Annotated in this window: 64 protein-coding genes and 1 tRNA gene (1 of these 65 running past the window's edge); 20 read left to right on the top strand and 45 right to left on the bottom strand. The window is 63.9% G+C overall.

The features are described from left to right. Positions 1-43: 43 nt before the first annotated feature. Positions 44-874 (bottom strand): TatD family hydrolase, encoded by an 831-nt coding sequence (locus ACFULT_RS07280; protein ID WP_378481029.1) that lies wholly within the window; start codon positions 872-874, stop codon positions 44-46. 20 nt (positions 875-894) lie between these two features. On the opposite strand from ACFULT_RS07280, the gene metG reads away from it, so the two are divergent. Further along, positions 895-2451 (top strand): methionine--tRNA ligase, encoded by a 1557-nt coding sequence (metG, locus tag ACFULT_RS07275; RefSeq protein WP_094719375.1) that lies wholly within the window; start codon positions 895-897, stop codon positions 2449-2451. A gap of 116 nt (positions 2452-2567) precedes the next feature. On the opposite strand, the gene ACFULT_RS07270 is transcribed toward metG, so the two are convergent. Next, positions 2568-3953: a wax ester/triacylglycerol synthase family O-acyltransferase gene (locus ACFULT_RS07270; RefSeq protein ID WP_378481028.1), complete on the bottom strand. Its 1386-nt coding sequence runs from the start codon at positions 3951-3953 to the stop codon at positions 2568-2570. Positions 3954-4070: 117 nt separating this feature from the next. Between ACFULT_RS07270 and ACFULT_RS07265 the strand changes: the two genes are divergently transcribed. Further along, positions 4071-5102, top strand: coding sequence for an alpha/beta hydrolase (locus ACFULT_RS07265; protein WP_094719377.1), 1032 nt, complete (start codon positions 4071-4073; stop codon positions 5100-5102). Between the two features lie 15 nt (positions 5103-5117). Next, a complete protein-coding gene (locus tag ACFULT_RS07260) occupies positions 5118-5546 on the top strand; it encodes an SRPBCC family protein (RefSeq protein WP_037110647.1) in 429 nt (142 codons plus the stop codon). Here the strand turns inward: ACFULT_RS07260 and rsmI are convergent. Further along, a complete protein-coding gene (gene rsmI, locus ACFULT_RS07255) occupies positions 5523-6371 on the bottom strand; it encodes a 16S rRNA (cytidine(1402)-2'-O)-methyltransferase (protein WP_037110646.1) in 849 nt (282 codons plus the stop codon). The two genes, ACFULT_RS07260 and rsmI, sit on opposite strands and share 24 nt — an antisense overlap. Before the next feature lie 36 nt (positions 6372-6407). Here rsmI and ACFULT_RS07250 point away from each other — a divergent pair, with 36 nt between their 5' ends. After that, positions 6408-7949, top strand: a complete 1542-nt coding sequence (locus ACFULT_RS07250) for a dolichyl-phosphate-mannose--protein mannosyltransferase (protein ID WP_378481027.1) — start codon at positions 6408-6410, stop codon at positions 7947-7949. Here the strand turns inward: ACFULT_RS07250 and ACFULT_RS07245 are convergent. The 4 genes from ACFULT_RS07245 to ACFULT_RS07230 form a co-directional block, all read right to left on the bottom strand. After that, a complete protein-coding gene (locus tag ACFULT_RS07245; protein WP_378481026.1) occupies positions 7946-9568 on the bottom strand; it encodes a BCCT family transporter in 1623 nt (540 codons plus the stop codon). The genes ACFULT_RS07250 and ACFULT_RS07245 overlap by 4 nt on opposite strands. A 78-nt stretch (positions 9569-9646) precedes the next feature. After that, complete coding sequence (locus tag ACFULT_RS07240; RefSeq protein ID WP_037110644.1) at positions 9647-10078, bottom strand: DoxX family protein; 432 nt, start codon at positions 10076-10078, stop codon at positions 9647-9649. A gap of 62 nt (positions 10079-10140) precedes the next feature. Further along, complete coding sequence (locus ACFULT_RS07235; protein WP_037110643.1) at positions 10141-10494, bottom strand: GntR family transcriptional regulator; 354 nt, start codon at positions 10492-10494, stop codon at positions 10141-10143. 29 nt (positions 10495-10523) lie between these two features. Continuing rightward, positions 10524-11189, bottom strand: a complete 666-nt coding sequence (locus tag ACFULT_RS07230; protein ID WP_037110642.1) for an NAD(P)-binding oxidoreductase — start codon at positions 11187-11189, stop codon at positions 10524-10526. A gap of 54 nt (positions 11190-11243) precedes the next feature. Here ACFULT_RS07230 and arsC point away from each other — a divergent pair, with 54 nt between their 5' ends. After that, complete coding sequence (gene arsC, locus ACFULT_RS07225) at positions 11244-11591, top strand: arsenate reductase (glutaredoxin) (RefSeq protein ID WP_378481025.1); 348 nt, start codon at positions 11244-11246, stop codon at positions 11589-11591. Between the two features lie 19 nt (positions 11592-11610). Next, the gene (soxR, locus tag ACFULT_RS07220; protein WP_026347689.1) at positions 11611-12069 is read left to right on the top strand and encodes a redox-sensitive transcriptional activator SoxR; all 459 of its coding nucleotides are present in this window, start codon (positions 11611-11613) and stop codon (positions 12067-12069) included. On the opposite strand, the gene ACFULT_RS07215 is transcribed toward soxR, so the two are convergent. Next, complete coding sequence (locus ACFULT_RS07215) at positions 12064-12903, bottom strand: SDR family oxidoreductase (RefSeq protein ID WP_037110640.1); 840 nt, start codon at positions 12901-12903, stop codon at positions 12064-12066. The two genes, soxR and ACFULT_RS07215, sit on opposite strands and share 6 nt — an antisense overlap. 98 nt (positions 12904-13001) lie before the next feature. On the opposite strand from ACFULT_RS07215, the gene ACFULT_RS07210 reads away from it, so the two are divergent. Continuing rightward, complete coding sequence (locus ACFULT_RS07210; RefSeq protein ID WP_378481024.1) at positions 13002-13601, top strand: sulfite oxidase-like oxidoreductase; 600 nt, start codon at positions 13002-13004, stop codon at positions 13599-13601. Then, positions 13598-14302, top strand: coding sequence for a ferredoxin reductase (locus ACFULT_RS07205; RefSeq protein WP_378481023.1), 705 nt, complete (start codon positions 13598-13600; stop codon positions 14300-14302). The genes ACFULT_RS07210 and ACFULT_RS07205 overlap by 4 nt, the downstream gene beginning before the upstream one ends. Here ACFULT_RS07205 and ACFULT_RS07200 read toward each other — a convergent pair. The 9 genes from ACFULT_RS07200 to ACFULT_RS07160 form a co-directional block, all read right to left on the bottom strand. Beyond that, positions 14299-14472, bottom strand: a complete 174-nt coding sequence (locus ACFULT_RS07200; RefSeq protein WP_020111410.1) for a hypothetical protein — start codon at positions 14470-14472, stop codon at positions 14299-14301. The genes ACFULT_RS07205 and ACFULT_RS07200 overlap by 4 nt on opposite strands. A 43-nt stretch (positions 14473-14515) precedes the next feature. Next, positions 14516-15193, bottom strand: a complete 678-nt coding sequence (locus ACFULT_RS07195) for a ScbR family autoregulator-binding transcription factor (protein WP_026347686.1) — start codon at positions 15191-15193, stop codon at positions 14516-14518. 194 nt (positions 15194-15387) lie between these two features. Beyond that, positions 15388-15810, bottom strand: coding sequence for an effector binding domain-containing protein (locus ACFULT_RS07190; protein WP_037110638.1), 423 nt, complete (start codon positions 15808-15810; stop codon positions 15388-15390). A gap of 8 nt (positions 15811-15818) precedes the next feature. Continuing rightward, positions 15819-16274, bottom strand: coding sequence for a GyrI-like domain-containing protein (locus ACFULT_RS07185; protein WP_037110637.1), 456 nt, complete (start codon positions 16272-16274; stop codon positions 15819-15821). Positions 16275-16827: 553 nt separating this feature from the next. Beyond that, positions 16828-16903: transfer RNA gene (locus ACFULT_RS07180), tRNA-Ala, on the bottom strand. Positions 16904-16955: 52 nt separating this feature from the next. After that, the gene (gene glpR / locus ACFULT_RS07175; protein ID WP_378481022.1) at positions 16956-17789 is read right to left on the bottom strand and encodes a gephyrin-like molybdotransferase receptor GlpR; all 834 of its coding nucleotides are present in this window, start codon (positions 17787-17789) and stop codon (positions 16956-16958) included. A 150-nt stretch (positions 17790-17939) separates the two neighbouring features. After that, complete coding sequence (locus tag ACFULT_RS07170; protein ID WP_037110635.1) at positions 17940-18587, bottom strand: GNAT family N-acetyltransferase; 648 nt, start codon at positions 18585-18587, stop codon at positions 17940-17942. A gap of 74 nt (positions 18588-18661) precedes the next feature. Beyond that, entirely contained in the window at positions 18662-19921 is a 1260-nt protein-coding gene (gene glp / locus ACFULT_RS07165; RefSeq protein ID WP_037110634.1) for a gephyrin-like molybdotransferase Glp, read from the bottom strand. A gap of 34 nt (positions 19922-19955) precedes the next feature. Then, positions 19956-20897: a UTP--glucose-1-phosphate uridylyltransferase gene (locus tag ACFULT_RS07160; RefSeq protein ID WP_037110633.1), complete on the bottom strand. Its 942-nt coding sequence runs from the start codon at positions 20895-20897 to the stop codon at positions 19956-19958. Positions 20898-20978: 81 nt separating this feature from the next. Here ACFULT_RS07160 and ACFULT_RS07155 point away from each other — a divergent pair, with 81 nt between their 5' ends. The 3 genes from ACFULT_RS07155 to ACFULT_RS07145 all read left to right on the top strand — a co-directional run bounded on the left by ACFULT_RS07155 (position 20979) and on the right by ACFULT_RS07145 (position 22790). After that, entirely contained in the window at positions 20979-21575 is a 597-nt protein-coding gene (locus ACFULT_RS07155; RefSeq protein ID WP_052059295.1) for a 5-formyltetrahydrofolate cyclo-ligase, read from the top strand. Positions 21576-21665: 90 nt separating this feature from the next. Next, complete coding sequence (locus tag ACFULT_RS07150; RefSeq protein WP_019664510.1) at positions 21666-21995, top strand: FmdB family zinc ribbon protein; 330 nt, start codon at positions 21666-21668, stop codon at positions 21993-21995. Positions 21996-22076: 81 nt separating this feature from the next. Then, positions 22077-22790 (top strand): SAF domain-containing protein, encoded by a 714-nt coding sequence (locus ACFULT_RS07145; protein WP_378481021.1) that lies wholly within the window; start codon positions 22077-22079, stop codon positions 22788-22790. Between the two features lie 7 nt (positions 22791-22797). Here the strand turns inward: ACFULT_RS07145 and ACFULT_RS07140 are convergent, their stop codons facing one another. From ACFULT_RS07140 to ACFULT_RS07130, 3 genes are all read right to left on the bottom strand, one after another. Next, on the bottom strand, positions 22798-23322 hold the full coding sequence (locus ACFULT_RS07140) for a hypothetical protein (RefSeq protein ID WP_037110630.1): 525 nt from the start codon (positions 23320-23322) through the stop codon (positions 22798-22800). A gap of 135 nt (positions 23323-23457) precedes the next feature. Continuing rightward, positions 23458-24186 carry an MspA family porin gene (locus ACFULT_RS07135; protein ID WP_378481020.1) on the bottom strand — a complete coding sequence of 243 codons (729 nt, stop codon included), beginning with the start codon at positions 24184-24186 and terminating at the stop codon, positions 23458-23460. A 43-nt stretch (positions 24187-24229) separates the two neighbouring features. Next, complete coding sequence (locus ACFULT_RS07130; protein WP_378481019.1) at positions 24230-24898, bottom strand: MspA family porin; 669 nt, start codon at positions 24896-24898, stop codon at positions 24230-24232. A gap of 274 nt (positions 24899-25172) precedes the next feature. On the opposite strand from ACFULT_RS07130, the gene mscL reads away from it, so the two are divergent. Then, complete coding sequence (mscL, locus tag ACFULT_RS07125) at positions 25173-25652, top strand: large conductance mechanosensitive channel protein MscL (RefSeq protein WP_020111421.1); 480 nt, start codon at positions 25173-25175, stop codon at positions 25650-25652. A 153-nt stretch (positions 25653-25805) separates the two neighbouring features. On the opposite strand, the gene ACFULT_RS07120 is transcribed toward mscL, so the two are convergent. The 9 genes from ACFULT_RS07120 to ACFULT_RS07080 form a co-directional block, all read right to left on the bottom strand. Next, positions 25806-26237, bottom strand: coding sequence for a hypothetical protein (locus tag ACFULT_RS07120; RefSeq protein ID WP_378481018.1), 432 nt, complete (start codon positions 26235-26237; stop codon positions 25806-25808). A gap of 161 nt (positions 26238-26398) precedes the next feature. Continuing rightward, entirely contained in the window at positions 26399-27145 is a 747-nt protein-coding gene (locus ACFULT_RS07115; protein WP_378481017.1) for an MspA family porin, read from the bottom strand. Positions 27146-27977: 832 nt separating this feature from the next. After that, the gene (locus ACFULT_RS07110; protein WP_019664499.1) at positions 27978-28475 is read right to left on the bottom strand and encodes a molybdenum cofactor biosynthesis protein B; all 498 of its coding nucleotides are present in this window, start codon (positions 28473-28475) and stop codon (positions 27978-27980) included. Positions 28476-28564: 89 nt separating this feature from the next. After that, positions 28565-30013 carry a S1C family serine protease gene (locus tag ACFULT_RS07105; RefSeq protein ID WP_378481016.1) on the bottom strand — a complete coding sequence of 483 codons (1449 nt, stop codon included), beginning with the start codon at positions 30011-30013 and terminating at the stop codon, positions 28565-28567. A 104-nt stretch (positions 30014-30117) separates the two neighbouring features. Beyond that, positions 30118-31539 carry a HAMP domain-containing sensor histidine kinase gene (locus tag ACFULT_RS07100; protein WP_241483806.1) on the bottom strand — a complete coding sequence of 474 codons (1422 nt, stop codon included), beginning with the start codon at positions 31537-31539 and terminating at the stop codon, positions 30118-30120. A 77-nt stretch (positions 31540-31616) separates the two neighbouring features. Next, on the bottom strand, positions 31617-32309 hold the full coding sequence (locus ACFULT_RS07095; RefSeq protein ID WP_170945144.1) for a response regulator transcription factor: 693 nt from the start codon (positions 32307-32309) through the stop codon (positions 31617-31619). Between the two features lie 39 nt (positions 32310-32348). Beyond that, positions 32349-32966: a trimeric intracellular cation channel family protein gene (locus ACFULT_RS07090; protein ID WP_094719390.1), complete on the bottom strand. Its 618-nt coding sequence runs from the start codon at positions 32964-32966 to the stop codon at positions 32349-32351. A gap of 22 nt (positions 32967-32988) precedes the next feature. After that, entirely contained in the window at positions 32989-33402 is a 414-nt protein-coding gene (locus tag ACFULT_RS07085; RefSeq protein WP_378481015.1) for a GNAT family N-acetyltransferase, read from the bottom strand. Between the two features lie 31 nt (positions 33403-33433). Further along, the gene (locus ACFULT_RS07080) at positions 33434-33868 is read right to left on the bottom strand and encodes a VOC family protein (RefSeq protein WP_378481014.1); all 435 of its coding nucleotides are present in this window, start codon (positions 33866-33868) and stop codon (positions 33434-33436) included. Between the two features lie 76 nt (positions 33869-33944). On the opposite strand from ACFULT_RS07080, the gene ACFULT_RS07075 reads away from it, so the two are divergent. Further along, the gene (locus ACFULT_RS07075; RefSeq protein WP_027498747.1) at positions 33945-34961 is read left to right on the top strand and encodes a magnesium and cobalt transport protein CorA; all 1017 of its coding nucleotides are present in this window, start codon (positions 33945-33947) and stop codon (positions 34959-34961) included. 73 nt (positions 34962-35034) lie between these two features. Here ACFULT_RS07075 and ACFULT_RS07070 read toward each other — a convergent pair whose 3' ends face one another. The 5 genes from ACFULT_RS07070 to mrf all read right to left on the bottom strand — a co-directional run bounded on the left by ACFULT_RS07070 (position 35035) and on the right by mrf (position 39256). Further along, a complete protein-coding gene (locus ACFULT_RS07070; protein ID WP_378481013.1) occupies positions 35035-36216 on the bottom strand; it encodes an RtcB family protein in 1182 nt (393 codons plus the stop codon). A 36-nt stretch (positions 36217-36252) separates the two neighbouring features. Further along, positions 36253-37338, bottom strand: coding sequence for a lipase family protein (locus ACFULT_RS07065; protein WP_378481348.1), 1086 nt, complete (start codon positions 37336-37338; stop codon positions 36253-36255). A 206-nt stretch (positions 37339-37544) separates the two neighbouring features. Beyond that, on the bottom strand, positions 37545-37712 hold the full coding sequence (gene rpmF, locus ACFULT_RS07060) for a 50S ribosomal protein L32 (protein ID WP_037110618.1): 168 nt from the start codon (positions 37710-37712) through the stop codon (positions 37545-37547). A gap of 3 nt (positions 37713-37715) precedes the next feature. Next, the gene (locus tag ACFULT_RS07055) at positions 37716-37976 is read right to left on the bottom strand and encodes a type B 50S ribosomal protein L31 (RefSeq protein ID WP_378481012.1); all 261 of its coding nucleotides are present in this window, start codon (positions 37974-37976) and stop codon (positions 37716-37718) included. Continuing rightward, complete coding sequence (gene mrf, locus ACFULT_RS07050; RefSeq protein WP_378481011.1) at positions 37973-39256, bottom strand: ribosome hibernation factor-recruiting GTPase MRF; 1284 nt, start codon at positions 39254-39256, stop codon at positions 37973-37975. Before mrf ends, ACFULT_RS07055 begins: the two co-directional genes overlap by 4 nt. A 76-nt stretch (positions 39257-39332) precedes the next feature. Between mrf and rpmB the strand changes: the two genes are divergently transcribed. The 7 genes from rpmB to ACFULT_RS07015 all read left to right on the top strand — a co-directional run bounded on the left by rpmB (position 39333) and on the right by ACFULT_RS07015 (position 42457). Further along, entirely contained in the window at positions 39333-39569 is a 237-nt protein-coding gene (rpmB, locus tag ACFULT_RS07045) for a 50S ribosomal protein L28 (protein WP_037103928.1), read from the top strand. Continuing rightward, entirely contained in the window at positions 39566-39736 is a 171-nt protein-coding gene (rpmG, locus tag ACFULT_RS07040) for a 50S ribosomal protein L33 (RefSeq protein WP_170945158.1), read from the top strand. The genes rpmB and rpmG overlap by 4 nt, the downstream gene beginning before the upstream one ends. A 1-nt stretch (position 39737) precedes the next feature. Next, the gene (rpsN, locus tag ACFULT_RS07035) at positions 39738-40043 is read left to right on the top strand and encodes a 30S ribosomal protein S14 (RefSeq protein ID WP_037103923.1); all 306 of its coding nucleotides are present in this window, start codon (positions 39738-39740) and stop codon (positions 40041-40043) included. Positions 40044-40060: 17 nt separating this feature from the next. Continuing rightward, complete coding sequence (gene rpsR, locus ACFULT_RS07030) at positions 40061-40315, top strand: 30S ribosomal protein S18 (protein WP_008719028.1); 255 nt, start codon at positions 40061-40063, stop codon at positions 40313-40315. A gap of 109 nt (positions 40316-40424) precedes the next feature. Then, positions 40425-41348 (top strand): AEC family transporter, encoded by a 924-nt coding sequence (locus ACFULT_RS07025; RefSeq protein WP_037103922.1) that lies wholly within the window; start codon positions 40425-40427, stop codon positions 41346-41348. A 64-nt stretch (positions 41349-41412) separates the two neighbouring features. Then, complete coding sequence (locus ACFULT_RS07020) at positions 41413-41874, top strand: hypothetical protein (RefSeq protein WP_019664482.1); 462 nt, start codon at positions 41413-41415, stop codon at positions 41872-41874. Positions 41875-41887: 13 nt separating this feature from the next. After that, on the top strand, positions 41888-42457 hold the full coding sequence (locus ACFULT_RS07015; protein WP_037103893.1) for a DUF1707 domain-containing protein: 570 nt from the start codon (positions 41888-41890) through the stop codon (positions 42455-42457). Here ACFULT_RS07015 and ACFULT_RS07010 read toward each other — a convergent pair. From ACFULT_RS07010 to sucC, 11 genes are all read right to left on the bottom strand, one after another. Continuing rightward, positions 42454-44403, bottom strand: coding sequence for a hypothetical protein (locus ACFULT_RS07010; RefSeq protein WP_378481010.1), 1950 nt, complete (start codon positions 44401-44403; stop codon positions 42454-42456). The genes ACFULT_RS07015 and ACFULT_RS07010 overlap by 4 nt on opposite strands. Next, a complete protein-coding gene (locus ACFULT_RS07005) occupies positions 44403-45788 on the bottom strand; it encodes a sigma 54-interacting transcriptional regulator (protein WP_378481009.1) in 1386 nt (461 codons plus the stop codon). The genes ACFULT_RS07010 and ACFULT_RS07005 overlap by 1 nt, the downstream gene beginning before the upstream one ends. Before the next feature lie 97 nt (positions 45789-45885). After that, a complete protein-coding gene (locus ACFULT_RS07000) occupies positions 45886-46752 on the bottom strand; it encodes a DUF559 domain-containing protein (protein ID WP_378481008.1) in 867 nt (288 codons plus the stop codon). A gap of 141 nt (positions 46753-46893) precedes the next feature. After that, entirely contained in the window at positions 46894-48444 is a 1551-nt protein-coding gene (gene purH, locus ACFULT_RS06995; RefSeq protein WP_378481007.1) for a bifunctional phosphoribosylaminoimidazolecarboxamide formyltransferase/IMP cyclohydrolase, read from the bottom strand. Further along, a complete protein-coding gene (gene purN / locus ACFULT_RS06990; RefSeq protein WP_094626244.1) occupies positions 48441-49079 on the bottom strand; it encodes a phosphoribosylglycinamide formyltransferase in 639 nt (212 codons plus the stop codon). Before purN ends, purH begins: the two co-directional genes overlap by 4 nt. A 145-nt stretch (positions 49080-49224) precedes the next feature. After that, complete coding sequence (locus ACFULT_RS06985; protein ID WP_378481006.1) at positions 49225-50685, bottom strand: DUF6350 family protein; 1461 nt, start codon at positions 50683-50685, stop codon at positions 49225-49227. Positions 50686-50742: 57 nt separating this feature from the next. Then, positions 50743-51981, bottom strand: a complete 1239-nt coding sequence (locus ACFULT_RS06980) for a DUF5336 domain-containing protein (RefSeq protein ID WP_094719406.1) — start codon at positions 51979-51981, stop codon at positions 50743-50745. A gap of 96 nt (positions 51982-52077) precedes the next feature. After that, a complete protein-coding gene (gene sfnG, locus ACFULT_RS06975; RefSeq protein WP_378481005.1) occupies positions 52078-53190 on the bottom strand; it encodes a dimethylsulfone monooxygenase SfnG in 1113 nt (370 codons plus the stop codon). Positions 53191-53209: 19 nt separating this feature from the next. Further along, on the bottom strand, positions 53210-54436 hold the full coding sequence (locus tag ACFULT_RS06970; protein WP_378481004.1) for an acyl-CoA dehydrogenase family protein: 1227 nt from the start codon (positions 54434-54436) through the stop codon (positions 53210-53212). Between the two features lie 203 nt (positions 54437-54639). After that, entirely contained in the window at positions 54640-55551 is a 912-nt protein-coding gene (sucD, locus tag ACFULT_RS06965; RefSeq protein WP_019664468.1) for a succinate--CoA ligase subunit alpha, read from the bottom strand. Between the two features lie 8 nt (positions 55552-55559). Next, positions 55560-55664: the end of an ADP-forming succinate--CoA ligase subunit beta gene (sucC, locus tag ACFULT_RS06960; RefSeq protein WP_019664467.1), read on the bottom strand. Its footprint extends 1059 nt past the window's final position; only the last 105 of its 1164 coding nucleotides appear in the window; its start codon lies off the right edge, out of view; the stop codon is at positions 55560-55562.

The raw sequence follows: 55664 nt of genomic DNA, 5'->3' as shown, positions 1-55664 counted from the left end.
ACCGGAGCGAATGTGGCGTTCGGTCAATGGATGGGCCGCTGCGTCAACCGAGGCCGTAGACCCGCTCGGCGTTGGCAGTGACGTGCGACGCCAGCTCGTCCGGATCGTCGCCGCGGATGTCCGCCAAGGCACGCACTGTGTACGGCAGGCAGTACGACTCGTTCGGTGCACCGCGGAACGGATGCGGCGTCAGGAACGGTGCGTCGGTCTCGACCAAAAGCTGACCGTCGGGAATGAGCACGGCCGCTTCGCGCAGTGCATGGGCGTTCTTGAAGCTGACCGTGCCGGACAGGCTGAGCACGTAGCCCGCATCGATGCACGCTCGCGCGGTGTCCGGACCCGAGGAGAAGCAATGGAAGATCACCGTCTCCGGCGCGCCCTCGTCCTTCAACACGGACAGCAGGTCGTCGTCGGCCTCGCGGTTGTGGATCATCAACGGCTTACCGAGCCGCTTCGCGAGGTCGATGTGCCAGCGAAAACCGTCCTGCTGCTCGGGGACGGTCGCGCATCCGTCGAGCTTGCCCGGCCAGTAGTAGTCGAGCCCCGTTTCGCCGACGGCCACGACCCGCGGATCCGACGCCAACCGCTCGATTTCCGCCTTGACGTCGTCGTCCAGCACGTTCGCCCGCGTGGGGTGAATCGCGACGGCCGCCCAGACCCGCGAATCCCAGTTCGCGGCGTCGACGGCGAAGCGCGCGGCCTCGAGGTCGTCGGCGACGGTCACGACTCTCCCGACGCCGACGGACTCGGCCCGATCCAGGATCTCGGCCACGCTCGCGGCGTCGGATGCGCCGCAGGCATCGAGGTGTGTGTGCGCGTCGACTAGTGGCGACAGCGCCTCCGGCAAAGGTGGTGCAGGACGTTCTCTACTCACGTCGATAGAGTAGGCGCACCATGACTGCGCCAGCTGATGCCTCACGGCCCACCTTCTACGTCACGACCGCCATTGCGTACCCCAACGGTGTCCCGCACATCGGCCACGCATACGAGTACATCTCGACGGACGTGATCGCTCGATTCAAGCGACTCGACGGATACGACGTCATGTTCTTGACCGGCACGGACGAGCACGGCCTGAAGATGCAGCAGACGGCCGTCAAGGAAGGCATCGACGTCCGCGACCTCGCGACACGTAATTCCGACGTGTTCAAGAAGCTCGACGAGACGCTCGGCATCTCCTACGACCGATTCATCCGCACGACGGACGCCGATCACCACGAGGCAAGCAAGGCGATCTGGTCGAAGATGGTCGAACGCGGTGACATCTACCTGGACACGTACTCCGGGTGGTACTCGGTACGCGACGAGGCGTTCTACACCGAGGGCGAAACGACCGTCGCCGACGACGGGACCCGCGTCGCCACCGAGACGAACACGCCGGTGGAGTGGACCGAGGAGTCGACGTACTTCTTCAAGCTGTCGGCGTACCAGGACAAGTTGCTCGAGCTGTACGAGACCAACCCGGGCTTCATCGCGCCCAACACTCGGCGCAACGAGATCGTCAGCTTCGTCAAGGGCGGTTTGAAGGACCTGTCGATCTCGCGCACCACGTTCGACTGGGGTGTCCAGGTCCCGAACGATCCCGAGCACGTCATGTACGTCTGGGTCGACGCCCTGACCAACTACCTCACCGGCGTCGGCTACCCGGACGGCTCGTCGGAGAAGTTCACGAAGTACTGGCCGGCCGACCTGCACATCATCGGCAAGGACATCACGCGCTTCCACACCGTGTACTGGCCGGCGTTCCTCATGTCCGCGGGCATCGAACTGCCGAAGCGCGTGTTCGTCCACGGATTCCTGAACAACAAGGGCGAGAAGATGTCGAAGTCGGTCGGCAACGTCGTCGACCCGTTCGCGCTCGTCGACGAGTTCGGCCTCGATCCGCTGCGCTTCTTCCTCCTCCGCGAGGTCTCCTACGGCCAGGACGGCAGCTACAGCGCCGAGGCCATCGTCACCCGCATGAACGCCGACCTGTCCAACGAGCTCGGCAACCTCGCGCAGCGCTCGTTGACGATGGTGGCCAAGAACCTCGAAGGAAAGGTCCCGACGCCGGGGCCGTTCACGGCCGACGACGAAGCCCTGTTGGCCCGCGCGGATGCTCTGCTCGAGATCTGCCGTCGGGAATTCGACGTCCAAGCGCTGCACACGGCACTGGAAGCGATCTGGTCGGTACTCGGCGAGACCAACCGCTACTTCTCCCAGCAGGAACCGTGGGTGCTGCGCAAGACCGACCCGGACCGTATGGCCACCGTGCTGTACGTGACGCTCGAAGTCCTGCGGATCGTCGGCATCCTGGTCCAGCCCGTCATGCCGGGGTCGGCCGCTCGCATCCTCGAACTCCTCGGCGGCCCGGCGAACCAGTTCTCCGACATCGGCACCCGCATCGTGCCGGGTTCGCCATTGCCCGCACCGTCACCGGTCTTCCCCAAGTACGAGGTGAAGGACGCCTGAGGGTTCGCCCCTCATCCCCTGTTCGGGCATCGATGGTCCGTAGCAACGTCTGGACAGTTGGCATGTGCCATTCATGCCGAACGGGGGCCGGGCGAGACAGGGCAGGGGGCGGGTGACTACGCCGGATCAACGGATACGGCTTTTTCCAGTTCCTCCAGTGAGTTCTCCAGGTGTGTGAGCATGCGCTGCAGGTGTGGGACGCTGCGGCGGCAGCCGATGAGACCGAAGTTGAGCGAGTCGCCGTTGCTTGCGACGGTGATGTTCAGTGCCATGCCGTCGCAGACGATGGAGGCCGGGTAGATTCCGTCGAGTTTGGCGCCGTTCCAGTACAGTTCGTCCTTCGTTCCAGGGACGTTGGAGATGATGACGTTGAACGGCGGCGGGGTGTTGTTGACGAAACCGGGTACCGGTCCGAAGAGCAATGGCAGCATGGTGACGGCGCCGAAGGCGAGTGATTCGAGAGTGTTGAACTCTCGCATCATGTCCTTGCCCTTGACGGTGGAGTCGGTGATGGTGGCGAGCCTGTCGAGCGGATCCGGTTGGTGTGTACCGAGATTGCACAGGATGGTGGACACCGAGTTGCCCGGCCCACTGTCCTCGCCTGGTTTGCGGAGCGATACGGGAACCATTGCAATCAAGGGCGAGTCAGGCAAAGCGTCCTGATCGATCAGATATCCCCGTAGGGCTCCCGAGCACATGGCGAGCAGAATGTCGTTCAGGGTCACGTCCAATGCCTTTGCGACCGCGTTCATTCGGCTGATGGACCAGCTTTCGGCCGCGAAGCGTCGCGCACCACCGATCGGCACGTTGAACATCGTTCGCGGGGCACGCAGCGGCAGTTGCGCACCTTCGTTGCGGACGGCGCGTACGCCCAATCGTGCTGCGGCAGGCACGAAGTCCGCGATGTCGCCGGCGAGCTTGCGACCGAGGGACAGCCCTCCGGAGACCCTTTCCAGCGCCCCCGGCGCTTCCTTGTGCTTCTTCTCCCTGAACAGCGACGGATCCCACGTGGCGACGCCGGTGCGGTCGTCCGGGTCGGGGGTGAGGGTGTTCATCATCAGCTTGAGCGCGGAGACACCGTCGACGAGCGAGTGGTGGACCTTGGTGTAGAGCGCGATCCGACCGTCGGCGAGGCCCTCGATGATGTGCAGTTCCCACATCGGCCGGTACCGGTCGAGGGGTGCACTGTGGTGCAGGGAGAGGAATTGGAAGAGTTCTCGAATCCGGCCCGGAGCGGGCAGTACGACGCGCCTCACGTGATATTCGAAATCGATGTCGTCTTCCCTCGACCAGGCGAGGCTTCCCATGACGTTCACCGGTCGGCCAGGACGTTTTCGAAACAGTTCGTGGACGTCGCCCGTTGTGAATTGTTTGTGGATTTCTTCTGCAAGTTCGTGCGGGTCACCAGGCGGAACGAACAACTGCAACCCGCCGACGTGCATAGGGTGTTCGCGAGACTCCGCGATCAAGAACATGGACTCGGTAACAGGCATGAGCGCCATCTGCGATCACCTTTCCGCCTAGTTTCGATCACGGTGTGACATCGAACACGACCGCATGTTTAGACAGACTAGGTCACGGGTTATTGTCCGTTACCAGGAGTTCCAAGAAGACGCGAAATGGAGGCGAGGACGATGACCACCGTGCTCACCGCTCTGCCCCAGCCGACGCCCAGAGGCGTCCCCACCAGGCTCGACATGCACGGTCGCAGCATCCATTCGCGCGCTCTCTCGACGTATTTGCAGCTGACGGTTCGTCCTTTCCTCACGGTGTGGTCCAAGACGTCCGCTCTTCCGTGGCCGATGGGCCTCGTCGATTACGCGGGAATGCTTGTTCCGCCGCTCAAGGGAACCCGCCACAGCAAGATCGCGCTCGCCGAGTGCGATGCGGAATGGATCCGCGCCGAGGGCGTTTCCAACGACCGCGTGGTGCTCTATCTGCACGGAGGCGCGTTCGTCTGTTGCGGGCTGAACAGCCACCGGCGGCTGACCTCACGCATCTCGGCCAGCGCCGACGCCCCCGTTCTGTCGGTCGACTACCGGATGATGCCGCGCAACCCCATTGCCCATGCGGTGGAGGACGGCGTCGACGGTTTCCGCTTTCTGCTGGAATCCGGGTACCGCGCCGACCAGATCGTCATCGCCGGCGACTCCGCAGGCGGGTACCTCGCCTTCATGGTCGCCCTGATGCTGCGTGATCTCGGCTTACCGACACCGGCTGGTATCGCCACCATGTCGCCGCTGACCGACATGGACCCCAGTGGCAAGCTCGAGCACGCCAACGCATCGAAGTGCGCAGTCTTCCCCGCCGGAGCCGTACCCGCCCTGACGGTCCTCGCCGACCGCGTGGACGCTCGCATCGTCGTCGAAGGCGAACGGGGACCACGAGTTTCACCCGTCGACGCCGATCTCGTCGGCCTACCCCCGGTCCTGATCCAGGCAGGCTCGACGGAGATGGTGCTCGCCGACGCCGAACTGATGGCAGAGCGTCTCGCCGCAGCAGGCGTCGACTGCGAACTTCAGGTGTGGGACAACCAGGTACACGTGTTCCAGGCCGCGGACTTCGTGCCCGAAGCGCACCGCGCGGTCCGCAAATTCGGCGCATTCGTCAAAGCCCACAGCCCAATGTCCGCCACTGCCGACTCCGCCTGAGTTACCTTTCTTCTCATGGCAGTCACAGCAGATACAGAGGTCGACATCGCAGCCGAGCCGGCAGCGGTGTTGGACGTACTCATGGACGTCGAAGGGCTGCCCGCGTGGTCGCCTGTCCACAAGAAGATCGAGATCATCGACCGATTCGACGACGGCAAGCCGCATCACGTGAAGATGTCGGTATCGATCCTCGGGATCAACGACGAGCAGACCGTCGAATACACCTGGGCGGAGGACAAAGTCGTCTGGGACCTCGTCGAGGGTTCGCAGCAGAAGTCCCAGCACGGCGAGTACACCCTCACGCCGACCGACAAGGGAACGCACGTGACGTTCTCGCTGACGGTCGACCCGAAGATGCCGATCCCCGGTTTCCTCGTCAAGAAGGGCACCAAGACCATCCTCGCGGCCGCCACCGAAGGGCTACGTCAGCAAGTCGTCGGCTGAGCTTCTCGCAGCCAACACCGCCTCGTAGAGATCCCGTTTGGACACGCCGTCGACTGCCAGTTGGGCACATGCGTCCTTCAACCGCATGCCCGACGCCACCAGCTCCTCGACGTCGTCGATGAGGTCTTCCGGTTCCGACGCCACGGCGACGGCTCCGGCGAGCACGACGGTGATTTCTCCGCGTACGCCGTCGGCGGCCCAGTCGGCGAGTTCGCCGAGGGTGCCTCTCTTGACCTCTTCGTAGGTCTTGGTGAGCTCTCTGCAGACCGCGGCGCGGCGGTCGGGACCGAGTACCGCGACGGCGTCGGCGAGGCAGTCGGAGAGGCGATGAGGGGCCTCGAAGAAGACGCAGGCGCGCGATTCGGTGGCCAGGGTTTCGAAGAATCGGCGTCGGCCGCCTTGTTTGCGCGGGGGGAAGCCGTCGAAGCAGAAGCGTTCGACGGGCAGTCCGGAGAGCGCCAGGGCGGTCGTGACGGCGGACGGGCCGGGTAGGCACGTCACCGGTAGGTCGGCGTCGACGCATGCGGCGACGAGTCGGTAGCCGGGATCGCTCACCGACGGCATTCCGGCGTCGGTGACGAGCAGGACGGACTTGCCGTCGCGGACAGCGTCGACCAGTCCGGGAAGCCGGGACGTTTCCACCTGGTCGTAGAAGCTGACGATCTTGCCGGTGATGGCGACCCCGAGCCCCGAGGCCAGTTGTTTCGTCCGGCGGGTGTCTTCGGCTGCGACGACGTCGGCCGTGGCCAAGGCGTCGCGGAGTCGCTGGGACGCGTCACCCAGATCGCCCATCGGTGTTGCGGCAAGGATCAGCATGGCGCCCATTCTTCTCCACCGGGCCTCGCCCCCTACGATCGGTGTGTGGCCCTACGCGAGTCGACCGAGCGATACGTAGTCAGTCCGGGGCCGAGTACACCCGCTGCCGACTACTACCGCGACACCGATCGTCGGCGGGGCTGGATCGTCACGCTGGTGATCACTGCGCTCGCGGCCGTCACGCGGTTCGCGATGCTGCGCTACCCCACCGATGCCGGTACTCCGGTGTTCGACGAGAAGCATTACGCGCCGCAGGGCTGGCAGGTGTTCACCGGTGGTGGGATCGAGGACAACCCCGGGTACGGATTGGTGGTTCATCCTCCGGTCGGAAAGCAGTTGATCGCCGTCGGCGAGGCGCTCTTCGGCTACAACGGGTGGGGCTGGCGGTTCTCCGCGGCGGTTGCGGGAACTCTACTGGTACTGATCGTGATTCGGATCGTGCGGCGTCTTGCTCGCTCGACTCTGGTCGGTGCGATCGCCGGCATTCTGCTGACCGTCGACGGCGTCACGTTCGTCTCGTCGCGCATCGGGATGTTGGACATCTTTCTGGCGTTCTTCGTCACGGCCGCGATGGGATGTCTGGTCGTCGACCGAGACGACGTTCGACGACGCATGGCGAAGGTCCGGGCGGAGGGTCGCATCGCCGCCAGCGTGTACGGCCCGCGAATGGGGGTGCGCTGGTGGAGATTCGGCGCGGGCATCCTGTTGGGTCTGGCGTGCGGAACCAAGTGGTCCGGGATCTACTTCATCGTGTTCTTCGGGTTGTTGTCGGTCGCGTTCGACCTCGCGGCACGGCGTGCGAGCGGGGTGCAGCGGCCGTGGATCGGCACGGCAGTGCGCGACATCGGTCCTGCGCTCTACGCGCTGGTGGTGATCCCGCTGATCGTGTATCTGTGCACCTACGCAGGGTGGTTCGCCAGCGAGACCAGCGTGAACCGGCATGCCGTCGGCAACCAGATCGGCACGGACGGGCCGTTCTCGTTCGTGCCCGCTGCGCTGCGCTCGCTGTGGTACTACAGCGGAAACGTGCTCACGTTCCACTCGGGTCTGACGAACTCCGCGGGCAACGTCCACCCGTGGGAGTCGAAGCCGTGGACGTGGCCGATGGGTCTGCGGCCGATGCTGTACTACTTCGCCGAGGGCGACACCGTTCAGGGTTGCTCGGCGAGCTCGTGCGTCAAGGCGATCATGCTCATCGGCACCCCGGCCATGTGGTGGCTCGCGGTTCCGATGCTGCTGTGGTGTCTGTGGATGATGCTGGTCCGTCGGGACTGGCGATTCGCCGTCGTGCTGACCGGCTACGGCGCGGCGTATCTGCCGTGGTTCGCCACGCTGGATCGACAGATGTACTACTTCTACGCTGTCGCGCTCGCGCCGTTCATGGTCATGGGATTCGCACTGATTCTGGGGCAGATCATCGGCCGGGCGCGCGCGTCGGCGGAGCGGCGTGGCACGGGGCTGATGCTCGTGTGCCTCTACGTGGCACTCGTCGTGGCGAACTTCATCTGGTTGTGGCCGATCCTGACGGGAATGCCCATCACTCCTGATCTGTGGCAGCAGCAGCTCTGGTTGCCGTCCTGGCGTTAGGCCCCTTTCCCCGCACGTGAGCGGAAACGGAGGCCTGGAGCGGAGCCGGCGGAGCGACCCGGAGTCCGAGTTCCACTCACAAGGGGGTCGCGGGAGAGGTCGCGGTAGAGCGAGACGCACAGCCCGATCATCACGAGCACGAACGGCGCGGCGGCGATGATCGTCATGGTCTGCAAACCGTTCAATGCGTCGGCACCTCCGGTCCACAACATCAGCGCGGCGATCCCGCCGGTCAGCACGCCCCAGAACACGACGATCCATCTGCTCGGTTCCTGACTTCCGCGTTGGCTCAGCGTGCCCATCACCATCGATGCGGCGTCGGCTCCGGAGACGAAGAAGATGGCCACGAGCACCATCACCAGCACACTCGAGATCCCGGCGACGGGAAGGTTTTCGAGCATTCCGAACAATTGGGACTCGCTGCTGTCCCGGCCGGCGAGATCGATTCCGTTCTGTTGTTCGGCGATCCCGGCGCCACCGAAGATCGAGAACCAGACCAGGCTGACCGTGCTGGGAACGAGGATCACGCCGATGACGAACTCACGGACGGTACGGCCGCGGCTGATTCGTGCGAGGAACATACCGACGAACGGCGTCCAGGACACCCACCACGCCCAGTAGAAGATGGTCCACGACGACAGCCAGGTGGCGGTCTCGCCGCCGTCGCCGGCCGCTGCGGACCGAGCCGACATGTGCACGAGCTGGCTGGCGTAGTCACCGATGGTCGTCGGAATCAGATTGAGTATCAGCACGGTCGGTCCGAGGACGAAGACGAAGACCGCGAGAACCAACGCCAGCACCATGTTGATGTTGGACAGCCACTGGATGCCTTTCGCGACGCCAGAGACGGCCGAGGCGACGAATGCGAGCGTCAACAGTGCCACGATCGCGACGAGCAACAGCGTGCCCGCCTCCCCCAGCCAGCCGAGAACCTGGAATCCCGAGCCGATCTGAAGTGCGCCGAGGCCGAGCGACGCTGCAGTGCCGAACATGGTGGCGAAGATCGCGAGGATGTCGATGACCTTGCCGATGGGGCCCTCCGCGCGGCGCCCGAGCAAGGGGATGAACGCCGAACTGATCAGCTGCTTGCGGCCGCGTCGATACGTCCCGTAGGCCACGGCGAGGCCGACCACTGCGTAGATGGACCACGGATGCAGGCTCCAGTGGAACATTGTCGTGGCCATCGCAGCCCCGACGGTGCCGTCCGATCCCGGTGGCGGAGAGACGAAGTGAGAGAGGGGTTCTGCGACGCCGAAGAACATCAATCCGATCCCCATGCCGGCGCTGAACATCATGGCGATCCAGCTGACGGTCTTGAATTCCGGCTTCTCGCCGTCTTGTCCGAGCGGGATCTTGCCGAACTTGCTGACTGCGAGGTAGATCGAGAACACGACGAACCCCGAGGCCGCGATGATGAACAGCCACCCGATGTTGGTCACCAGCCAGCTCAGGATCGAGGACGTCGTGGATTCGAGCGAGTCGGCGGCGAGCAGACCCCACACCAGAATGGCGGCGGTTATCGCCGCGGTGGTACCGAACACCAGGTAGTCCGTCCGCGGTGGGTGCGGTGTCGAGCCGGAAACGACGGAACCCTGGGACCGCTCGGTATTCGTTGCCATAGGTGAAGTGAAGCACTAACACCGTGGTGGCGTGGCGAATTTCCGAGTAGGTCCCAGGGTTCGGGTCGAGCACAGGGGTCAGGCGCGCGATTTCGCGAAGCTCGTCCGGCCGCCGGTTGCGGCGTCGAGGCTGAAGCGTCCTGCACCGACCGCAGCGATCAACAGGGAGGCGACGCCGAGTGCGACGACGAGCTCGTAGCCACCTTCGGCGACGAACACACCCAGGTCGTAGTGCACGAACAGGAATGCGCCGAGCATGTCGAGGAACAGCAGGATGCCGATGATCGGGGTGAAGATGCCGACTACCAGCGCCACGCCGCCGATCAGTTCGACGAAGGTGGCGAAGTACGCGGAGACTGCGGGCAACGGCACGCCCATACCTTCGAAGCCGGCCTTGGTTGCGTCGAGGCCGTTGGTGTTGAGCTTCTGCCACCCGTGGGCAATGAACACGATGCCCAGGCCGATTCGGGCAACGAGAGTTGCGATGTCGCGGAAGATGGTCGAGTTCATGTCAGATCCTTCGGGCACGGCAAATGGGAACGGGCCTACCCTGGCACAGTTATGTTGAAGCGTCAACTTAGTGCGGTATCGACATGGCTCCGAATCCTGTCGTCGGACAGACCGAGGGCACGCAGCTCGGTCACGTACCTGCGCGCGGCGCGCGCCGCATTGTCCTCGGTGGGGTCACCACCGGAGGCTATGAACGTCCCCAGACGCCCGCGAGCGGATATGACGCCTTGCGCCTCGAGTTCCTTGTACGCCTTCGCAACGGTGTGCGGAGCGATGGACAGTTCCTCGGCCAGACCGCGCACCGTCGGAATCTTGGTCTCCGCGACCAGTTCCCCGCTGCGTACCAGATCGAGAATCCCCGACCTGACCTGCTCGAACAACGGAGTCCCGGACGCAGGGTCGACGTGGATGCGCATGCTGGACTTTCTATCACGCACCCACGCGACTAGGCCGCGGAGACAGCGTCCTCCACGGTGGTATCGCCCGACGTCAACATCAGGGTCTTGCCTGCGGCGGCCGGAGCTTCGATCAGCGCTGCGATGACGGCAGCGACGTCAGCGCGCGGAACCGTCCCACGCTCCAGCGGCGGCGCCGTCAATGTGACGTGGCCGGTCGGCTCGTCGTCCGTCAATCCACCGGGACGCACAATGGTCCAGTCCAACTTCTGCCTGGACTTCAGGTCTTCCTCGGCCGCCGTTTTCGCAGCGATGTAGGCCTTCCAGGTGTCTTCGGCGTCGTCCGCAACCGGCTCACCCGCTCCGAACGAGCTGATCTGCACGAACCGAGCAACACCCGCCTTCTCTGCCGCGTCGGCCAGCAACACCGACGCCGCCCTGTCGACGGTGTCCTTGCGCTCTACGCCGCCGGACGGGCCGGCGCCCGCTGCGAAGACCACGGCATCGGCGTCGTGCAGCAGGGCAGCGACGTCGTCCACCGATGCGCTTTCGAGGTCCACGACCTCGGGAAGTGCGCCCAACGCCGTCACGGCGTCGACATGATGGGGATTTCGAATCAATGCCACCGCTCGATCGCCCTGTGCCGTGAGAACCTGAATAAGGTGCTGCGCGATCTTGCCGTGTCCGCCTGCGATCACTACTCGTCGATCAGTCATTGCACTCGACTACCCGACCGACTCGGACCACAAACAGTGGCACTATCTATGTCCATGACTTCGTCTGCGACCATCTACCACAATCCCCGATGCAACACCTCGCGCACCGTATTGAAGGCCATCCAGGAAGCGGGGATCGAGCCGACCGTCGTGAAGTACCTCGAGACTCCGCCCACCAAGGACGGCCTGCGCAAGATTCTCGACGACGCGGGCCTGACGGCCTCTCAGGCGATCCGTCGAAAAGAGGCGCTCTACAAGGAACTCGGTTTGAAGGATGCATCCGAGGAGGCTCTCGTTGCGGCAATGGTCGAACACCCCATCCTCATCGAACGTCCGATCGTCGTGACGGACAAGGGCACCGTGCTCGCTCGGCCTGCCGACAAGGTGCACGAGGTTCTGTAAGCGCAAGTAATGTCGAGGTATGCCGATGCCCGACTGGAAAGTACGTGAACTGAGCCCAGGCCAACTGTCCGAGCGCAGCGGAGTTGCGGTGTCGGCCTTGCACTTCTACGAAAAGCAGGGCCTCATCACCAGCCGACGCACGTCGGGAAACCAACGCCGCTACCACCGCGACACTCTGCGGCGCGTTGCGTTCATCCGCATCTCGCAGAAGGTCGGCATTCCATTGTCACGCATTCGCGACGCGTTGGCCGACCTCCCGGAGGAGCGGACACCCACCAAACGCGACTGGGCCAAGCTCTCGGGCCACTGGCATGCCGACCTGGACCGCCGCATCGAGCAACTCGTCAGGCTCCGAGACGATCTGACGGGATGCATCGGGTGCGGCTGCCTGTCGCTCTCCAGTTGCGCGCTCGCCAATCCGGGCGACGAGTTGGCAGGTAGTGGACCGGGCGCACGGCGTCTGGACGTCGACCTATGACTTCTTGAGCAATTTCCCGAACTGGTCGTTGGCCTTCTGCAGCACGAACTCGTAGGGCGGCGCGAACTTTCGAGCCCACCAGTACCCGAAGCGAATGTCGTTGGACGAGTAGACCAGATAGCGGTTCTTGACGATTCCCGTGATGATCGCGTCCGCCACCACATCGGGTTCGACGGCGCGTTTCTCGAATCGATGCTGCAGCTTCTGCACTCGCGGATCCTCGCGGTCGACGCCCGCGATCTCCACGGTGTTCACCAGGCCGGTCTTGACCCCGCCCGGTACGACGAGGCTGACGCCGATGCCGTGCCGCTTGAGGTCGTAGCGCAGGACTTCCGAGGCTCCGCGCAATCCGTATTTGCTGGCGCTGTAGGCGGCATGCCACGGCAGTGGAATGAGACCGGCCGCGGACGAGACGTTGACCAGATGGCCACCGCGGCCTGCCTTCACCATCGCGGGAAGAAAGTTCTCCATGACGTGGATCGGGCCCATGAGGTTGACGTCGATCATCGACTTCCAGTGCCTATGCTCGAGGTTCTCCACCGTTCCCCACGCCGAGATACCTGCGACGTTCATGACGATGTCGAGGCTGTCGACGGACTCGTGCACTGTGGACGCGAACGACGTCACGGCCTCGTAGTCCGAGACGTCGAAGGCCTCGTACATCTCGACCGACGAGCCGACCGCCGCGACGGTCTCCTTCAATCCCACCTCGTTGATATCGGTGAGATACAGCGCTGCGCCCGCTTTGGACGCGGCGATGGCCGTGGCACGCCCGATTCCGCTGCCCGCCCCCGTGACGAGCGTCTTCTTTCCGCGCAGATCCTTGATGGTCATCGTGTGTCTCGTCCCCCACGAACTCGAAGAATGTGTCCTTCGCACCCTACGCGCCCGCCCGGTTGTCGCTGGTGGTGTCGACGGAGGAGACTGGTCCGATGGCAATAGTGTCGAGGGGATTCGTCGGCAAGAACAGAGACGACTCGTCCCGTATCCCGCCCGGCCAGTACCGAACCGACGATTTCCCGGTTCTGTCCGTCGGGCCTACCCCTCGCGTTCGTACCGAGGGTTGGGAGTTCACGGTCGTCACCGAGCGCGGCGAGAAGCATCGTTGGACGTGGAACGAGATGCGCGCTCTGCCCGCGGAGAAGCCGACGGTGGACATCCACTGCGTCACCAAGTGGTCCAAGTTGGACACTCGGTGGCGCGGGGTGTCACTGGACACGGTGTTGGACGGGATAGAGACCACCGCAACCCACGTGATGGCCCATGGGCGTGACGGGTACACCACCAACCTGCCGCTGAGCGAGTTGCGCAACGGAAAGGCTTGGCTCGCATATGAATACGACGGCACACCGCTGCACCCCGAGCACGGTGGGCCGGCGCGCCTGCTCGTTCCGGGCCTGTACTTCTGGAAATCGGCCAAGTGGATCGAGAAGCTGACCTTGCTCATGCGCGACGAGCCCGGGTTCTGGGAACGCAACGGGTACCACGACTACGGCGATCCGTGGCAGGAGCAGAGGTATCAGGGAGATTGAAATGGCTGATTGCAACACTCGTCGCGAAGATCAGGGAAACCTCGACCGCCGAGACCCTCGTCTTCGACATTCCGGACTGGCCGGGCCACCTGCCGGGGCAGCACGTCGACGTGCGCCTCACCGCCGAGGACGGTTACTCGGCGCAGCGTAGTTACTCGATAGCAACTCCTACGGACGGCACGACCGTCGCGCTCACCGTTCAGAACGTCGACGACGGCGAGGTGTCGCCGTATCTCACGGGGGTCCTCGAGGTCGGCGAGCAGGTGGAAATGCGCGGACCGATCGGCGGATGGTTCGTCTGGAACGAATCCGACCCTGCCCCGGTGTTGCTCCTGGCAGGCGGCTCCGGCGTCGTTCCTCTGATGTCGATGCTTCGCGCCCGCAGGACGGCGGTACGCAAGACTCCCTTCCGCCTCGTCTATTCGGTACGCACACCCGCGGAGGTCATGTACGCGTCCGAGCTTCGCTCGATGCCAGGCGGGATCGACGTCGCATACCGCTTCACCAGGGAGGCACCCGACGGGTACCGAGGCCGCGTCGGCAGACTGACGTCGGACGATCTCATCGCCGACGGATGGCCCGCCGAGTTCGCGCCGTCGTGCTTCGTGTGTGGACCGACAGGCTTCGTCGAGGCAGCAGCAGACCTGCTGGTGCAGGACGGCCACCTACCGCCACGCATCAAAACCGAACGATTCGGCTAGAGGCGCTTCGACATTTCCTCACGGTAATCGGCGACGGTCGATTCGATGCGCGTCGCATCGTCCTCGTCTCCGCGATGGCGGGCGTCGTCGGCCCTGCTCTGCAGCGTCTTGATTGCTTTGCGGAGTTCGGCGTCGGACATTCGATGCTCGGTCAGTGCTGTGTGGTTCATGTCACACAGTGTCCGCCTGGTTCCGAGACTCCGCAAGCAGGCGTCAGACGTGGACGGACTCGTTCACCAGCTCGGAGGCAGGAACGAAACTGGACAGGCTGCGGGCCGCGAATTCGCGGAAGTATCCGAGCTTGTTCGGCGGCACCAGAGACGGCAGAACGGTGTTCCACACCTTCTCCATCCTCGACGGCGCGGTTTCCAACGTCGACTGAGCCTCGGACACCATCAACACGCCGGCGAGCATCTCGCACACGAGAAGGGCTGCGTTGGACGAATCCAGATGGTCGGCCACGTCCCCGTGCTCGATCGCACGGTCGAAGAGGTGCTCGAAGATGTTGCCCCAGGTGCCGAACACACTGCCGCGTGCCGTCTCGGAGCCGTCGATCTCCATCTGCAGGCGGTACATCACGCGGACCAGCGGATCCGACGCGGCGAGTTCGAGGACGGAGTAGGAGATGCCGATGACCGACTCGAGTGCGGGCGACCGCGAATCCACGAGGCCGGCACATGCGGTGGAGACGCGCTCATGGCCTTCGTCGACGATGGCGCGAGCGAGCTCTTCCTTGGACGCGAAATGGAAATACAGAGCGCCTTTGGTCACTCCGGACTTCGCCGACACCTGGCTCAGTGTGGCATTTGCGTGCCCGACCTCGAGAAAAAGATCTGCGGCCGCCCGCAATGCTGCTGCACGCGTGGCTTCTGCCCTCAGTTGCCTAACCATGAACTACTCACCCCTGCTCAGTTGCCTACTCATGACACCGACGCCGCCCTGCTGAGACCGCTCGAGGAATGCTCCGAACCCGTGTTTTCGAATTCGCCGACCCACCCGACAGTCCGGTTGCGCAGGACAATACTAACCTCACATGTATCACTATTGTGATCCACGAGTGACGAATAAGTGACGCGTTGGACGAATCAGATAACTATCGAAATATAAAGTTCCACTTCGCCGGTTTTTGTAACGACTTCGATGTCTTCTTTGTATGCCCGGAATAGCTCGCCATTAGCTGTGGCGTCCTCGACCTGGGCCCACACGTCCTCGATGGGGTCCTGAATTACCCCATCGGGGACGAATACCGCATACACCCCACTGGGTACGGATACGAAGACATCACCCACCGGAACGTCCGACGGAGAATCGAACGGTGTTGCGACGACCGCGTTGTAATCACCGGCCGCGTCCGGGACGTAGACGGTACTGATGTCGACAGGCTCCAAGTGCTGATCGCGAATTCGTTCGCGCAGGAACCGGAACAGCTCGCTGGTGCTGGCCTCCGCGCCCGGGGTGATCCTGGGCGCGACGAGACCGCCGAACAGCTCCGCGCTACGTGCGGTCACTCGATGACTCACGCCCGCGTCCCCGACTGCTCGATCGACAGATAGAGGTCGATCTTGTAAGCGTGCGGATAACACTCGTAATCGGCAGTGAAGGTACGTGTGATCTCGTGCTGCTCTTCCGCGTGCTCGATCTGCTGCCACAACCGGACCATCACATCCGGGAAATGGCCGACGGACGAAAATTTGGCGTATTTGGCGGCCGGGATACGCGCGACCAGATGCCCTCGCGTGACCTCGGCGAGTGCCGAACAACGGTAACCGACGATCTGGGTGTTGTACGACCCGATGCCCGGTGCGAAATCGGTGTAGACGGAGGCAAGTGGGCCACCGATGTCCTGCTTCAGGACGGAGGACCACGCCTGATCGAGAGCAGGGTCGTTCAGCCGCCCCAGCGCACGCTTGGGGCTGCGAACCGGAAGACCGGCAACCCAGGTTTCTTCGAGGTCGACGATCTCGAAAGCCATACACCACTCCACTACCTCGGGGTCGCGGCGAACAAGCCCGCGACCGGGGTGACGCTTCCCCAGTAGACGTCGACCATCGATACTGATTGAAACATTTTCCGGCCAAAGCCTACCGGTTCGATCTCCCCGCCATCACGACGGACTGTGCCCACAGACCAGTAATTCATCACGATCGGATGGCCTCGCCGAGACCAGCTGCTTGTGATACCTCTCAAAAACAGACTGCAGTGGGATGATTTCTTCCGTAACCGTGGACGTGACCGAATTGAATCCTGTATCAATACTTCTTGTCGGTGTCAGTACCGACGACGTTCGCGAACAACACCCCTTCAGTACAAGGAGCTCACCGCATGGATCTCGCAGCATTCATCTCCAGCCTTCTCTCCACCGGCAGCACCACGGGAAGCTCCGCATCGGACATCCCGATCATCGACCTGCTGGGCGCTGGTTCCTCCAACTGATCCCAGACGCACCGAACAAATGAGGCTCGGCCCGGATAACCGGGCCGAGCCTCATCTTGTTCGTACGAGCATTTCTGGTGGAGCTGAATTCTTGGTGGAGCTGAGGGGAATCGAACCCCTGACCTTCTCGATGCGAACGAGACGCGCTACCAACTGCGCCACAGCCCCTTCTTGCGATCCTCGCGAACCGCTGAGCAACCATATCAAAGGAGCGTAGGCGTCATGCTCCCGAGGCGCGTCGGATGTCGTCGTCCATCGAACCTTGCTGCTGGAACGGCTCGTCGTAATGGTCCAGGTGGTCGAATTCCGGGTCCTCGTCGTCGATTTCGAGGACCACGGCACCCGGTCGCCTCAGACGCTGCGGGACCAGTTTGAGCTCGTCGTCCGTACGAGACTCGACACCGAGCCTGGAGCGGCCCATGCGAGTCATGCGTCGGCGACGGATCTCCTGCTCTATCTGCACCTGACGGCGGAGGTAGTAGAGATACCCGACCAACGACAGCACTGCCAGACCGCACGCCCACCACAGCATCGGAGTGAGGATCACGGCTAGCGCGCCGGTAGTGATGGCCGCGAAGACCAGTCCCAGCACCGCGCGCTGACGGAACGAGTAGCGGGCGGCGCGGGCGATGGCGTCGGCCTCGGGATCGAATCCGCCGCGCCCCCGGCGGTTGGGAACGTAGTCCCGCTCGTGGGCGACGTCCGTGTCGTTCATGTCGTCCATATCGGGATCTGCGTGAGTGTCCATACGGTCCTCCGCCTGGGTGTTCGGGTGTTCGCGACCGGATGGGTCGGTGTGCTCGGAGCGCCGTCCGAAGACGACGCTCGCCGGAGCGGATACGCGCTCGTCGTATTCGGGCCGCCAGTCCGGGTCGCTGGCGTGGCCGGTTGCCGGTCCTCGTGCCGTCCGCTTGGTGCCGCCGCGATGGAGTACGCGGGTGGCCAAGGCGACGTCGGATGTCTGCATGATCCGAGGACGCTTGCTCGTCATCATCGGGAGCAGAACGAACACCCAGATGGCGACCAGACCGATCCAGATGATCGAGTTGGGCATCGCGCGCGTTCTCCTTCCGAGGCAGATCCGGTTACATCGGTGACTGGATCAGGCTATGCGGAAGAGGTGCCCTAACCGCGGAGACGCGCCGACCCGAATTACACACACGTCACTTTAGTCACACGAGCCTCGAGCCGTCAGCGGAGATGCTCACGCCCAGGCTGCTCGGCCTGCCCGTACCAATCGATCCGCAACGGTCCCCTGTACCTCGTGGGACGTCATGGCCACCAGAACGTGGTCGCGCCACCGTCCGTCGACGTCGAGGTAGTTCTTCAGCAGGCCCTCTTCGCGGAACCCGACGTTGCGCAGCACGGCCTGGCTCGCGTGGTTCTCCGGCCGCACCGTCGCTTCGACTCGGTGCAGGCCGACGGGGCCGAAGCAATGGTCCAGGCCCAGCGCCAGCGCCGCCGTCGCGACGCCGTGGCCGTTCACTTCCTTGGCGACCCAGTATCCGATCCACGCCGATCGGAGCGCCCCGCGGACGATGTTGCCGACGGTGAGCTGGCCACAGAAGTCGCCGTTCAGCTCGATCGCCATCGGCAGCATGTGGCCCTTGCGGGCCTCCGACTTCAGACCCGACACGAGGCCTGGCCAAGCAGAAATGTGATGGCGTGCAACCCATGCACCTTCACCTGTGGGCTCCCACGGCTCTAGGTGTGCACGATCGGCGATCCTCGTCCGGCTCCAGGATGCACCGTCACGCAGCCGCACCGGGCGGAGCGTCACCGTTCCGGCCGACACCGTCAGAGGACCCAACTTCGCCGGCCACCCAGGGTGGCTCGACCACGTGCGTGACATTTTTCGATATTAGGCGCCCTGCGCATGTGAGTGGAAATGCGTCCCCCAGGACGCATTTCCACTCACATGAAGCGCTATCCCCTCTGCGCCAGGAAGGACACGTCGACCTCTTCACCGGTCCGAATTTCGGTGACGTCAGGGTCGATGACGACCAGACAGTTGGCCTCGGCGAGCGTCGCCAGGAGGTGAGACGACGCGCCCGGCGCTCCCCCGAGTGCCTGGACCAGATATTCACCGGTTTCCTCGTCGCGCATCAGCTGGCCGCGCAGGAATCCCTTGCGATCCTCGATGGACGTGATGGGCGCGACGGTGCGTGCGGTGACGGTGCGGCGCATCGGCTGCCTGCGTCCCAGCGCAATGCGAATGAGCGGCCGGACCATCACCTCGAAGACCACGAGCGCGCTGACGGGGTTCGCGGGCAGCAGGAAGGTCGGGACCTCGTCGCGTCCGAGCTGGCCGAAGCCCTGGACCGATCCGGGGTGCATGGCGACACGTTCGACTTCGAGATCGCCCAGTTCGGACAGCGCTTCGCGTACCGAGTCCGATGCACCGCCACCGACCGCACCCGCGATGACCACGATCTCCGAGCGGATGAGCTGACCTTCGACCACTTCGCGCAGTCGCTTCGGATCGGTGCTGACGATTCCGACGCGGTTGACGTCGGCGCCTGCGTCGCGGGCCGCGGCGGCCAGTGAATAGGAGTTGACGTCGTAGACCTGCCCTGGGCCCGGCGTCCGATCGGTGTCGACGAGCTCACCACCCACCGAGATCACGGACAGCCTCGGGCGCGGATGTACCAGCACCTTGTCTCGCCCGACGGCGGCAAGCAGGCCCACCTGAGCAGCTCCGATGATGGTTCCGGACCGGACGGCGACGTCGCCGGGTTGTACGTCGTCGCCGATCTTGCGGACGTAGTCGCCCGAGCGCACCGGTCGATAGACCTTCACCCGTGCGTGTCCACCGTCGGTGCGGTCGAGCGGCAACACCGCGTCGGCGAGCGTCGGTAGCGGTGCACCGGTGTCGACGCGCACGGCCTGCCGTGGCTGCAATCGGATCGGTTGACGCGACCCTGCGCTCACCTCACCGACGACGGGCAGGGTGAGTTCGATCCGCTCGTCGTCCTCGTTGCGCAGGTCGGTACCGGCCTGTGCGACGTCGACGCTGCGGACGGCGTATCCGTCGATGGCCGCCTGGTCGAAGCCGGGCAGGGGGCGCTCGGTGACGACTTCTTCCGCGCAGAGCAGGCCCTGCGCTTCCGAGATCGCGACCCGAACAGGCCGCGGTGCAACTGCCGCAGCAGTCACTCGGGTCTGCTGATCCTCAACCGAGCGCATCTGGCCCTTCCTCCGATTTTCACACTTCGCGGGCCTACTCGTACTTCGTGAGCTGCGGCGCCCAGTCGTCACTCAGACGCTCGGTCAGCCACTCACGCAACGCCGGACCGTAATCATCACGTTCGAGAGCAAAGTCAACCGCAGCGCGGAGGTATCCTCCGGGATTTCCGAGGTCGTGTCGGGGTCCGCGGTGGACGACGACGTGAACCGGGTGGCCTTCTTCGATGAGGAGTGCGATGGCGTCGGTGAGCTGAAGTTCGCCGCCCGCGCCGGGCTCGATGCGTCGGAGCGCGTCGAAGATCGCACGGTCGAGCAGGTAGCGGCCCGCCGCGGCGAACAGCGACGGCGCGTCTTCGCGCTTGGGCTTCTCCACCATGCCGGTGACCTTGAGCACGTTCGGGTTGACGGCGTCGGGAACCGTCTCGACCTCGAAGACGCCGTAGGCGGAGACGTTCTCTTCCGGGACCTCGAATGCGCACAGAACGGAACCGCCACGCTTGGCACGGACGCGCGACATGACGTCGAGAACACCGCGAGGAAGCACCAAGTCGTCGGGAAGCAGCACGGCGACGGCGCTTTCGTCGTCGTCGAGCACTTCCTCGGCGCACGCGACGGCATGGCCGAGTCCGAGCGGCTCCTTCTGTACGACCGACTGGACGTCGAGCAGCGCGGGTGCCACCCGGACCTTCTCGAGCATCTTCAGCTTGCCGCTGGCTTCGAGCTTGGTCTCCAGGACGAGGTCCTCGACGAAGTGTGCGACGACACCGTCCTTACCGGGCGATGTGACGATCACCAGACGCTGTGCGCCGGAATCGGCGGCCTCACCGGCGACCAATTCGATCCCCGGCGTATCGACGACGGGCAGCAATTCTTTCGGGACCGTTTTGGTGGCAGGCAGGAATCGGGTTCCCATTCCTGCGGCGGGAACGATCGCAGTTCTGAAATGCCGTACCGGACCTGTCGACGCGTCTGTCATATTGCCTACCCTATCCATGCTCGCTGCGGATTCGCTCCGCGTGTGATGGCTGTTTTCCGTTGGTGCTTAAGCTGAAAACTTATGACGAACGGTGAGTTTTCGACGCCTGTGTCCAAGGACGCGTGGCGACGTCATGTCCTGACCGCTCGTCGCGCTCTCAGCGCCGAACTTCACGCCGAGGAATCCAGGAAACTCTGTCATGCCGCGGCTGATTCGGCGCGGGGAGCGAGTGCTGTGGCTGCTTACGTGCCGGTCGGGAGCGAACCTGGTTCACTCGACCTGCTCGACGGACTTCTTCATCGAACCCCCCAGGTTCTGGTCCCGGTCGCGAGGGAACCGGGGCCGTTGCACTGGGCAGAATACACAGGTCGGGGCAGCCTTCGGGCGGCTCCCTACGGATTGCTCGAACCGAGCGGTCCGGTGTTGGACCCGGAGTCCGTGACACGGTGTTCGTTGGTGTTCGTGCCCGCTCTGGCCGTCGATTACCGGGGAGTTCGGCTGGGCCGCGGTGCCGGGTTCTACGACAGGACGCTCGACCTCGTCGAACCAGGCGTTCCGATCGTCGCGATCGTGCGTGACGGGGAACTGGTGGAGAAGTTGCCCGAGGAACCGCATGATCGACGGTCCACGCACGCGCTGACACCGGACGGTGGCCTGGTGGAACTCACTGGGGAATAGTCGGCCGAATGGCTTCGTTGGCAGTCATGACTGTAGAGTGCCAATGCTCTCTCTTTCACCGATGGAGCGGACCAGCGCGGAGGATCATCGATGCCCACATATTCGTACGCCTGCACCGAATGCGACAACCGATTCGACATCGTGCAGTCCTTCAGTGACGACTCCCTGACGGTGTGCCCGGCCTGCTCGGGCAAGCTGCGCAAACTGTTCAACTCGGTCGGCATCGTGTTCAAGGGCAGCGGATTCTACCGAACCGACAGCCGCGGCGGATCCAGCTCGGTGAGCGAGAGCGCAGGCGAATCCAAGAGCGACTCGTCGACCAAGACGGAGACCAAGACGTCGTCGACCAGCGATTCTTCGTCCTCCAGCTCCAGCACCTCCACGTCGAGCACGCCGTCGAAGGCTGCTGCCAGCTCCTAGTTTCTCGCGTTGTCCACAGGCCCCGGCTTCATCCACAGCCGGGGCCTGTTTTCGTCGGTGTGAGGGCCCGCGGTCGCTAGCGTGACCGACATGCCGCCTTCCCGTGATCGCCGCCGGCCCTCCGGCCGGCCCCCGTCCAAACTCGCTGCGCCATCTCGTCTCGACGCGACCCTGCTCGATCGCCTGTCGGCTCGGCCGGCCTGGATGCATACGGTCCTCTTGCGCCGCATCGCGGCGGGCGTTCTCGCGGTGTGCGCCGTGGCACTGTTCGCGCGGGACGCGGCGGCCGACGATCATGTCGTCGTGGTCGTCGCGGCGCGTGATCTGACGCCTGGAGTCCAGTTGACGGTCGGCGACGTGGAACTTCGCGAGTACGCGCCGTCGTCCGTTCCGGACGGCGCGATCACCGATGTCGACGACGCGTCGGCGCGCACTCTGGCCGGCCCGATCCGTGCCGGTGAGCCGCTCACCGACGTGCGCTTGTTGTCGTCGCGACTGGCGGAGGCAATCACCGACACGGCCGATGCCCGAGTGGTCCCCGTTCGGCTGGGCGATCCTGGTGTGACCGAATTACTTCGCTCCGGAGACGTCGTCGACGTTCTGACGGTCGGCAACGGTGACGACGACAAGTCGCCTCGCATTCTGGCGACGGAGGCCGTGGTCGTTCTCGTGTCGGCCGACACCGCCCAGCAGCGCGGCAGTGATCGTGTGGTGCTGATCGCCATGTCAGCGAACGATGCAACGACCGTTGCCGGAGCGTCGTTGACCAGCTCGCTCACGGTGACGTTGCGCTAGGGCCCGCTCAGCTGCTGGCGGCAAGCCCCGGGTCGGTCTTCGCGGGAGGCTTCACTTCTTCGTCGTGGATCGGGGCCTGCTGGGGCTCCAACTTGCCGACGAACGTGGCGTGGTCGGTGAACACGAGTGCGCCGATCGTGTCGGTGAAGACGACGCGGACCCCGTAGACGTCGGCGCCGTCGGCGGCCTCGTACGTCTCGATGAAGACGTCGCTGTGCAACGCGTCGTCGGCGCGCATGGGCCGGTGCTCCACGACGCGCTGGTCCGAGAGGTGGAGCACGTAGGAGTCGAAGTCGGCGAAGACGTTTCGCATGACATTGAGGGCTGCGGACGTTCCGAGGTTCCGGTACGCCTCGTCCCGGTGGGCGTAATCCCCCACGTCGGCTCGCGTCGGGAACAGCCAGAGCAGCGCAGACTGATCATCCAGCGCGATACTCGGATCGTGGAACAGCGACAGCCGGTGCCGCTTGCCGATCTGAGCGTCGATCCAGTCACGTGACGGTGCAGCATCCCCTGCTCTGTGACGACCCATAACGGGGATCCTATCGTGCGAGGTCGCCTTGCACTAACTCTGTTAAAAATCACAAGTACTTTGCTTACTGGCGGGTAAAACGCTTCTGGCGGTGACGCGAAATGCGTCACCGCCAGAAGCGGAAAATGCGACGGATCAGCCGATGCTGAAGGGCTGTCCCCACAGAGTCACGGTGGACGTGACCGCGTCGTTGTCGATGGTGACGTTGACGTAGGACCGCGCTTCCGCGAAGCCCGCGCAGCCCGAGACACTGAGGGTCTCGTCGGCGTACGTGTAACCGCCGCCGTTACCGGAGAAGTCGAAACTGTTGGACGTGTCCGTGGCAACGGTGACGCCGTCGATCTTGGCGCTTGTCTCGTCAGCGACCAGTTTGATGTCGTTGAGCTGACCGGGAGCCAGGTCCAGGTTGACGCCTGCGCCGATGTCGTAGGTGTTCGGCTGAGTGCGGTTGATCTGCAGTGAGCTCAGCGGCTTACCCGGCTCGAGCTTGATCGTGTTGCCCTGGCCGAAGGATCCTTCGACGCCGCCGCTGATGCCGGCCGCGAAGTCCACCTGGCATCCGACGAGGAAGCCCGGTTCGATGGAACCGCCACCGGGGTTGGAGGTTTCGACGGTGTAGTTGCCGGTGACCCACACGTTGCGCTGGGTCGGGGTAGCACCCATGGACGGCGAGATGAGGCCGCTCTGGCCGAATCCCTTGATGGTCACGACGGTTCCGTCGATGAGCGTCTTCGAGATCTCGTTGTCCGCGAGCGGCACGAAGGTGTCTGCGTTGGCTGCGCCGGCCGACCAGAAGCCGAGTGCGACGGCTCCTGCTGCGCCGAGGGCCGCGATGCGTGCGGCTGCGCTCTTGTTGTTCTTCACGTTGGTCTGTTCCCCTCGTAAGTTCTGCGAAGTCGTTCGAGCGTCAGCCGAGGCTGAACGGCTGGCCGTAGAGCGTGCCCTTGTAGCGGTAATCGCCGGTCAGCTCGAGCGTGGTGTACGAGCGGGCCTGGGCGTATCCACCGCAGTTCTGCACGGAGATCGCGACGTCCTGGTACTGAATCGCCGTGACGGGGCCCTTGACGTCCTTCGAGGCGACCTCGACCGCAGCAACTTCGCGATCCTTCAGCGGAACCTCGAACGACAGACCGCCCTCGATCTTGTTGGTGGTCTCGCCCTCGCCACCGATCTGGAACAGATTGGGGAACAGCGTGATGATGTTGGTGTTGCCACCTTCGATGCCTGCACCGAGGTCGAAACCGAGGTTGAGGTCCTCCATGTCCAACTGGCACCCGACGAGATATCCGGTCTTGAGGGTGCCTTCTGCACCCTCGGGGACCTCCGACAGCGCAGTGCCGGTGGCCCATGCGTTCCGTTTCAGCCCGTTGAAGGCGATCTGCGGAGCAACCTTGGCGGACTCGTCGAAGTGCGCGATCTTGTAGGGCCCTGCCACCTTTTCGCCGTTAGGGAGCGGCACGAAGGTTTCGGCATTGGCCACCCCGGTGGACATCAGTCCGACGGCCATCGATGCGGCTGCACCGAGCGCCGCGATTCGGCCGATTCGGCGCAGCGCCGTGAAACGAGACTTGTTCATAATTCCCCTCGTTGAAGCAACACATCGAGTCGTTTCGCAGGCTCCACACCTGCCGAATCCGACCGCCTCGACTTACATCACCGAGACTCATTCCTGGGGAAGGATACGGGATGAAATGTCCGTAGTCATTAACAACTTCGAATGAATTTTGTGTGTAACCCTCACATACGCGCACTTTCAATCACTTGCGACGTCCGACAGATCCGCATCTCGGTCGACTAACGTCTTGCCCCAGTACACAACGCGCACGTCCGATCGAAAATGAGGAGGGCTCATGCTCAAGGGATTCAAGGACTTCCTGCTCCGAGGAAACGTCGTGGACCTCGCCGTGGCGGTTGTCGTCGGCGCTGCGTTCACTGCGATCGTCACGGCATTCACCACCAACATCGTCAATCCCCTCGTGGCCGCCATCGGCGGCTCCAACGAGTACGGCTGGGGATTCCAAATCACCTCCAGCGCCGAGACTTTCATCAATGTCGGCGCAGTGGTGACCGCAGTCATCAACTTCATCATCATCGCGGCTGTCGTCTACTTCGTCCTCATCTTGCCGGTCAACACGGCCAAGAAGCGGTTCGTCAGCCAGCCCGAGAAGGAGCTGAGCGACGTCGACGTTCTCGTCCAGATCCGCGACATCCTTGCCGGCGGCACCGACGTCGGCCGTAAGCTCTCGACTCCCGCGGACACCACCGGCGGCAGCGGCGAAGCCATCGGCGACACCGACGAGCCGAGCGGTGGGGCACACAGCAAGTCCTGAAAAGCGAGAGGAATAGCGCCTGCTTCTGCCGACGAATCGGTAGGGACAGGTGCTTTTCTTTAACCAAACAATCTCTCGGTTCGCAACTTTTCGAATCTACGAGAAATGGCCCCGGCGATTCGCCGGGGCCATTTTCATAGAGATAATGGGCGATCAGAACTTCTGGAGCGGGAACTCGGCAAGAGTGATCGTGGTTCCGTCGCTTTCACACGCCGTTGCCACAGCGGAGGAATTGTCGACGAACGCCTGACCGGAAGCACTGTCCACCTCAGTGAGTACCAACGAGTCTGCGGGCAACGCAGCTACCAGCGACTCAATGCTCGACTTGACCTCGCCATCTGAATTCTCCCCTAATGGACCAAATTTGGCGATTGCCGCGTCTTTGTCTGAGGTCCATGCGTCGAGGCCGTCGGCCGATGCCGGGCCGGCCAAAGCAAGCGCGGTCAACTCATCGTGCGCAGCGGCGAATTGCGTACACACATCGGCGTTTGCGCCCGATTCCGAATCGCCACTCCCCTCGTTACCACACCCGACAAGGGCAAACAGAGCGATCGAAGCAACCGCGGGGACCAGTATGGAACGCATCGATTACAACCATTTCTCGCGTGATCAGCATTCCGTGCCGACCCTCGCGTCATCGAATATTCAGTAGGACAACGCAGATCGGGCCCGCCCGGAAGAATCCGGACGGGCCCGATCGCTGTCAGCGACTAGCGCTGGTGAAAACTGCAATCAACCGATTGTGATCAGTTGAAGGTGACGGGAGCGCCGTAGGTGACAGCAACGTCGCCCGTGGAGCTGGTGACCGAAACGTACGGGCGGACGCGCACGTTACCGAGAACGCCGGTCACGGTGCCGTGGACGTTGGCGAGCTGAATGGAGCCGGAAGCGCCAGCAGCATCACCTTCGGTGCCCGATACAGGAGCGCTCTCGTCGATGACGAGAACTGCACCCTCGGCCTCGACCACGCCGGGACCATTAGCGATCCCCAAGGAGAAGTCAGCGGTAGGAATGAGCTGAGCCTCAGCGTTGATGCCTGCGGTGGCGCCGTTGGTGGACTCCGTCGAAGCGCCTGGAACGGTGACGAGTTCACCTTCTTCGTCGGGTCCCGTGGTGGTGCCCTGAGTGCTTCCGACACCAGCGTTGATGCCAGCGTTGGCAGTGATGCTCGGCGTTCCCCAGCTGATGTCGATTCCGCCGCCGATGGAGAGCGGGTAGCCGACCTGGTAGCCGATCTTCACGGTGCCTTCGAAGTCGTCAGCGTCGGGTCCGGTGACATCCCAGCTTGCGCGGCCGTTTGCGAACCACTCACGGGTGAGCGGGTTGCCGTCGAGGGACGGAACGCCGTTGATGAAGGTGTCGGACAGCGTCACAACGATCGTGTTTCCGTTGCCGTCGACGATCGTGTTCGAGCTGTCGACTGCAGCGGATGCGGTTCCGGTACCGAGCACCAGGCCGACAACCGAAGCGCCGGCGACTGCCACAGCGCTCATGGACTTGAGTCCCCGGCTACGCCGCGACTTCTGGATCTCCGTCATTTACTTCCTCATCATGTTCAGTCCCAGCGCGTTCGCACGGGAAGCTTGTGGCTTTCACCCTCGGTTCCTCGTCAGCAACGACGCTACGACTCCCCGAGCAGAACTAGATCCTTGGATCAGGTTCGTATATCAGTTCTGCCAGCCGCGTCCGGAGCGTGTTGCTCGCACCCGGTCTGCCAGAAGCTGAGGGGAACATTAGAGGAGTTGCCGGATCGTGACAATCCCTACGATTGCCCGTCGTACATGCCCGAATCGTGATGTGTTTCAAGCATGTGAACGGTTTTCACACCCTACCGGACAGTAACCCCGGTCACACCCATCGCCGCCGTTGTCGATCCGTTACAAACCTCACCGCGGCGTAAACACGCGCTGATATGGGAAGACGTTCAAGTAACACAGTGCCCGGGCGGAGACCGATCGCCGGGCGCGAGGTTTCGAATCGCCCTGATTGGAAGTCAAGCAGTGCGTATCGGGCACGGTCCGACGCTAACGGCGCGTAAACGAACTACTAACAGGACTGTGATTCACACAAAGAAATGTGTTGTGGATCACATCAAAAGTGATGGGGCGGACGCTCGCGTTCGAACCAGTCGGCCGACGTCCTGGACGTCGACTCGCTCCGATCGTCGGCAGTCTGTTCGGGGAGAACGTCGCCGAAAACGCGAGCGAGCCGGGCCCGTTGCGCACGGGCCCGGCTCTCAGCGTCCTGCTGTGTGTTGTCTTGCTCTGTCTTGTTCTGCTCTGCCCTGTTTGTCGCGGGCTTCTCGTCCTCAGGCATCGGCGATGCTCAAGCGTCCAATCCGGACAGCTCGGTGATGACCTGAGCGGCCAGAGGGGTCAACGTCGCCATGCCGTCGCGGATAGCCGCGCGCGAGGACGCCAGATTGACCACCAGGGTGCTTCCCGATACCCCCACGAGACCACGCGAGAGGCCGGCGTCGAGCGAACCCGCCGCGAGACCCGAGGACCGCAGCGCCTCGCTGATACCCGGAATCTCTCGATCCAGTACCTCGGCCGTGACGTCGGGAGTCACGTCGCGCGGCGAGACACCGGTCCCACCGATGGACACCACCAGATCGACACCGCCGATCACCGCCGTGTTGAGCGCGTTCCGAACGTCGACCTCGTCCGACGTCACCGCGACCACCCCGTCGACCAGGAAGCCCGCCTCGGTGAGCAGCTCCGTTACCAACGGACCCGTCGAATCCTTCTCGTTGCTGTGTGCGGTCCGATCGTCGACGATCACGACCAACGCCCGCCCGGCCAGAGGTGCCTCGTGTTCCATACCGATAACCGTAGTAGTAGAGCCCGCTCCCGATTCACGCTGTGCGTAAATAGTTGCCACGGTTGCCAGACGTTCGGTGTCGATCGGCATCATCGACCACCGGGGAATCCGGGGATCTGCAGCGGCGACTGCGACTCGGACGGCGCCTGCACCGCTGCCGTCTGCGGCTCTGCCGTTCCGAGCGTCACGTCCACGGTCTTCTCGCTCCCACCTTCGGTGTAGGTGATCTTCACCGAGTCCCCCGGTGCGTGCGAGCGCACGGCTGCGATCAGTGCGTCGCCGCTGGTGATGACGCGATCGTCGACCTTGGTGATGACGGCACCCGTCGGGATCCCGGCTCCTGCCGCAGGCCCGCCTTCGGTGACCTCGACGACAGTCGCACCGTTCGCGTTGTCCTGAGAGGGGACCTGGACGCCGATCATTGCCTGCGTGGCCTTACCCGTCGTACTCAGTTCGTCGGCGATGCGTTTTGCTTGATCGACCGGGATCGCGAAGCCGAGGCCGATGGATCCGCTCTGCGATCCGCTCGACTGGCCACCGCCGAGTGTCGCGATAGCGGTGTTGATGCCGATCAGCTGGCCCTCGGTGTTCACGAGCGCACCACCGGAGTTACCGGGGTTGATGGCCGCATCGGTCTGAATGGCGTCGATGACGGAGTTCTGGTTGCCGGATTCACCGCTCGTCGATACCGGGCGGTTGAGTGAGGACACGATGCCCGTCGTGACGGTTCCGGCCAGGCCCAGTGGCGAGCCGATGGCCACGACCTGCTGACCGACCTGGAGGTTCGACGACGTTCCGAGCTCGATCGGCGTCAGGTCGGTGCGACCCTCGACCTTGATGACGGCCATGTCCGAGACCGCATCGGCACCGACCAGCGTCGCCTGAGCCGTCGAACCGTCGTTGAAGGCGACCGTGAGCTTGCCGTTGGCTCCCGCGCCCGTCGCCACGTGGTTGTTGGTCAGAATGAGGCCATCCGACGACAGGATCACCCCGGAACCCTCGCCCTCGGCCTGACTGCCGGTCACCTGGATCTGCACGACGCTGGGAAGGACCTTGTTCGCGACGGCCTGAATGGAACCGTCGGGGATGTTCGCCGCAGGCTGAGCCGCCGTCACCGTCGAGTTGAGTGAGTTGGTGGCGTTGCCGGCACCGTTGCCGCCTCCCGCCGCGTACACACCCACTGCCCCGCCGATTCCGCCGCCGACCAGAACGAGTGCAATAGCACCCGCAGCGATCGTCGCGCGGCCCGGTCGCCTGCGCAGTGCGGGCGGAGCCTGCACCGGAGCGTCGTGCTGCGTCGGAGCTGCATGAGACTGGGTGTATCCATAACCGTGGGTCGGCGCGCCCTGCTGGTACGGATTGTGGCCGTACGACGGAGCGCCGTACGGGTTGTGCGAACCCTGCTGCCCCTGCTGAGTCGGGAACTGCTGTGTCGCATGCTGATCGGACTGCGGAGCCGGATTCTGTCGCGTCGGATTCTGCTGGGCAGGATCGTGCGGGGTCGTGTTCGGCTCGGAGTCGTTACGATCGTCGGTCATCTGCAGTCGCTTCTTTCACTAGAAACCTCGCGTGGTGCGAAGTCACCCGCTCTGTTGTCGACTACATTGCCGGTCCGTACTGAGAGTGCGCTGAGATGCGCCTATCAGTTTCCCATGACTGTGCCGTCGGAATCGCCCTCTTCGGCAGCCACCAGGTCCGGCGCCGATTCACCCGGCAGAACGATCCGAATGAGCGCACCGCCGCGGTCCGACACCTCGACACCGATGGTTCCACCGTGCTTGACGACGACCTGGCGCACGATCGCCAACCCGAGCCCGGAACCCGGCATGGACCGCGATGCCGTCGAGCGATAGAACCGCTCGAACACCAATTCCCGGTCCTCCTCGGGAATTCCAGGACCCGCATCGTCGACGGTCAGCTCCATCAAACCGTCACCGATCTTGCGCATCACCACACGAACTTCACCGCCCGCCGGACTCCACTTGGCGGCATTGTCCAACACGTTCAGAACCGCGCGCGACAACCCGGCCTGATCGCCGTAGACGAACCACGGCTCGAGCGTCGCATCGAAGTCGATTTCGTTGCGACGACGCCTCGCTCGCTCGAGACTCCGCTCGACGGCGTCGGCGAGATCCACCCGCTCGAACACCGTCTCCGGTGCATCCTCACGCGCCAAGTCCACCAGATCGCCGACGAGCGTGGACAATTCCTGAATCTGCGCGACGACGTCCGTGCGCAGTTCTGCCATGTCCTCGTCGGGAATCGCCGGCGCCCCGGGACGGCCGGCAGCGATCAACAATTCCATGTTGGTTCGCAGTGACGTCAGCGGCGTACGCAACTCGTGACCGGCGTCGGCGACCAATCGGCTCTGCCGCCCACGCGATTCGGCCAACGCACGAAGCATGGTGTTGAAACTCGTCGTCAGCCGGGCCAATTCGTCGTCGCCGGTCACGGGAATCGGCGTCAGATCATCCGTCCGCGCAACCCGTTCCGCGGCAGCGGTCAGGCGCGCAATGGGTCTCAGCCCGGTTCTGCCGACAGCCATACCCGCACCTGCCGCCAGTACCACGCCGAAGGCGCCGACGATCAGAAGCACCCACGCAAGCCGGTCCAGCACAGCACCCGTCGGCGACAATCTTTGCGCGATGACGATCGCACTGCCGTCCTGCGCACGCTGACTCAGAACACGCTGATCGTCGACCGTGCGCAAGGACAGATCCGTCCGCCCCTCCGCGACAGCGATTTCCGGCTCACCGATCGGCACCTTCGAACCCGGCGGCACGTACTTGCTCAGGTCCGGAAAGACGAGCGCGACGGACACGTCGGTGCTGTAGAGCGTCGCACCGGCGACATAACGAGGGTCGAACGTGACGATGTTGCTGTTTATCAGAGCGTCCGCACGCGTGCGGAGCTGACTGTCCACGTCGCCGTACAGAGCCCGCGAGACCACCGCGTACGCCGCGATCGCCATCACGGCCACCGCCACAGCCACCACCGACGCCGCCAACAACGTCACCCGCCAGCGAAGAGACACCGTGCGAGTCAGCGGCATCGGAGGACGCATCGCGGCCGGGTCCGACGAACGCTGTCCTGCCGACGAGCGCTGCCCTGCCGACGAACGCTGACCGAAAGGAGCGACCATCACGGAGGCGTCTCGCGGAGAACGTAACCGACGCCGCGGACAGTGTGGATCAACCGAGGCTCGCCCTCGGCCTCGGTCTTACGACGCAAGTAGCCGACGTACACCTCGAGCGCGTTGCCCGACGTCGGGAAGTCGTACCCCCACACCTCCTCCAGGATGCGGCTGCGAGTGAGAACCCGACGCGGGTTCATCATCAGCATCTCCATCAACGAGAATTCGGTGCGTGTCAGACTGATCGACCGCTCCCCGCGAGTGACCTCACGGGTCACGGGATCGAGCGACAGATCAGCGAAGGTCATCGCCTCCGATTCACCCTCGGCGTCCATGGCCGTCCGGCGAAGCAGCGCGCGCAGGCGAGCAAGTAGTTCTTCGAGTGCGAAAGGCTTGGGCAGGTAGTCGTCGGCGCCGGCGTCGAGGCCCGCGACGCGCTCGGACACGGAGTCACGCGCTGTCAGCACCAGGATGGGCAGATCATCGCCCGTACTGCGCAGCCGACGGCACACTTCCAACCCGTCCAACCGCGGCATCATGACGTCGAGAACCAACGCGTCCGGGCGAGCCGCAGCGACTTTCTCGAGCGCATCGAGCCCGTCGACCGCCAATTCCACCGTGTACCCGTTGAAGGTGAGCGACCTCCTGAGCGAGTCCCGGACCGCTCGATCGTCGTCGACAACCAAAATGCGCATTGTCATAGTTTGTCCTGACGGACTGAGATATGTCTGAGAAGGGGTCTAGTCCACACTCGGCAGGCGCCGCGCAATCGGCAGATTCCATCGTCGCCACAGAGCCAGCACCCGCAGACCCGTCGCAAGGATCGTGCCCGCGACCAGGCCCACGTTGTCCGGAAGACCCGACCCCTCGACGACCGCCACCACCGTCGACCCCAGCAGAGCCGGCACCGCGTACAAGTCACGACGCAGCAGCAGCGGGACCTCGTTGACGAGAACATCTCGAATGACGCCACCGGCAACAGCCGTGGTCGCGCCGATCAAGCATGCAGACAACGAGCTGCCACCGGCAGCCAACGCCACTGTCGCACCCGTCGCCGCGAACAGCCCCATCCCGAACGCATCGAACAACAGAACCCCACGCCAAATCCGATTCATCACCGGATGTGCCACGAACACCACCAACGACGTCACCAGAGCAACCGTCACATTCGGCCACTGATCCAACGACGTCGGCGGATGAATCCCCAGCAGAACGTCGCGAATGATTCCGCCGCCGATACCCGTCGTGATCCCGACGACGCACACCCCGAACAAGTCCAACCGCTTACGAACACCGATCAACGCCCCGGACGCCGCAAACGCCACGATTCCCACATACCCCAGCACCTCGACCAGCACGGGACAAGCGTCGCACGACTCCCTACAGGCGCCGAAATCTTCCCCGTTCCGTCACCGCGAATCTTTCGACACCGGGATACTTCTCGCCGAGGGAACGAACGTCGAAACCGAGCGCGCGATAGAAGCCGACGCTCTCGCTGTCGGTCTCGGCGACGACGGCCAGGCTCGGGTAGTGCGCGCGAAGCGCAGTCACCATCGATCGACCGGTGCCGCGGTGACGCACGTCCCCGTCCACTGCGATATGCCGCAGCACCACTCGGTCCCCGTCCCGATCGAAGCCCATGACACCGACCATGCGCGCACCGACGTATGCGGCGGCCAGACGAGATCGCCCCTCCGGATACCGTTCGATTCGCTGTCCTCGTGGAGCACCCGTCGCATACGCGAGCAGCCGCGCAGCCTGATCATCGATCACCTGGTCGAAACGAACGACCACGTCATTCGCCGAAAATTTCTCTCGCGACGACTCAGAGTTCACTGAGCCGGACTGTTCCGTCCTCGTCCACGCTCCAGCCGGGATTGTGGCATACCTCCCAGATGACGCCGTTCGGGTCGGCGAAGTGGCCGTTGTACCCACCGAATGCAGCTTTCTGCGGCTGCTTGATCAATGTTCCGCCTGCCTCGACGGCTGCTTTCACCACTGCATCGGCTTCAGCGGGCGAGCTGACGTTGTGCGACAGCGTCAACCCGCCCACCGTTGCGGGCCCGTCGTTTCGCCCGAGGTCCTCGGTGAATTTCTGTGCGTCGAACAAGCCCAGAACCAAGCCCGACGCGATCTGGAAGAAGATGATCTCTCCCGGTACATCCAGAAGAGGTGTCCACCCGAGGCCGTCGCGGTAGAACGCTCGGGACGCGTCGACGTCGGGAGTAGCGAGTGTCAGGAAATGTACGCGCTGATCCATGCACCCAGTCTGACGCCTCCGACCCGGTCTGGCAGGCTTTCCACGGTCACTACCGAAGAGAGTGCAGGTGAGAAAGTTGCCGATCGTCGACAACGCGGTCTACGTCGACGGCAAGCGTGCCGTCACCCCGGACAACCTCGACAGCACGTACGAGGCCATGCGGGAACGACACGGCATGGCGTGGATCGGCCTCTACCGACCCGAGGAAGAGGAGATCAATTCGGTTGCAGCCGAATTCGGCCTCCACCGCCTTGCCGTCGAAGACGCCATCGCCGCGCACCAGCGCCCCAAGCTCGAGCAGTACGGCGACCAACTCTTCGTCGTCTTCCGGCCCGCCCGCTACATCGACGAAACCGAGAAGGTCGAGTTCGGTGAGCTGCACGTCTTCCTCGGACCGGACTTCGTCGTCACCATCCGCCACGCCGAATCGCCCGAATTGTCCGCCGTCAGATCGCGATTGGAAGCCGATCCCGAGCTGCTGACGCTCGGCACCGAAGCCGTCATGTACGCCATCCTCGACCAGGTCGTCGACGAGTACGAGCCCGTCGTCGAAGGACTGCAGAACGACATCGACGAAATCGAGGACCAGCTCTTCTCCGGCGACCCATCCGTGTCCCGACGCATTTACACACTCTCGCGTGAAGTAGCCGAATTCCAGCGCGCAACCGAACCATTGGTGTCGATGATCGACGCCCTGAAACGCGGCAACAACGAATACGAACTCGACGTCGAACTCAAACGATCCCTCCGCGACGTCCTCGACCACTGCGTCCGCATCACCGAACGCGTGGAGGGTTTCAAGGCGACGCTGCAGAACGCGTTGCAAACCCACGCCACACTCGTCGCGCAGCAGCAGAACGAGGAAATGCGCGCCATGACGCAGGTCAGCCTCGATCAGACCGAGCAGACCAAGAAAATATCGTCTTGGGGCGCAATCCTGTTCGCTCCCTCGCTGATCGCCGCCATCTACGGGATGAACTTCGAGGACATGCCGGAACTCAAATGGCACCTGGGATATCCCATGGCCATCCTCGGCATGGTCGTCCTGTCCTCCGTCCTCTACCTGGTCTTCAAACGCCAGAAGTGGCTGTGAGCAGAAATGTAGGCCAGGGGCAGGAGCGGAGCCTGCGGAGTGACCAAACAGCACTACATTTCCGCTCACCCGGTCAGGTGCCCTTGACGTTGAGGATCTGCCGCAACTCGTGCTCGACCTCCACGAGATCGACCGCGTCGGCCATCACGATATCTATATCCTTGTAAGCGTCGGGAATCTCGTCGACGAACTCCTCGCCGTCACGAAACTCGATACCCACCATCCGATTCCGCAGATCCTCCACCGTGTACCGCTTCCTGGCCTCGGTCCGCGAGAACCTCCGCCCGGCGCCGTGGGGAGCCGAGCACAGCCCGGCTGCACTCCCCTTACCCACGACGACGTACGACCTCGTCCCCATCGACCCTGGGATCATCGCCTTGACGCCCTCGTGAGCATCCACCGCACCCTTACGTGTCAGCCACACATCCTTGTTCCCGTGCCGTTCCTTCACCGTGTAGTTGTGGTGGCAATTGACCCTCTCGAGCTCACCATGATCGGCGACGCCCATCCACCGCGCGAACACCGCACCGAACCGGTCCATCATCTCGGCCCTGTTGAGGTAGGCGAACCGCTGCGCCCACTTCAGATCCCTGATGTACCGGCCGAACTCGGGAACCCCCTCGGGGATGTAGGCAAGATCCTTGTTCGGCAGATCGATCCACCACTGCTTGCACAACCTCTGCGCGACGGCAATGTGCTTCTTGGCAATCTTGTTCCCGACGCCACGCGAGCCACTGTGCAGGAACAACCAGACATGGTCGGTCTCGTCGAGGCACAGTTCGAGGAAGTGGTTGCCCGATCCGAGTGATCCGAGCTGCTCACGCCACTTCGGTGAATGCGACAGGTCGACGTCGTTCGCCGCAGCGAGGCCCTCCAACTCGGCCAACTTCTCGGCCGTGAAGTCCCATGCGTCGACACCGAGGTTGTAGTTGCCCATCGACAGCGGAATGCTCGCCTCGATCGCGAGCCGCAGCTTCGACAGGTCGCGTCCCTCGAGATCGGACTTCGTGAATCCAGTACGTACACCGATCATTCCGCATCCGATATCCACCCCGACAGCAGCCGGAATGACAGCACCGAGCGTCGGAATGACGGTCCCGACGGCACTGCCCATTCCGCTGTGCGCGTCGGGCATCAGTGCGACGTGCGGGTGAACGAACGGCATCGACGCGGTCTCCCGGGCCTGCGCCAGCGTGTTGTCCTCGAGATGAGAAGCCCAATTGAGCAGCTTCGAGCCCACCTTGTTCGGGGGCATGATGTGTCCTTTCAGCCCCCTCGCACGGAGGAGGCGTTATTCGAAAAGTCGTTTCACGAACGGAACGGAATCCGCCTGTGATTGCAGTAGTGCACCGCTGTGATCCGTCGGGTACGTGTGGAGCGTGACGTCCTGACCGTTCGCCTTCATCTGAGCAACCAGTGAAAGTGCAGCGGGTGCAGGCACATCCACGTCCGTCAGACCTTGGCCGATGAAGACCGGTCGGTCGTAGCCGGAGACGGGCACGCCCATGTAGTCGTTCAACAGACCGTAGAAATTCGGAATCTGGTTCAACGGTTTGGCGAACAGATCACCGGAGACGGTGCCGGCGAATTCGTCCTCAGCATCGAACACGCAGACCCTTTCCGCGCGGTCGACCAGCTGTCTTCCCTGTTCGGTGAGGTACGAGTCGAGGTCGATCTCCGGATGCGCATATCGCAGACCCGCCAGGATGTACAGCAGATACGTCGTCAGACCCTTGCCCGCGGCGACCGGAAGAACTCCCGGTCCCAGTGGCAGAAGTGCCAGCTCGATGTTCGCCGGCACCCCGGTCCCGACGGCTCCGCGGTAATCCAGCTCGGGGCCACCGTATTCCGTCGCGTATCGGGCAGTGGTGATCGCTGCGCCACCGCCCTGGGACTGGCCGATCACGACCCACTTGTTCGACAACGACGGCTCGACGGATCTGGCCGCCTTCACCGAATCCACGACACTGTGCGCAGACACCTTGCCGTCGAGATACGGCATCAAGCCGGGCGTGCCCAGGCCGACGTAATCGGTCGCGGCAATCGCGTATCCCTGGTCGATCCACGTCGACAGGTAGCCGAAATCTCGCTCGCGGTCGGCGGGGCCGACACGGGACGGCGCACACTCGTCGGCGAGACCCGAAGTGCCATGAGCCCAACCGACGACCGGCCACCCACCCTCGGGCGCCGGTCCCTCCGGAACGAAAAACGTTCCACTACTGAGCGCCGGAGCACCATCGGATCCGACAGTCCAATACGTGATGCGCTGCGCCTCACCGGTTCCGGGAATCCACAGATCCGTGGGCAGCGGCGACGTCTCCACAATCGTGCCGGGCGCCCTGTCCACCGGCTCTGCGGATGCAACAGCACCTGCCATGGTGCACGCAAGAACAGTGCACGTCAGGGCAGCAGCGGACCGAAGAGCGAAGGAAGTGGACACTTCGACAGACTAACGGCTTCTCCACACCGGACGCCAGGGGTTTGTTTGCCCTCCCGACGCGGAGCGAACGTGGGGTTCGGTCAGTCAGACTGACCGAACCCCACGTTCGCTCAGAAAAGGGTTGGTTCTGGACAAAGGACGGTTCAGCTCGGGTCGTAGACACCTGTCTGTACGGCCTTGACGAGCCTGCGCGGGACTTTGAATTCCTGCCCGCCGACGCGGACGCTCACGAGGTCGGGAGCGACGGCTTTCCACTGTGCACGGCGGCTGCGGGTGTTGGACCGCGACATCTTCCGCTTCGGTACAGCCATGCCTCAGGCCTCCTTACGGCTGCGACGGCCGTAGCGCTTCTCGAACTTCTCGACGCGACCCTGGGTGTCCATGATGCGTGCGGCACCGGTCCAGAAGGGGTGGGACTCGCTGGTGACGTCGACGATGACGAGCGGGTAGGTGTTGCCGTCTTCCCATTCGATGTCGCGGGTCGAGGTGATGGTGGATCGGGTGAGGAATTTGGTTCCTGTTCCTGCGTCCTGGAATAGCACGGGGTGGTAGTCGGGGTGGATTCCTGCCTTCATTCCTGTGCCTCTTTCTTCTGCTCCGAGTACGGGGATTCTGTTGTTTCGCAAGGGTCTTCGTGCCATTGACCGAACGGGTCGTTCCATTCGGCCCACGCGTGGCGGTCGGTCATCTCGTCGTCGGACACCAACGCCCACTGCAATGTCCGGTCGATCTCCGACGGATCCGCGGCGTGCACCAACACGACCAGCGAGGTGTCCCGGTCACCGAACTCGTCGTTCCACCGAAGGGCAGCCATCGCCCGACGCGAGGTGTCGACGCCGTCCTGTTCCTCCGGTGTCATTGCGGCCAGCCATTTTCCGGCACTGGCGACGCGCAGGCCGCCGCCGGCGGATTCGATCCACAGGGCCTCGTCGGGCTGAGTTGCCACCCAGGCGCGTCCCCGTGCGGTGACGACACCGTCGAGCAGAACGTCGATCGCCTCGTGCAAGCGCTCGGGATGGAAAGGACGCGTCGCCGAGAACTCGACAAGGGTCACTCCACAATCCGCGGTGAGTGGAGGTTCACCGCGCAGCAGCGGCGAGTGGGCGTCGGTGACGGCGCCGCGACGCGCACCCAGCGGGACGGCCGCGACCAGCGCGTCGGCGTCGAGCCTGTGCCCCGGCCCCACCCAGGCGATGGGCGCCCCGGGAGCGAGACGAGCCAGCACGGCGGCGAGCTTGGCGCGTTCCCACGCGTCGACCTCCGGGCCTGCGGTGACGACGAGGGCATCGGCATAGTCGACCTGCCCGACGACGACCTGCGCGACGGTCCGGTCGTCGTCGCCGCTGGCCACGATCCCTCGGTCGGCCAGGGCGTCGTCGCCGGTCGCATCCGCGAGCCAGGTGGCGGCGTCGAGGCAATCGATCACGGCTTCGACACGGACGTCTCGCGAGGCCGATCCGTCGACCTGCCCGACGATGCCTGCAACGACGACGTTCTCGATCGCCCAGCACAACGCTTCCGGCTCGAGGGCAGTGTCCATCGCCAGAACGATCCGGTGCACCGAACTACGGGTGGACAGCGTGCGCAGCAGCGGTAAAAGGTCCTCACGCAACGTGCAGGAGACGCAGCCGTGCGCGAGCTCGAGAATGGTCTCGCGCGGTGCGTCGTCGTCCATGTAGAGCGTCCGGCGGACGACGCCCTCGTAGACGCGGCTGAGGTCGTGGCGTACGGCGACGGTGCCCGGCCCGAGCAGTGAGGTCACCACGTCGTCCATGGCACCCGTCCAACCGGATACGAGTACGAGTGGTGTGCGGCCGTCCACAAGCAGATCCTTTCTATCGACAACGATTGTCATTTCTTAAGTTGTCACGCTACATTCGAAACAACGCTTTGTCGAAAACGATTGTCATATCAGCTAGGGAGGATCGCGTATGTCCGCGCACTGCCAGGTAACGGGACGGAAACCGGGATTCGGTAAATCCGTGTCGCACTCACACGTCAGGACCAGCCGTCGCTGGGACCCGAACATCCAGAAGAAGACCTACTTCGTCCCGAGCCTCGGCCGCCGCGTCACGCTGACGCTCTCGGCGAAGGGGATCAAGACCATCGACCGAGACGGAATCGACGCCGTCGTCGCCGAACTCGTGGCACGAGGAGAAAAAGTCTGATGGCAAAGAGCACGGACGTCCGTCCGATCATCAAACTCAAGTCGACCGCAGGCACCGGATACACCTACGTGACCAGGAAGAACCGTCGCAACGACCCCGATCGCATTGTCCTGAAGAAGTACGACCCCGTCGTCCGCAAGCACGTCGACTTCCGTGAGGAGCGCTGACATGGCCAAGAAATCGAAGATCGCCAAGAACGAGCAGCGCAAGGTCGTCGTCGCCCGCTGGGCAGCGCGCCGGGCCGAATTGAAGGAGATCGTTCGGAAGCCCTCGACGCCCGATTCCGAGCGAGCCGAGGCCCAAGCGGCACTGCAGCGTCTACCGCGCGACGCGAGTCCGGTACGATTGCGCAATCGTGACGCTGCGGATGGACGTCCGCGCGGCCACCTGCGGAAATTTGGACTGTCACGCGTGAAGGTACGCGAGATGGCCCACCGTGGGGAGCTGCCAGGCGTCCACAAGTCGAGCTGGTAAGGAACAGGGAAGAACAGATGGCAGTCAAGAGAGCACCGTCGAAGAAGGTCCGCGCAGAGGCAGGACGTCGACCCAAGAAGAACCCGTTGAACGCCGCCAAGGTGACCACGGTGGACTACAAGGACATCAACCTTCTTCGTCAGTTCATCTCGGACCGCGGCAAGATCCGCAGCCGCCGCGTCACCGGCCTCACGCCGCAGCAGCAGCGTCAGGTCGCCGTCGCAGTGAAGAACGCTCGTGAGATGGCCTTGCTGCCGTTCACCAGCCGGTAACAACTTCTCGTACGAAAGGCCACGCACTCTCCGAGTGCGTGGCCTTTCTGCGTGAGCACTAGAGTTAGTCCTGGCCAGCCTCCCTGAGAGAAACGAGACCTACCGCTCCATGTCCGGTGTTCTCGAAGGCTTCACGGTCATCTTCATCGTCATCGCGCTCGGCTACGTACTCGCGAAGTTCCGGGTCCTCGGCGAGCACGGCCAGTTCGTCCTCAGCCGGCTCGTGTTCTTCGTCGCAACGCCCGCCCTGTTGTTCGTGACACTCGCTCAGGCGGATCTCGCAGTCATCCTGTCGCCGATCCTCGTGATCGCCGGCGTCACCGCGCTCGTCGTCGGATCCCTCTACTTCCTCCTGGCACGGCTCGTACTGAAACGCCGTGTACCCGAGGCGACCATAGGCGGCCTGGCATCGTCCTACGTCAACGCCGCCAACCTCGGAATCCCGATCGCAGTCTTCGTACTGGGCGACGCCAACTTCGTCGCGCCGCTGCTGCTCTTCCAGATCATGGTGTACTCGCCGTTGGCACTGACCATCCTGGACCTGTCGACCATGGGCAAGAAGGCGTCCATCCGCAACATCGTCGTCACGCCCTTCAAGAACCCCATCGTCCTTGCCGGCGCCGCAGGACTCCTGCTGTCCATCTTCGGCATCGAACTGCCGGAAGCCATCATGCAACCGTTCGACCTGGTCGGCGGTGCTGCCGTTCCCGGCGCTCTTCTCGCGTTCGGTCTCTCCCTCTACGGCGCCCGCGTCCTCCAGAAAGGCAAGAGCCCCAGGCGAGACGTCCTCCTCGCGTCGACGATGAAAATGGTGCTCCAGCCCGTCCTCGGATACCTGATGGGACTCGCGATGGGATTGGAAGGCCACGAACTCTTCGCCATCACCGTCATCTCCGCCCTCCCCACTGCCCAGAACGTCTTCGTCTTCGCGAACCGCTACGACCGCGCCGTCGTCATGGCCCGAGACACGGCCTTCGTCACCACCATCGCGGCGATACCCGTCATCGCACTGGTGACGGCCCTGCTCGCCTAGACCGGTCGCCCGATTCTTCGACTACCCAAAGGTTCTCCTCAGCTCCCGCGGTTACTTTGGAGCCATGAGGTTTCTGGCTGCAGGAGTTCTGCTGTGCGTCCTGCTCGTCGGGTGCGGCAACGACCCTGCCGACGGCGGTGACGACGTCGAAGCCACCACCCCTACATCGGCGCAGCTGATGCACAGTCCCAGTGCACCGCCGGTGCCCGTCGAGGTCCCGGTAGGCGACGTCGGGACGATGTTCGAGTCCACCCCAGGGCTGGTGCGCGCTGTGTCGACGCCGTTCGAGTCGTGGAGCCAGATCTCCCCCAACACCATCGCCATCCATTTCGTCACCGGAACCCCGGAGTGTTACGGGGCCGAAGTAGAGGTCACCGAGTCCGATACCGAGGTCGTCATCGCCCTACGAACCGGAACACTTCCCGAGGCCGCGGACAAGGCCTGCATCATGGTCGCCGTGTACGGCACGATGCAGATGACCTTGAGTTCGCCCGTCGGAGACCGCGCCATCGTGAACGCGGCCTAGTAACCTGACCCAGGTGAGCGATCACCTGCCCGAACAGAACCGTGAATCCGTCCGTGCCGCCGACGCGGACCGCAACCTCGTCGCCAAGCTCCTCAGCGACGCTCTGGCCGGTGGCCAGCTCACGGTGTCCGAGTACGACGAGCGCACGGCCGCCGCGTACCGCGCAAAAACTTACGGCGAACTCGATGTTCTCACCAGCGACCTTGCGCTGACGCCGCCCACCGAAGCTCTCTACTCGACTCCCAGCCGTTCCACCGATCGCGCCGTCGCCATCATGAGTGGATTCGAGCGCAAAGGCGAATGGACCGTCGCACCCCGCGTCGAGGCCGTCGCGTTCTGGGGCGGCGGTGAGATCGACCTACGCAGAGCGCACTTCTCGGCTCCCGAGGTGACGATCAACTGCGTCGCGATCATGGGCGGCATCGACATCACGGTCCCCCGCAACGTCGCCGTCGAAGTACGCGGCGCAGGCATCATGGGCGGCTTCGATCATCTGAGCCAACAAGGTGCTCCCGGCGCCCCGCGAATCGTCGTAACGGGCTTCGCATTCTGGGGCGGCGTCAGCATCAAGGCCAAGGACTAACGGGACTTCCTGCGTTTCAGATAGTCCGACACCACCGCGGCTCCGAGCCCATCCAACTCGGGAGCGATGACTCGCCCACCTACCCGCTCGGCCATCTTGTCCACGACGCGGGCCAGCCCCGGATCGTCTCCCAACCGGAAGATGGTCACCTGCGCACCCAGCTTCGCCACCGTATCCAGTTCACGGACCGTCAGCCCCAAAGTCCTGTTCGACGGAGGATAATCGAAATACGCGTGCCCGTCGGGCTCGAGGTGCGCGGTGGGTTCGCCGTCGGTCACGATCAGCACGACGGGTTGCGCGTTGGGATGCCGACGCAGGTGCCGCACCGCCAGCATCAACGCGTGATGCAGATTGGTGCCCTGGTCGTACGCCCCGTCGAGACCGGCCAGTTCCGATGCCGTCAGTGTCTGCGCGTGACGACCGAAGCCGATCAGCTGCAGATCGTCTCCGCGAAACCTGGTGCTGACGAGGTGATTCAACGCAAGAGCGGTGCGTTTCATCGGCACCCATCGACCGTCCATCACCATGGAGAACGACGTGTCGACGAGCAGCGCGACGGCCGCCTGCGTCCGCGTTTCGGTCTCGCTGATCTCGACGTCGGTCACTTGAAGCTGCACTGGGAACGTCGAGCCCTCGGCTGCGGTGCGCAGGACGGCATTGTTGACGGTGCGGGTGACGTCCCACGGCTCGGTGTCACCGAATTCCCATGCCCGAGAAGCCCCCGTCGGCTCGCCCATCGCACCGGCCTTGCGCGTGTCCCGCTCGCCGCCGCGTCGGGAAATTCGTCCCGCGACGTCCTTGAGGGCGGACTGTCCCAGCTGACGCATCGCCTTGGGCGACAACCGCCATTGGCCGTCGGCACCCTTGTCCATGAATCCTTGCTGTTCGAGCGCCTTTTCGAGCTCGGCCAACATCCGAGCATCCGCCGCAGCTTCCGGCCCCAGCTGTTTCAGCAACGCGTCGGCGTCGATGTCGTCGAGCGCGGCGCCGTTGTACTGCTGAGAGAGCTGGTTTCCGAGGTTCTCCAGGTCAGCGATGTCCTGTAGCGCACCGGTTCCGTCGCCCAGACCCATGCCGTTCTCGCCACGGAAGTTCTGCGACCCGTCCCAATCCTCCCCCGGTCTGGCTTGCTGGAGGTTCTGATCGAGCTGGTCGAGTTGCTGCAGCAGATTCGAATCTCCGAATGCCTGCTGCGCCAACGCATCCAGCTCCGCTCGCTGCTCCGGACTGAGCGAGTTGCGCAGACGCTGAGCTGCCGCGGCTCGCTGGGCCAGGGAATCGAGTAGCTCCTCGACGTTCGACGGATTCTCGGGGAAGTGCTGGCTGTGCTTGGCCATGAACTCCGAGAAGTCCTGATCGGTGTCCTCGCCTCGGTTGTGCTTGTCCAGAAGCTCGTTGAGATCCTTCAGCATCTCGCTGATGGCTTGCCGATCCTCGTCCGTCGCGTTCTCGAGCGCATTCTTCATACCCGCGAAACGCTGGTCCAACATCTCACGCCCGAGCAGATCCTTGATCTTCTCGTAGTTCTCGCGAGCTTCCGACGAACGCCAGTCGTAATCGGCTAGCTCCTGCACGGCCTGCGCCGTCGACGGGGACAGATCCCCGATTTGCATCTCCTGGAAACGCGCGTCGTCGTCGAGCGCACGAGCCAACGCTTTGCGCTCCTCGAGGACGGCTTTGTCCAGGAGTTCGCGGACCTCCTGGAGTGTTCCGTCGAGATTGTTCTTCCGCAGAAGATCCCGTCGCCGACGGTTGGCCTCGGCCGCCAGATCGTCGAGGCCCCGCATGTTCCGGGTACCCCGCCGGAGCATCTCCTGCATCGCCCGACGCGGCGATGCGCCCTCGAGCACGTCCTCACCGATCGACTCCAGCGCTTCGCGCAGGTCTACCGGCGGTGCCAGTGGATCGGGGCCGTCGTGATACCGCCCGTATCTACTGGCAGGCATCAGCTGTACACCGTCTGTCCGTCGTCATCGGGATCCTTGGAAATCCTTCGCGCAAGGTACAGCCCTTCCAGTGCGAGTTCCGTTGCGGCAGCCCGCTCGCCATCGGACGTCGCGTTCAGACGCTCGTCGATCTCCTGAAGCACGTCGAGGTCCGGCAGCTCACCGATCAGTGTCTTGGCGGCGATTCGATCGCCCGTCACCACCGGCTCACCCTGTTCGATGGCCGTGACGAGCGGTGCCAGATTGATCCCACCCAGCCGGTCCCGCACCGTGTCGGCCGTCGCGCGTCGAAGCAAATGCTCGAGCACCTCGGTCTCACGGCCCTCTTCACCGGACTCGAATTCCACCTTGCCCCTGAGAACTTCGATGATGGTTCCGAGATCCACCGGCCGCGCCACCGCATCGCTCTCGCCGAGAACCGCAGCACGATGCACCGCCGCGGCCGCGATGGTCTCCGCCGCGGCGATGGCGAACCGCGCCGACACACCCGAACGCTGATCGACGGACGGCGACTCACGCAGCAGCCTGGTGAACCGCGCCAGCACTTCGAGAAGGTACGACGGCACATTCGCCGGGAGGTTGGCCTCCTGCTCGATCACCGAGATCTCGTCGGCCAACGCATGCGGGTAGTGAGTACGAATCTCCGCGCCGAAACGGTCCTTCAGCGGAGTGATGATCCGCCCACGGTTGGTGTAGTCCTCCGGGTTCGCACTCGCGACGAGCACGACATCGAGCGGCAGACGCAGCGTGTAGCCGCGGACCTGGATGTCCCGCTCCTCCATGACGTTCAGCAGCGAAACCTGAATACGTTCCGCAAGATCGGGGAGCTCGTTGATCGCCACGATGCCCCGATGACTCCGCGGCACGAGCCCGAAGTGGATGGTCTCCGGATCTCCCAGACTCCGTCCTTCGGCAACCTTCACCGGGTCGACATCGCCGACGAGGTCCGCAACCGACGTATCCGGAGTAGCCAGCTTCTCCGAGTATCGCTCGCTACGGTGACGCCACTCGACGGGCAACGCGTCGCCGAGCTCACGTGCCCGTCTGATGCTCGCCGGAGTGATGGGTTCGTACGGATGCTCACCGAGCTCGGAACCCGCGATGACAGGCGCCCACTCGTCGAGCAAAAGATTCAACGTACGCAGAAGACGCGTCTTTCCCTGCCCGCGTTCACCGAGCAGAACAACGTCATGACCAGCAAGAATCGCTCGCTCGAACTGCGGAAGCACAGTCTTGTCGAAGCCCAGAATTCCCGGCCACGCATCCCTGCCCTCACGCAATGCGTCGAGCAGATTTTCCCGGAGTTCTTCTTTCACAGAGCGCTGCACGTGTCCGGATGCACGCAACTCGCCGACAGTGGTGATGCCAGGTCGATTAGAGGTCACTTCACCAAAGTACGCCCGTCTCAGAAGAAGCACCGTTCGCCGAGTTCGCACTTGTGCTGAGAAACGGGGGTCTCTCGTCTGCACAAGTGCGAACTCGTCACACGGGCGCGCCCGCTTGCCGCAATTTGCGTCGAACACGCTCGACCACCTCGCGCGGACGGAGGCGCAGCTGCTCCGAATTCACTCGGACCACCAGCCAGCCGGCGCGCTCGAGCCTTTCGTACCGCTCGATGTCCCAGGACCGCTGCTTCTCCGACGTCCAGTGCTGCACCCCGTCGTACTCGACGGCCACCTTCCACTCCGGCCAGCCCAGATCGCAGCGAGCGAACAACATGCCGTGTTCGTCGGCAACGCGAATCTGTGTCTCGGGTGGAGGCAGTCCTGCATCGACGAGCAACAGCCGAGTAGCGGTTTCCTGCGGAGACTCTGCACCACCGTCGACGAGTGCCAGAACCGATCGCGCTGCAGATACTCCCCGTAAGCCCGGATACCGTGCGCACAACGGAAGAACGTCTGCAGCCGAGATTCCGGACACTCCTGACAGGTCGTCCAGCACCTGCACGGCCCGCACTCTGGGGAGCCGCCTCGCCAGATCGAACATGGTTCTGGGGATCGTGGTCACCGGCAGACCTGCGACGGTGGTGATCTCGACATCGCGGACGGTATCGAATCGGATGCGGATACCGTCGAGTTGGCGTCGGCGTCCGAGCCAGATCACCTCCGCAGGCGCGTCGGGGTCGATCCATCGTGCGCCGTGCAATGCAGCTGCCGACATCCCGCAACACACCGCCGCCCAACCAGCGAACACGTGGGCTGCCCGCGCCCGGACAACAGCGTCGATCCGAACGTCCTTGCGCACATAGACGTCGCGGTGCATGCGCATGAAGCCGTGGGTCAGTTGATGTCGAGTCAGGCTACCGTCGCGGACTGCGAGGGAACCTCTGAACGGCTGGTCGGCGGGCACTCGCCCACGATTGCACGGCTACCCACCCGAAAAGCGGTCTAGCGACGGAGCCTGTGGATAGATTCCGGTCTATCCACAGGGCGCGAGTTCGCACTTGTGCAGACCAATCAGGCGCTTCGGCCTGCACAAGTGCGAACTGGATCAGTGCGCGAAGTGACGCGAACCGGTGAGGTACAGCGTGACGCCGGCGTCCTGGGCTGCGGCGATGACTTCGTTGTCGCGGACGGATCCGCCGGGCTGCACGACGGCTTTGACGCCGGCGGCCAGGAGAACCTGCAAGCCGTCGGGGAACGGGAAGAAGGCGTCCGAGGAGGCAACCGAACCGACGACGCGATCGCCCGCACGCTGGACGGCGAGATGAGCTGCGTCGACGCGGTTGACCTGACCCATACCGACGCCGACGGACGCGCCGTCCTTGGCCAGCAGGATTGCGTTGGACTTGACGGCACGGCCTGCACGCCAGGCGAATTCGAGATCCTTCAGGGTCTGCTCGTCCGCTGCGTCACCGGCTGCCAGAGTCCAGTTGGCCGGGTTGTCGCCGTCGGCGTCGATGGCGTCGCGTTCCTGCAGCAGGGTGCCACCGGAGATCGGCTTGAGCTCGACCCCTTTGCCCGACGGGGCGGCCGCGAGCAGCACACGAATGTTCTTCTTGCGCTGCAGAACTCCGAGTGCACCGTCAGCGTAGGACGGAGCGACGATCACCTCGGTGAAGATCTCCGCGACCTGCTCGGCCATCGCGACCGTCACTTCGCGGTTGGCTGCGATCACACCGCCGTAGGCACTGACTGGGTCACAGGCGTGGGCCTTGCGGTGCGCTTCGGCGATATCCGCGCCGACGGCGATGCCACACGGGTTGGCGTGCTTGATGATCGCGACGGTCGGGCCTTCGTGATCGAAAGCGGCACGCCACGCTGCGTCGGCGTCGGTGAAGTTGTTGTAGGACATCTCTTTGCCGTGCAGCTGCTCGGCCTGAGCGATGCCGGTGCCGGCCGGGTCCTTGTACAGGGCTGCGGCCTGGTGCGGGTTCTCGCCGTAGCGCAGCACTGCCGCACGGTCCCAGGTGCCGCCGATCCATTCGGGGAACTGCGAGTCCGAATCCACGAGAACGCTGCTCATCCACGAGGCGACCGCGACGTCGTACGCAGCGGTGTGCTGGAACGCCTGTGCCGCAAGCGAAGTGCGCTCGGCGAGCGTGAACCCGCCGCCGGACACTGCGCTGAGAACGTCGGAGTACCGAGCCGGATCAACCACGACCGCCACCGACGGGTGGTTCTTCGCGGCAGCACGGACCATCGACGGACCACCGATGTCGATCTGCTCGACGCATTCGTCCGGTGTCGCGCCACTGGCAACGGTGTCGGTGAACGGATAGAGGTTCACCACGACCAACTCGAACGCCTCGATGCCGAGCTCTTCGAGCTGCGAAACGTGCTCCGGCCGACGGGTATCGGCCAGAACACCCGCATGGACGCGCGGATGCAGCGTCTTCACGCGGCCGTCGAGGGTCTCGGGAAACCCGGTGAGATCCTCGACCTTGGTGACCGGGATCCCGGCGTCGGCGATCTTGGATGCTGTCGATCCGGTGGAGACCAGAGCGACGCCTGCCTTGTGCAAGCCGGTTGCGAGTTCGATCAAACCGGTCTTGTCGTAGACGCTGACCAGTGCGCGGCGCACTGCTTTACGTTCACTCATGGTTGAATCTGAGCCTTTCGTCCATCGGAGACAACACCTCGGGTGGCAACAGCTGCGATCACATCGACCAGAAGCCTGCGTTCCACGGTCTTGATTCGCTCGTGCAGAGTCGCGACATCGTCGTCGCCCAGCACGGGCACAGCTTCCTGAGCCAGAATCGGCCCGGTATCGACACCGGCGTCGACGAGATGCACCGTCGACCCGGTCAGTTTGACGCCGTAGGCGAGCGCGTCCTCCACTGCATGCGCACCGGGGAACGACGGCAACAGCGCAGGATGAGTGTTGACGATGCGTCCGGCGAACGCACCGAGAAAATCGGAACCGAGAATCTTCATGAAGCCGGCGGTCACCACCAGATCGGGCTCGTGCGCCAGCACACGTTCGGTGAGAGCCGCATCCCAGCCATCACGGTCCGCGAACTCCCTCAGCCCGACGCGGAAATGCGCAATCCCGGCAGTGTGTGCATGCCGGGCAGCGTCGCAATCACGATCGACACCGACCGCAACGATCCGCGCCGGATAGGACTCGGCCTTTGTCGCATCGATCAGGGACTGCAGAAGCGATCCGGTGCCCGAAGCGAGGACAACGACGCGTGCTGGGTGCTCACGGGTGGCAGTCAGCGCACTTCTCCTGATGTGTCGTTCTCGCGGGTCGCCCGTCGATCACCGACGGGCCCGCACGAAAGAATAGTCGCCCACGTGTAGGCCACCGTCAGGCAGGTCCTCGGGCGACGACAGCCGGCGACCCGGCTGCCACGACTACCGAAGCCCGCCAGTGAGTTCAGGATCGGTCGTCGGCGTCGCTGTCGGCCTTCGCAGCATCTTCCGCGGACACTTCCTCGACGATTTCGGCGTCGACGATGTCCTCGGTGTCCGTTGTGTCCTCGGCAACCACGGCTGCGTCGACGTCGGATGAATCGGCAGTCTCGGGCAGGGCGTCGGGCTCTTCGACGATTTCCGCTTCCACTGCGTGTTCGGGATGAGCGACGGGCGCGGCGATGGCGGCGATGGGTTCCTGCTCGCGCCGGGGTTCCGTGTCGACGTCGTCGGCGATCGGGGTCTGCTTGGACCCTCCGCGCCATGCGGTCACGGCGGCCGCGAGGGATCCGACGACGGCGAGCCAGGCGAAGACGAGCAGGCCGAGAGACCACACCGTCACCTGAACGGTTCCGAACGTGCCCAGGTTTCCGCCTGCCGCGAAGCCGAGCACCAGCGTGGACACGCCGATCACGGCGCTCGCCACCCACACCGCGGACAGTGCGTAGTGCACGTCCACCGTGCGCCTCGCGCAGTCACGTCCGAGCAGCAGGCCGGCGCCGATCGGAATCACGAGCATCAGCATCCACAGCGTCTGCGACGGCCCCTCGGGCAGGACGGCCAGGACCGGCAGCGGGGGAAGTGGACCTCCTGTGGCCTGGAACATGCTGACCGATACATCGCCCACGTGCGCCGACGATCCGACCGACACCGCGATCGCGCCGAGCAGCACGTTGGGCAGGTAAAGAATCGACAGCACCGTCAATCCGAGTACACCGACGAAGCCGTTTCCGGATTCCAGCAACATCTCCATCGTCGACCACGACGCCAGCATCGCGGCCAGCACGATCGCGCCGCCGCCCGCGACGAGGACAGCCGCCGCCCGGATGGTCGGAGCCACGATTCCGCGCAGCCATTCCGGCAGACGATCCGACTCGGTGTCCCACACCCCACACACCAGTCCGATGCCCGCGGACACCGCGTGAACGGCCGCCACCCACGCGAAAGCCAGCAGAGCATTGGGGGTGTCGAGCCCGATCACCGACGACGCATCCGCGGCCACCGCCAACGCGATCGCGGTCACGAGAACCGGACCGAACACCGCCGCGCCCACGATCAGACCGTGTTCCCGACGAGTCTCCGCCCGGCCGACTGCACGGGCGACGCCCCGCGCCACGACGAGGGCGAGAACAAGCGTCGGGACAAGCGGGAAAACGCCCAGGGACGTGCCCTCGATACTGAACGGGACCTGATGGATCGCGAACCACAGCCCGGCGATTGCTCCGAAAGTGCCGGTGAGCTCACTGTTGACCGACACCAGCGTCACGAGAACGACCGTCGCGATGATCGCGACGAGCACACCCGGAATGCGGAACCCGACGGTCAGCATGGTGGTGGATTCGGAGGGAGACAACAGAGGTCGACGCTCCGGCGGACGAGACGTCCGTCGGGCGCGTTTCCTCTCCTGATTCAATACGGCGCTCATCGGAGTCGAGCGTTCCACCTACCTGCCGACGGGTGGTTCAGGCGCGCCGACACAGCCTTATTTGTTGTCGTCCTCCGGCGCGGCCGACTGGCCGAACGCCTGCGTAGGCGCACTGTACGGCGGGGTGTCCGACGTGTCCTCGGGCTCGTCCCCCTGACGCGACGCTCCCGCAGACTGTTGTCCGGCCGACTGCGCTCCAGCCGATGTAGCTCCTGCAGGCTCCGCTCTCGGCGCTGCGTGCTGCGGCGCGCCGTAGCCACCCGAACCGACCGGGGGCTGGCTGTACGGCTGCTGATTGAACGGCGAATTCTGACCGGCCGGACCGGTCAATCCGCTGGCTCCCGCATCCGGCTTCGACGTTCCGACCGGGTAACCGAGGCTGCCGGTGGTGTGCTGGTTCTGCTGGTTCGGCTGGTTCTGCGACGGCCCGGTGTAGGCAGGCGGGGCATACCCCTGCTGCGGGGCACTTCCCTGGTCGCTCCACTGCCCACGTTCCTGTGGTGCGCTGTAACCCTGAGTACCTGGGCTCTGAGGTGTTTGGCCGTATCCGCCGTAGTTCTGGCTCTGCGCCGACTGGCCGTACCCGGGTGCCTGCTGGCCGTATCCCTGGAACGGGTTCTGCTGACCGTAACCCGCGGGCTTGGGCTGCGGAGCCTTCAGGATGCCCGCACCGAACAGCGTGGCCGCGACGGCCATGACGGTCTGGACGAAACCGAGAACGAGTACGACGAAGGTGCCGATCCCCAACTGAACCGGCGCGCCCACCGAGGAGTCGTCGCCGACGTTGAAGCTCTGGAACACCAGTACGAGCCACCCGGACAAGGCAAGAGCGGCAGCGATACCGACCGTGTTCGGTTGCTTCGGCAGCAGACCGACCGCCGCGACGAGGCCCGCAGCAAGCAGAAGCGCGATGGACGTCGGGTCGCCCGCCTGCACGAAGAAGAAGTTGACGCCTTCGCTGAAGAACTCGTACTGGCCGGCGAGACCGACCAGGAAGTTCACGACGCCGAGCGCCACGGCAACGAGCGTCAGAATTCGCGGCAACGAGGACGACCGGTCCGACGCCAGCGGCGGGTTGTACTGACCCGTCGGCGCAGACTGCTGCGACGGCGGCTGACCGTACGACGGTGGCTGCGTTCCGTAGGACGGCTGAGTGCCGTACGACTGGCTGGGCGTCGGGTAACCGCCGTAACCACCCGGAGTCGACTCGGCAGAGCGAGCACCCTCCGGTGATTGACTGCCATAACCGCCGGGACCTGGCCCCTGCGGACGCTGGCCTTCTGCTGGATACGTCATGGCACTCTCCTCGATAGAAAAAATGAGTACGGGTCCGTAGACCAAGCTAGTCTACGGACCCGACTCGACTGCCCCGCTTGCCGCGAGGCTCCTCTCTCACCCTGCGTCGACGAGCACCTGTGACGACTCCAGTTCACGCACGAGCGGTAGGACCTTCGCCCCGAAGTACTCGATTTCTTCCTGGAAGTGCAGGAAGCCGCCGAGAATCAGGTCGACCCCACGCTTGCGGTATTCGACGATGCGATGTGCCACCTGTTCGGGAGTTCCGATCAGCTGGCTCTTGAAACCGTCGTTGTACTGCACGAGATCCTCGAACGTCGAGTCCGCCCACATGCCCTTGCCGTCCTTCGTGGACGAACCGGCTTGCTGCACAGCACCCTTGAAACCCTCGACGGCCGGCTTGTTGGCCTTCTCGATGATCTCGCGGAGAGTGTCCTTGGCTTCCTTCTCCGTGTCGCGCGCGATGATGAAGCCGTTGAGACCGAACTTGACCTCACGATCGTTCGCCTGAGCGACACGACGAATGTTGTCGAGTTGCTCGGTGACTCCGTCGTAATCCTTGCCGTTGCTGAAGTACCAATCCGAGTATCGACCGGCGTTCTCCTGCGCAGCCGACGAGTTACCACCCTGGAACAGTTCCGGGTTGGGTCGTTCCTTGGTGTTCAACGGCTTCGGCTTCAACGTGAAATCGTGGATTCGGTAGAAATCACCACGGAAGTCGACGTCGTCCTCGGTCCAGATCTTGCGCAATACCTGAAGGAATTCGGCACTGCGACGGTATCTTTCGTCGTGTTCGAGCCACGGCTCACCCAGGTGCGTGAACTCGTCCTTGAACCAGCCGCTGACGACGTTGACCGCGAAACGGCCGTTCGACAGATGGTCCGCAGTAGCGCCGAGCTTCGCCAGAACCGCCGGCTGCCACAAGCCAGGGTGCACGGCCGCAATGACTTTGAGTCGTTCCGTGGCAAGCAGGAGCGCGAGGGAGAAGCTCGTCGACTCGTGTTGGAACTCGGCGCCGTAACTGGCCTCGTAGCGAACCTGACTGAGCGCGTACTCGAAGCCGTTGTTCTCCGCGGTCTGCGCCAACTTCTTGTTGTACTCGTAGTCCCAGCTGGTGCGCTGTTCGATGTCGCTGGTCACCAATCCGCCACTGACATTGGGCACCCAGTAGGCGAATTTGATGGCGTCGGCGATTCTTTCGGTACTCATCGTTCTCCTTCGGTGATGCTCACGAGTACCAGGTCGGCTGCGGCAACTCGCCCGTCAGCACCCATCGACCGACCTCGCGGCGCTTGTATGCGACCGGATCGTGCAGCGTGTGGGTGCGGACGTTGCGCCAGAAACGATCGAATCCGTACTTGCTCGCCGTCGCTCGGGCACCGAGAGCCTCGAACACCGTCGAGGTGATCTCGAGCGACACCTCGGTGGCACGCGCCTTCACCGCAGCGACGCGCACCTCGTGGTCGCCGCGCTCTTCCGCCGTCACATCCCACGCGTTGTCGTGGATCTTCTGTGCTTCCAACGCAACTGCGTCGGCCAGCGCTTCCACCGCCCACAGCTTGGACGTCAGGTCACCGTAGATATCGATGATGTACGGCTCGTCGATCGCCCTGTCGACGGTGCTGTGCAGCCACGCTCGCGTCTTGTCCTTGGTGTACGACGCCGCTTCCTCCAAAGCGCCGCGAGCGATGCCGAGGTAGAAGTTGACGAACACCAGCTGAATCGTCGGCACGTTCAACGTGTTGTAGACCCGCGGCTGGAACTGCTTGTCGACGAATCCCGCCGCACTCGCCCAGTCGACGCGCACCTTGTCGATGGTGACGCTGCCACTCTCGGTCTGACGCTGGCCGATGTTGTCCCAGTCGTCGTGAAACGTCAAACCCTCGATGTTCGACGGCACTATAGCGAAAACGTGTGCATCGCTGCCGGTCAAAGCGCCTTCGAGGACCGTGACGTCGGAGACGCGGCTGCCCGTCGAGAATGACTTCGCGCCCTCGAAGACGATGGTGTCGCCCTCGTCGGTGACGGCGACGTCGTTGTCACGCGGGTTGACGGCGCCGCCGAAGAACCACTTGTTCTTCGTCGCATCTGCCTCGACCGCCTCGATCTGCTCCTTCGTGCCGACGAGCCGCGCAGCCCAGAACCACAGCAGGTGGTAGCCGAGAAGCTGGCCGATCGACCCGTCGGCCGCAGAGACACGACGAATCACCTGGTACGCCGTCGGCCAATCCTGACCGCCGCCGCCGTGCTCGACCGGCCCCAGCAACGTGACGAGCCCAGCATCCTTCAGAAGCTGCACCTCGGCGTGCGGAGCCTGATGGCCCTTGTCGCGAGCAACAGCGTCGACGGCAAGCAGCTGCGCCACCTCGCCCGCCCGAGCAATCCAGCCCTCGGCGGACGTCGGCGCATCAGGCCAGTCCTTGGTCAGTGCACTGCGATTTTCCGTGGTTGTCATTGGGCAAGTGAAACTGTTACGCGGAGTAATGAACACATTTCGCATCACGATGATTCTGAGAACTTCACATCCCCGTCGGCATCGATGGCCCGTAGCAACGGCCAGACGGCTGCCATGTGACATCGATGCCGGAGGGACAACCCGAAACAGCACGAAAAAGCCCGCCGGCACTAGCTCCCGGCGGGCTTCGTTCGAGCTGAAACTTACTTCACGGAGAGCGATTCCAGGATTTCGCGTGCGAGAGCAGCGGTTTCGGACGGCGTCTTGCCGACCTTGACGCCTGCGGCCTCGAGTGCGTCCTTCTTCGCCTGGGCCGTGCCCGAGGAGCCGGAGACGATGGCGCCTGCGTGGCCCATGGTCTTGCCCTCGGGAGCGGTGAAGCCTGCGACGTAGCCGACGACCGGCTTGGTGACGTTGGCCTTGATGTAGTCGGCTGCGCGCTCTTCTGCGTCGCCGCCGATTTCACCGATCATGACGATGAGCTTGGTCTCGGGATCCGCTTCGAATGCCTCGATGGCGTCGATGTGCGTGGTGCCGATGACCGGGTCTCCGCCGATGCCGATGGCCGTCGAGAAGCCGAAGTCGCGGAGCTCGAACATCATCTGGTAGGTCAGCGTGCCGGACTTCGAGACCAGGCCGATGGGGCCGGTGCCGGAGATGTTGGCAGGCGTGATGCCGACGAGAGCTTCACCGGGGGTGATGATTCCGGGGCAGTTCGGGCCGATGATGCGGGTCTTCTTGCCCTTCTCCACGTTGTAGGCCCACGCGTATGCGGAGTCCTGCACGGGGATGCCTTCGGTGATGACGACGAGCAGCGGGATCTCCGCGTCGATCGCTTCGACGATGGCGTCCTTGGAGAATGCGGGCGGAACGAACGCGATGGACACGTCGGCGCCGGTCTTCTCGATTGCCTCGGCAACCGAACCGAAGACGGGGAGCTCGATGTCGTTGCCCTGGGCGTCGACGTGCTTGACCGTGGTGCCGGCCTTGCGTGCGTTGACACCGCCGACGACGTTGGTGCCTGCCTTGAGCATCAGGGCGGTGTGCTTGGTGCCTTCGCCGCCGGTGATGCCCTGGACGATGACCTTGTTGTCCTTGTTCAGAAAGATAGACATGGTTTCCTCTACTTCGCTGCCAGCTCGGCGGCCTTGTCGGCGCCTTCATCCATGGTTCCGGCGAGCGTCACCAGCGGGTGCGCGGCGTCGGCGAGAATCTTGCGTCCCTCTTC

This window comes from Rhodococcus sp. NPDC057297 (genome assembly GCF_042667435.1).
Classification (GTDB): Bacteria; Actinomycetota; Actinomycetes; order Mycobacteriales; family Mycobacteriaceae; genus Rhodococcoides.
Note: the sequence above shows the minus strand (reverse complement) of the source record. Positions and strands in the feature narration are given on the sequence as shown.

Coding starts and splice junctions, on each gene's coding strand:
- mscL (WP_020111421.1), top strand. CDS start 25,173: ATGCTCAAGGGATTCAAGGACTTCCTGCTCCGAGGAAACGTCGTGGAC.
- ACFULT_RS07235 (WP_037110643.1), bottom strand. CDS start 10,494: ATGCGCATCCACGTCGACCCTGCGTCCGGGACTCCGTTGTTCGAGCAG.
- ACFULT_RS07100 (WP_241483806.1), bottom strand. CDS start 31,539: ATGCGTCCTCCGATGCCGCTGACTCGCACGGTGTCTCTTCGCTGGCGG.
- ACFULT_RS07185 (WP_037110637.1), bottom strand. CDS start 16,274: ATGGCTTTCGAGATCGTCGACCTCGAAGAAACCTGGGTTGCCGGTCTT.
- ACFULT_RS06985 (WP_378481006.1), bottom strand. CDS start 50,685: ATGAGCGCCGTATTGAATCAGGAGAGGAAACGCGCCCGACGGACGTCT.
- ACFULT_RS07240 (WP_037110644.1), bottom strand. CDS start 10,078: ATGAACTCGACCATCTTCCGCGACATCGCAACTCTCGTTGCCCGAATC.
- ACFULT_RS06980 (WP_094719406.1), bottom strand. CDS start 51,981: ATGACGTATCCAGCAGAAGGCCAGCGTCCGCAGGGGCCAGGTCCCGGC.
- ACFULT_RS07160 (WP_037110633.1), bottom strand. CDS start 20,897: ATGACAGACGCGTCGACAGGTCCGGTACGGCATTTCAGAACTGCGATC.
- rpmF (WP_037110618.1), bottom strand. CDS start 37,712: ATGGCTGTACCGAAGCGGAAGATGTCGCGGTCCAACACCCGCAGCCGC.
- sfnG (WP_378481005.1), bottom strand. CDS start 53,190: ATGAGTACCGAAAGAATCGCCGACGCCATCAAATTCGCCTACTGGGTG.
- mrf (WP_378481011.1), bottom strand. CDS start 39,256: ATGACAATCGTTGTCGATAGAAAGGATCTGCTTGTGGACGGCCGCACA.
- arsC (WP_378481025.1), top strand. CDS start 11,244: ATGACTTCGTCTGCGACCATCTACCACAATCCCCGATGCAACACCTCG.
- ACFULT_RS07010 (WP_378481010.1), bottom strand. CDS start 44,403: ATGCCTGCCAGTAGATACGGGCGGTATCACGACGGCCCCGATCCACTG.
- soxR (WP_026347689.1), top strand. CDS start 11,611: ATGCCGATGCCCGACTGGAAAGTACGTGAACTGAGCCCAGGCCAACTG.
- ACFULT_RS07215 (WP_037110640.1), bottom strand. CDS start 12,903: ATGACCATCAAGGATCTGCGCGGAAAGAAGACGCTCGTCACGGGGGCG.
- ACFULT_RS06970 (WP_378481004.1), bottom strand. CDS start 54,436: ATGACAACCACGGAAAATCGCAGTGCACTGACCAAGGACTGGCCTGAT.
- rpmB (WP_037103928.1), top strand. CDS start 39,333: ATGTCCGCGCACTGCCAGGTAACGGGACGGAAACCGGGATTCGGTAAA.
- ACFULT_RS07140 (WP_037110630.1), bottom strand. CDS start 23,322: ATGGGTCGTCACAGAGCAGGGGATGCTGCACCGTCACGTGACTGGATC.
- ACFULT_RS07150 (WP_019664510.1), top strand. CDS start 21,666: ATGCCCACATATTCGTACGCCTGCACCGAATGCGACAACCGATTCGAC.
- ACFULT_RS07170 (WP_037110635.1), bottom strand. CDS start 18,587: ATGTCACGCACGTGGTCGAGCCACCCTGGGTGGCCGGCGAAGTTGGGT.
- sucD (WP_019664468.1), bottom strand. CDS start 55,551: ATGTCTATCTTTCTGAACAAGGACAACAAGGTCATCGTCCAGGGCATC.
- ACFULT_RS07260 (WP_037110647.1), top strand. CDS start 5,118: ATGGCAGTCACAGCAGATACAGAGGTCGACATCGCAGCCGAGCCGGCA.
- glpR (WP_378481022.1), bottom strand. CDS start 17,789: ATGCCCAACTCGATCATCTGGATCGGTCTGGTCGCCATCTGGGTGTTC.
- purH (WP_378481007.1), bottom strand. CDS start 48,444: ATGAGTGAACGTAAAGCAGTGCGCCGCGCACTGGTCAGCGTCTACGAC.
- ACFULT_RS07115 (WP_378481017.1), bottom strand. CDS start 27,145: ATGAGCGCTGTGGCAGTCGCCGGCGCTTCGGTTGTCGGCCTGGTGCTC.
- glp (WP_037110634.1), bottom strand. CDS start 19,921: ATGCGCTCGGTTGAGGATCAGCAGACCCGAGTGACTGCTGCGGCAGTT.
- ACFULT_RS07195 (WP_026347686.1), bottom strand. CDS start 15,193: ATGGTTAGGCAACTGAGGGCAGAAGCCACGCGTGCAGCAGCATTGCGG.
- ACFULT_RS07120 (WP_378481018.1), bottom strand. CDS start 26,237: ATGCGTTCCATACTGGTCCCCGCGGTTGCTTCGATCGCTCTGTTTGCC.
- ACFULT_RS07020 (WP_019664482.1), top strand. CDS start 41,413: ATGAGGTTTCTGGCTGCAGGAGTTCTGCTGTGCGTCCTGCTCGTCGGG.
- ACFULT_RS07025 (WP_037103922.1), top strand. CDS start 40,425: ATGTCCGGTGTTCTCGAAGGCTTCACGGTCATCTTCATCGTCATCGCG.
- metG (WP_094719375.1), top strand. CDS start 895: ATGACTGCGCCAGCTGATGCCTCACGGCCCACCTTCTACGTCACGACC.
- ACFULT_RS07265 (WP_094719377.1), top strand. CDS start 4,071: ATGGAGGCGAGGACGATGACCACCGTGCTCACCGCTCTGCCCCAGCCG.
- rpsR (WP_008719028.1), top strand. CDS start 40,061: ATGGCAGTCAAGAGAGCACCGTCGAAGAAGGTCCGCGCAGAGGCAGGA.
- ACFULT_RS07070 (WP_378481013.1), bottom strand. CDS start 36,216: ATGCCCCCGAACAAGGTGGGCTCGAAGCTGCTCAATTGGGCTTCTCAT.
- ACFULT_RS07080 (WP_378481014.1), bottom strand. CDS start 33,868: ATGGATCAGCGCGTACATTTCCTGACACTCGCTACTCCCGACGTCGAC.
- ACFULT_RS07200 (WP_020111410.1), bottom strand. CDS start 14,472: ATGAACCACACAGCACTGACCGAGCATCGAATGTCCGACGCCGAACTC.
- rpsN (WP_037103923.1), top strand. CDS start 39,738: ATGGCCAAGAAATCGAAGATCGCCAAGAACGAGCAGCGCAAGGTCGTC.
- ACFULT_RS07055 (WP_378481012.1), bottom strand. CDS start 37,976: ATGAAGGCAGGAATCCACCCCGACTACCACCCCGTGCTATTCCAGGAC.
- ACFULT_RS07065 (WP_378481348.1), bottom strand. CDS start 37,338: ATGGCAGGTGCTGTTGCATCCGCAGAGCCGGTGGACAGGGCGCCCGGC.
- ACFULT_RS07130 (WP_378481019.1), bottom strand. CDS start 24,898: ATGAACAAGTCTCGTTTCACGGCGCTGCGCCGAATCGGCCGAATCGCG.
- rsmI (WP_037110646.1), bottom strand. CDS start 6,371: ATGGGCGCCATGCTGATCCTTGCCGCAACACCGATGGGCGATCTGGGT.
- ACFULT_RS07095 (WP_170945144.1), bottom strand. CDS start 32,309: ATGACAATGCGCATTTTGGTTGTCGACGACGATCGAGCGGTCCGGGAC.
- ACFULT_RS07245 (WP_378481026.1), bottom strand. CDS start 9,568: ATGGCAACGAATACCGAGCGGTCCCAGGGTTCCGTCGTTTCCGGCTCG.
- ACFULT_RS07155 (WP_052059295.1), top strand. CDS start 20,979: ATGACGAACGGTGAGTTTTCGACGCCTGTGTCCAAGGACGCGTGGCGA.
- ACFULT_RS07230 (WP_037110642.1), bottom strand. CDS start 11,189: ATGACTGATCGACGAGTAGTGATCGCAGGCGGACACGGCAAGATCGCG.
- ACFULT_RS07110 (WP_019664499.1), bottom strand. CDS start 28,475: ATGGAACACGAGGCACCTCTGGCCGGGCGGGCGTTGGTCGTGATCGTC.
- ACFULT_RS07105 (WP_378481016.1), bottom strand. CDS start 30,013: ATGACCGACGATCGTAACGACTCCGAGCCGAACACGACCCCGCACGAT.
- ACFULT_RS07270 (WP_378481028.1), bottom strand. CDS start 3,953: ATGGCGCTCATGCCTGTTACCGAGTCCATGTTCTTGATCGCGGAGTCT.
- ACFULT_RS07210 (WP_378481024.1), top strand. CDS start 13,002: ATGGCAATAGTGTCGAGGGGATTCGTCGGCAAGAACAGAGACGACTCG.